The organism is Sphingomonas sp. PR090111-T3T-6A, from assembly GCF_000383095.1.
GTDB lineage: Bacteria > Pseudomonadota > Alphaproteobacteria > Sphingomonadales > Sphingomonadaceae > Solisphingomonas.
Window position 1 is genome coordinate 111,104 of sequence record NZ_AORL01000004.1, and the last position, 55,715, is coordinate 166,818.

Sequence of the window (55,715 nt, forward strand, 5' to 3'; positions counted from 1 at the left end):
CTCTCCGTTCGGCGGGCCTTTCAAGGCCGCCGCCCCGCTGGAAGACGGGACGGCGACATAGGGTTCAGGCCGCGTCTTCGGCGTCCAGACCATAAGCGGTGTGCAGCACGCGCACCGCGAGTTCGGTATAGTCCTCGTGGATCAGCACCGAGACCTTGATCTCCGACGTGGTGATGGCGAGGATATTGATGCCGCGCTCGGCCAGTGCCCGGAACATCGTCGCGGCGACGCCGGCATGGCTGCGCATCCCCACGCCGACCACCGAGATCTTGCAGACCTGCGTGTCGGGGATCAGCTTCTCATAGCCGATCGTCTCCCGCGCCTTCTCCAGCACGTCGAGCGAGCGGGCCAGCTCGGCGCCGGGCACGGTGAAGGTGACGTCGGTCGATCCGGTGCCGTGCGCGACGTTCTGCACGATCATGTCGACGTTGATGCTCGCTTCCGCCAGCGGGTTGAAGATGGTCGCCACCGCGCCGGGGCGATCCGGCACCGCGACGAGCGTGATCTTCGCCTCGTTGCGGTCATAGGCGATGCCGGTGATGTGCTGCTGTTCCACGTTATTCTCTCCGATCTCGTCCTCGCCCACCACGAAGGTGCCGGGGGTGGGCTCCGCATCCGGGTCGCCGAAGGAGGAGAGCACCTGGACGCGCACCTTCTCCTTCATGGCGAGGCCCACCGAGCGGGTCTGGAGCACCTTGGCGCCGACCGACGCCAGCTCCAGCATTTCCTCGTAGGTGATCTTCTCGATCTTGCGCGCCTTGGGTACGATGCGCGGGTCGGTGGTGTAGACGCCGTCGACATCGGTGTAGATGTCGCAGCGATCCGCCTTCATCGCGGCCGCCACCGCCACCGCCGACGTATCCGATCCGCCGCGGCCGAGCGTGGTGACGCGGCCGTCCTCGGTCTGCCCCTGGAAGCCGGGGATGACCGCGACCTGGCCGTTGGCGAGGCTGGCGTTGAGCGCCTCGGTATCAATCGTGCCGATGCGGGCCGAGGCGTGCGCATCCGAGGTGCGGATCGGCAACTGCCAGCCGAGCCAGCTCCGCGCCGGAACCCCGATCGCCTGCAACGCGATCGCGAGAAGGCCGGACGTCACCTGCTCGCCCGAGGCGACGACGACGTCATATTCCTTGGGATCGTAGAGCGGCGAGGCCTCGCGGCAGAAATTGACGAGGCGATCAGTCTCCCCCGACATCGCCGAGACGACGACGGCGACCTGATGGCCCTTCGCCCACTCGCGTTTGACCTGCCGCGCCACGTTCCGAATACGCTCGATGCCCGCCATCGACGTGCCACCAAACTTCATCACGATACGTTCTGCGGGACGGGACATGCGGGTGCTCGAATGTTGCGGCAGAAATCGCCTGTGGGAAAGAAAACGCCGCCCTGATAGGGGGAGCCCATGACCGATGCAACCCAACAGAACAGCACAATCGACCCCGCCGAAGCCGCGCATTTCGGCAAGCTCGCCGCCGAGTGGTGGGACCCGAAGGGGTCGTCCGCGATGCTGCACCGGCTGAACCCCGTACGGCTGGGATTCGTGCGCGAGATGATCGACCGGCACTTCGGCAGCTTCCACAATGAACGGCGGCCGCTGGCGGGCAAGCGTGCGCTCGATGTCGGCTGCGGCGCGGGGCTTCTGACCGAGCCGCTGGCGCGCATGGGCGCGAGCGCGACCGGCCTCGACGCGGCGGCGGAGAACATCGCGGCGGCGCGGCTCCATGCCGAAGGGCAGGGGCTGGAGATCGACTATCGCCACGGCAGCGTCGAGCTGCTGGAGGCGGAGGATCGCTTCGATCTCGTCTGCTCGATGGAGGTGATCGAGCATGTCACCGATCCCGGGGCCTTCGTGGCGGGCCTTGCGGGGGCGCTGGCACCGGGCGGGTTGATGCTGCTCTCGACGCCCAACCGCACGGCGCTGTCGAAGCTGGCGCTTATCACCGTGGGCGAGGGGTTGGGGCAGATCCCCAAGGGCACGCACGACTGGCAGAAATTCCTGAAGCCCGACGAACTCGGCGGGTTGCTCGAGGAGGCCGGGCTTCAGGTGATCGAGACGCGCGGGCTGTCGTTCGATCCGATGAAGGGCTTCACCCTCTCGGACGACGTCCGCATGGACTATCTGCTGGCGGCGGTGGCCGCCTGAGCAGAGGTCAGGCGGCGCGGTAACGCGCTGCCACGTCGCGCCTGGAGAGGTTGGGCGCCATGGCAAGGCGCGCCTCGTTGAGCGCGACATACTGGCCCTCGTCGGGCAGCGGCGGGATGGTCACTGTCTCGCGGCGGTCGAAGCCGACGAGGGCGGCGTCGACCAGATCGTCGACATGCATCACCGCATCGGGCGGGAGCAGCGCGTCGACGTCCTTGCCCGAGCGCTCCCAGATTTCGGTGCGGGTCGCGCCGGGAAGGACGGCCTGCACATAGAGGCCCTTGTCCTTGTGCTGCGCCGCCATTGACTGGGTGACGTTGAGCAGGAAGGCCTTGGTGCCGCTATAGACGCCGTCGAACATCTCCGGGGCGAAGGCCAGCACCGAGGCGATGTTGACGATCGCGCCATGCCCCCGCGCCACGAACGCCTTGCCGGCGGCCGAGGCCAGCAGCGTCGGCGCGGTGATGTTGAGCGCGATGATGCGGTTGAGTTCGGCAGGCCCGTTCTCGAGGATGCCGCCGTTCAGCGACATGCCCGCATTGTTGATGAGCAGCGTGATCGACGGATCGGAGGCGAGCTTCTGCTCGATCGCGGTCACGTCGGCGGCGTCGGTGAGATCGGCGCCGATCACGTCGATGGTCACGCCCGTTTCCGCGCGAAGGCGCCCGGCGAGCGTCTCCATGCGCGTGGTGTCTCGCGCCACGAGGATGAGGTTGTAGCCGCGCTTGGCGAGGCGGTCCGCATAGACCGCGCCGATGCCGCTGGAGGCGCCCGTGATGAGGGCAGTGCCGAGGGGGGTGCTGCTCATGTCCAATTCCTTTCGACTCGGGTTCAACGAGTAACTTGCGTTTTGATAGTAACGTGACTATCACAATGCAATGGACGTTGAGAAATATTCCGGGGGCACCTGCCCCGTGGCCCGCGCGCTGCTCCGGGTAGGCGATGCCTGGAGCATGATGATCCTCCGCGACGCCGGCTATGGCGCCACGCGGTTCGATCAGTTCCGGCAGAGCCTGGGGATCGCGCCCAACATCCTCACCCGCCGCCTGTCGGCGCTCACCGAGGCGGGATTGCTGGAGAAAAGGCGCTACAGCGAGCGGCCGCCGCGCGACGAATATGTGCTGACCGACAAGGGGCGGGATTTCCTGCCCGTGCTGGCGGCGATCGGCGCGTGGGGAACGCGGCACTATGGGCCGGACGGCGTCAGCCATGCCGTCGATGCCGAGACGGGCGCGCGGATCGAGCCGGTCGTGGTGGACCGTGCGACGGGGCGGCCGCTCAGCGAGATTCGCACCCGTCTGGTGATGCCCGACGGGCGTTGAAGCCCGCCGGGGGAGAGGTCAGGCGGCTTCCGCTTCCGGATCGACCGTCGGCGCGAGCAGGCGCCCGGCGGCCCCGCGCACGATCAGCAGCACCACGCCGCCGCCGGCGACGAGGGCCGCGTGCAGCCCCCAGAAGGCGAAGCCGGACATGGTGCCGAGCAACGCCGCGAGCTTCGCCACGATCAGTCCGGCGATGAACAGGTTGATGTAGTAGATCGCCATCAGCGTCGCCGCGAGCGCCTTGGGCGCGACGCGCGAATAGAGCGCGAGGCCGACCGGGAAGATGTTGGCGAAGCCGATGTCGTTCAGGATGTGGAACGCAAGGCCCCAGGCGAGGCTCACCTTCTGCCCCGTCGCCGCCTCATGCAGCGAGGCGAGCGCCAGCGTCAGCGGCCCGAGCGCCGCCACGAAGGCGCCGATGGTGAGCTTGGTGATCTCGTCGGGCTCGGGGAAACGCGTCCCCCACCAGCGCCAGAAGATCACCGATCCCGCCATTGTGACGGTCGACACGATGGCATCGAGCGAGATCAGGAAGGTCGACGGCATCGACCAGCCGAAGAAGCTGAGCTGATAATGCTGGTCGCCCCACAGCTCGTAAGCCGCGAAGAGCTGCTGGTTGCCGATCGCGGTGAAGGAGAGCACCGGCACCAGCAGCGCCAGCACCAGCACGCGCTTGCCCTCGCCCGGCGCGAGCTTCGGCCGGGGCTCCACGACGCCGCCCTTGTGCTTGGGTGCGGGCTCGGCGGGCAGCCAGCGGCGGCCCGAGAGATAGACGAGGAGGCCGATCACCATCCCCACGCCCGCCGCGCCGAAGCCGAAATGCCAGGCGATCTTCTGGCCGAGGAAGCCGCACACGATCGGAGAGGCGATCACCGCGATCTGGATGCCGATCATGAAGATCTGGAAGGCGTCCGCGCGGCGCAGGTCTCCCGGCGCATAGAGATCGCCGACCTGCGCCGCGATATTGCCCTTGAAGAAGCCCACGCCGACCAGAAGGCAGGCGAGCGCGAGCAGGAAGGTCTGGTCGAAGGCCATGAAGAAATGGCCGAACGACATGGTCACGGCGCCGAAGATCACGGCGCGGGTGCGGCCGATCCAGCGGTCCGCGATCGCGCCGCCGACGAGCGGGGTGAGATAGACGAGGCCGCCATAAAGGCCGGCGATCGCGCCGCCCATGGTGAGCGGGGTCAGCGGGCCGAACAGCCCTTCGAGCATGTGGCGAAAGGGCGGGAAGCCCCAGATATGCTCGATATGGCCGGGCTGGAAGAGCTGCTTGGCGCCATAAAGCGCGAGCAGGGTCGCCATGCCATAATAGGAGAAACGCTCCCACGCCTCGGCGAAGGAGAGATAGCCGAGGCCGCGGGGATGGCCGAGAAAGGCCCGGTCGGACTGGTAGTCGAGCGCTGGCTCCGCGCCCGCGGCAGTGGTGGCGTTCATTCCAGGAAATCAACCTTGTCGTAATGCGCCGGCGGGCCGATCACCTCCATCCGCTCCGATAGCATCGGGCGGAAGCTCGGGCGGCTCTTCAGGCCAGAATACCATTGTTTGGTCTGCTCGTGACCACGCCAGTCGATCCCCCCCAGATAGTCGGCGACCGAGAGATGCGCGGCGGCGGCAAGGTCGGCGAGGCTCAGCACCGGGCCGCCCAGCCAGCGGCGATGGTCGAGCAGCCAGTCGATATAATCGAGATGGCTGTTGGCGTTCTTCATCGCCTCGCGCAGCGCCTTGGCGTCGGGCGAGGTGCGGTGGACGAGGCGCTTGAGCATCCGCTCCGACATCAGCGGGCCGACCACCTCGCCATAGAGACGCTCGTCGAACCAGGCGACGAGGCGGCGGATTTCCGCGCGCGCGGCCGCATCGCCGCCGAGCATCGGCGCCTTGTCGATCGTCTCTTCGAAATATTCGCAGATCGCGTTGGAATCGCAGAGCGTCACCTGGCCCTGCACCATCACCGGGGTCTGCCCGGCGGGGTTGAGATCGATGAACTCGTCGCGCTTCAGCCAGGGCGATTCGCGGACCAGCTCGTAGCCCACGCCCTTCTCGCCCAGCAGAAGACGGACCTTGCGCGAAAAGGGGCAGAGCGGGAATTGGAAGAGGTGCCACATGATGCCCCTGCCTAGACGGCAGGCGGGGCAGGGGGAAGAGGGCGCAAGCAATCCTCCCCCCGCAAGGGGGAGGGGGACCATGCGCAGCATGGTGGAGGGGGCGGAGGTGGGCGGCTTGCCGGCCTCTCGCGGTGATACCCCTCCACCGCCTTCGGCGGTCCCCCTCCCCTTTTTAGGGGAGGATTTTACTCCGCCGCCACCGCGGTCGTCTCGTCGGAGAGCGGGTGGGCGAGGCGCGTCACCATCTCCTTGGGGCAGACCTGCCAGATGCGCTCACGCCAGTGCGCCCAGTCGGCGAGCACGGTGTGCGCCCACTTGCTGTCGGTGCGGCGGGCATGTTCCTCGATCAGGCTCTTGGCGACGCCCTCCCAATGGGCGGACGCCATGCGCTGCCACAGGATGCTGTCCGGGTTGGCGTGACGTTCGAACGAGCCGTCCTCGTCGAGGATGAAGGCCATGCCGCCCGTCATGCCGGCGCCGAAATTCTCGCCGACCGCGCCGAGGATGACCGCCGTGCCGCCGGTCATATATTCGCAGCCGTTCGCGCCACAGCCCTCGACCACGACATTCGCACCCGAGTTGCGCACCGCGAAGCGCTCGCCGGCCTGACCCGCCGCATAGAGCGCGCCGGCGGTCGCACCGTAGAGCACGGTGTTGCCGATGATCGCGTTGCGGCGGCTCTCCAGCGGCGAGGAGACGGTCGGGCGCACCGCGATGATGCCTCCCGAGAGCCCCTTGCCGACATAGTCGTTCGCGTCGCCGAACACCTCCAGCGTCACGCCCTTGCACAGGAAGGCGCCGAGCGACTGGCCGGCCGAGCCGCGCAGGCGGACATGGACATGCCCGTCCGCCAGATGGCTCATGCCGAACTTGGCGGTGATCTCCGACGAGAAGCGCGTACCGACCGCACGGTGCGTGTTGCGCACCGAATAGGTCAGCTGCATCTTCTCGCCGCGCTCGAACACGGCCTTGGCGTCGCGCAGCATCTGCGCGTCGAGGCTGTCCGGCACCTCGTTGCGGTTGCCCGGGATCGAGAAGCGGCGCTGATCGTCCGGCGCGTCCACCTTGGCGAGGATCGGGTTGAGGTCGAGGTCGTCGAGATGCTCGGCGCCACGGCTGACCTGACGGAGCAGCTCGGTGCGGCCGATGATCTCGTCGAGCGAGCGCACGCCCAGACGGGCGAGGATCTCGCGCACCTCTTCCGCGATGAAGGTCATCAGATTGATGACCTTCTCGGGCGTGCCGATGAACTTCTGCCGGAGCTTCTCGTCCTGCGTGCAGACGCCGACCGGGCAGGTGTTCGAGTGGCACTGGCGGACCATGATGCAGCCCATCGCGACCAGCGACAGCGTGCCGATGCCGAACTCCTCGGCGCCGAGGATGGCGGCGATCACGATGTCACGGCCGGTCTTGAGGCCGCCGTCGGTGCGGAGCTTCACGCGATGCCTGAGGCCGTTGAGCGTCAGCACCTGGTTGGTCTCGGTGAGGCCCATCTCCCACGGCGTGCCGGCATACTTGACCGACGTCTGCGGAGACGCGCCCGTGCCGCCGACATGCCCGGCGACGAGGATGACGTCCGCATGCGCCTTGGCGACGCCCGCCGCGACCGTGCCGATGCCCGCCGAGCTGACCAGCTTCACGCACACCTTGGCGCGCGGGTTGATCTGCTTCAGGTCGTAGATGAGCTGCGCCAGATCCTCGATCGAGTAGATGTCGTGATGCGGCGGCGGCGAGATCAGCGTCACGCCCGGCGTCGAGTGGCGGAGCTTGGCGATGAACTCCGTCACCTTGAAGCCGGGGAGCTGGCCGCCCTCGCCGGGCTTGGCGCCCTGCGCGACCTTGATCTCCAGCTCCTCGGCGGCGCCGAGATATTCCGCCGTCACGCCGAAGCGGCCCGAGGCCACCTGCTTGATGACCGAGCTGGCGTTATCGCCGTTCGCATAGGGCTTGTAGCGACGCTTTTCCTCGCCACCCTCGCCGGAGACGGCCTTGGCGCCGATCCGGTTCATCGCGATCGCCAGCGTCTCGTGCGCCTCCGGAGAGAGCGCGCCGAGCGACATGCCCGGCGTCACGAAGCGCTTGCGGATCTCGGTGATCGCCTCGACCTCGTCGATGTTGATCGCCTCGCGCGCCCAGTTGAACTCCAGCAGATCGCGCAGATAGACCGGCGGCAGATCGCGCACCCCGCGCGAGAATTGCAGATAAGTGGAATAGCTGTCGGTCGACACCGACGTCTGCAACAGATGCATCAGCGTCGCGGAATAAGCGTGCGTCTCGCCGCCCGCGCGCTGGCGGTAGAAGCCGCCGATCGGCAGCGTCGCCACGGCCGCGTCCCACGCCTTCTCGTGGCGCATGATCGCCGAGAGCTGGAGCGAGGCATAGCCCTCGCCCGAGATCTTGGCGGGCATCCCCGGAAAGAGATCGTTGCAGAGCGAGCGCGACAGGCCCACCGCCTCAAAATTATAGCCGCCGCGATAGGAGGAGATCACCGCGATCCCCATCTTGGCCATGATCTTCAGAAGGCCGTCGTCGATCGCCTTGCGGTAGCGCTGGAAGCATTCCGCCAGCGGACGCTCGCCGAACAGGCCACGGGCGTGGCGATCGGTGATCGCGGCTTCGGAGAGATAGGCGTTCACGGTCGTGGCACCCACGCCGATCAGCACCGCGAAATAATGCGTGTCGAGGCACTCGGCCGAGCGCACGTTGATCGACGCATAGGAGCGCAGGCCCCGGCGCACGAGATGCGTGTGCACCGCCGCCGCCGCCAGCACCATGGCGATGCCGGCCTTGTCCGCGCTGACATGCTCGTCCGTCAGGAACAGCTCGGAGCGGCCCTCGCGCACGGCCTTCTCGGCCTGACGACGGATTTCGGCAATGGCGTTGCGGAGCGCGTCCGGCCCGCCTTCGGGATCGAAGGTGCAGTCGATCTCCGCCGCGCTGGCGCCGAAATGGGCCTTGAGCGTCTCCCAGTCGGTGGAGGTGAGCACCGGCGACGGCAGGACCAGCACGTTCGACTGGACCGGCCCGGTGTCGAGGATGTTCGCCAGATTGCCGAAGCGCGTCGACAGGCTCATCACGCGGGTTTCGCGCAGCGAGTCGATCGGCGGGTTCGTGACCTGCGAGAAATTCTGGCGGAAGAACTGGCTGATGAGGCGCGGCTTGTCGGAGATGACCGCCAGCGGCGTGTCGTCGCCCATCGAGCCGATCGCTTCCTTGGCGTCGTCCACCATGGGGGCGAGGATCAGCTCCATGTCCTCCATGGTCTGGCCGGCCGCGACCTGACGACGGGTGAGCTCGGCGCGCTCGAAGCGGACGCCATGCTCGCCTTCGGGGACGGGCAGGTCGGAAAGCTCGCGGAAGTCCTTCACATAGTCGCCGAAGGGATGCTCGGCGGCGAGGCGATCCTTGAGCTCGACATCGCCGAACAGCTTGCCCTCGTCGAGGTCGACCGCGATCATCTCGCCCGGCCCGATCCGGCCCTTGGCGACGATCGTGCTCTCCGGGACGACGACCATGCCCGTCTCCGAGCCGACGATCAGCAGATTGTCGGCGGTGAGCGTGGTGCGCAGCGGACGCAGCGCGCTGCGGTCCACACCGGCGACGACCCAGCGCCCGTCGGTCATGGCGAGCGCGGCGGGGCCGTCCCACGGCTCCATCACCGAGGCGTAATAGGCGTACATGTCGCGGTGCGCGTCGGGGAGGTCGGCGGCGCCCTGCCACGCTTCCGGCACGAGCATCAGCTTCGCGGTCGGCGCATCGCGGCCGGCGCGGCAGACGGCCTCGAACACGGCGTCGAGTGCTGCGGTGTCGGACGCGCCCGCCGGGATCAGCGGCTTGATGTCTTCGCTATGCTCCCCGAAGGCGATCGCGGCCATCTTGATCTCATGGCTCTTCATCCAGTTCTTGTTGCCGCGAACCGTGTTGATCTCGCCATTGTGCGCCAGCGTGCGGAAGGGCTGCGCCAGCCACCATTGCGGGAAGGTGTTGGTCGAATAACGCTGGTGGAAGATCGCGAAGCGGCTGACGAAGCGCTCGTCGAGCAGATCCGGGTAGAAGGCCGACAGCTCTTCCGCGAGGAACAGCCCCTTGTAGATGATCGACCGGCACGACAGCGAGCAGATGTAGAAGCCCTGGATCTGGGCCTCGATCACCTTGCGCTCGATGCGACGGCGGATGAGGTAGAGATTCTTCTCGAACTCGGCCGCGTCCACGCTGCCCGGCTGCGGGCCCTGGATCATGATCTGTTCGATCTCGGGGCGCGTCTGCATCGCCTTGTCGCCGATCACGGAGACGTCGACGGGCACCTGACGCCAGCCATAGATGGTGTAGCCGAAATCGATGATCTCGGATTCCACGATCGTGCGACACGTCTCCTGCGCGGAGAGATCTGTGCGCGGCAGGAAGATCATGCCGACGCCGAGGCGGCCGGGGCCGGGCTTGTGGCCGCCATTCTCGATCGCGTCGTCGAAGAAGCGGACGGGCAGCTCGACATGGATGCCGGCGCCGTCGCCGGTCTTGCCGTCGGCATCGACGGCGCCGCGGTGCCACACCGCCTTCAGCGCATCGATTGCGGCCGAGACGACGCGGCGGGACGGCAGGCCGTCGGTGGCGGCGACAAGGCCGACGCCGCAGGCATCGCCCTCATATTCGGGGCGGTACATGCCCTCGTTGGCGAGGCGTTCATGTTCGGGGGTGGGGAAGTGGGCCATCGCCTCGCTCCGCTGTTCGTTCATTTCGGTCATCACGCAGCCACCATCTGGGGCTGTGCCTTGGCGGCCTTCGCCTTGTCCTTGAGCCAGGCGTGCATCCGCTCGGAGACGTCGCGGCCATCGCGCACGCCCCACACCACGAGGCTCGCGCCGCGCACGATGTCGCCGGCGGCGAACACGCCCGGAAGCGAGGTCTGCATCGTCTTGTGGTCGATGCGCAGCGTCCCCCAGCGGGTGACGGACAGCTCCGGCGCGCCGAACATCTGGGGCAGATCCTCGGGGTCGAAGCCCAGCGCCTGAATCACGAGATCGGCCTCCAGATGGAAGTCGCTGCCCGGATCGGCTTCCGGCGCGCGGCGGCCGGAGGCGTCGGGCGCGCCGAGGCGCATCTTGGACGCATGGACGCCGGTGATCGTGTCCGCGCCGTCGAACGCCTTGGGGGCGGAGAGCCAGACGAACTCGACGCCCTCCTCCTCGGCATTGGCGACCTCGCGCTGCGAGCCGGGCATGTTGGCGCGGTCGCGGCGATAGAGGCACTTCACCGACTTGGCGCCCTGCCGCACGGCAGTGCGCACGCAGTCCATGGCGGTGTCGCCGCCGCCGACCACGACGACATGCTTGCCCTCGGCGTTGAGCGAGCCGTCGTCCCATGCGGGCACGGCATCGCCGAAGCTCTTGCGGTTGGACGCGATCAGATAGTCGAGCGCCTTCACCACGCCGGCCACGCCGACGCCCGGCGCCTTGATCGCGCGCGCCTTGTAGACGCCGGTAGCGACGAGCAGCGCGTCATGGCGCTCTCGGAGTTGGGCGAGCGTCGCGTCGCGGCCGACCTCGAAGCCGAGGTGGAAATGGATGCCCGAGGCCTGCAACCGCTCGATGCGACGGGTGACGACTTCCTTCTCCAGCTTGAAGCCGGGGATGCCGTAGACGAGCAGGCCGCCGGCGCGGTCGTGCCGGTCGTAGACATGCACGTCATAACCATGGCCGCGCAGATACTCCGCCGCGGTGAGGCCGGCCGGGCCCGCGCCGATGATGCCGACTGACTGGTCCGAACGATCGCGCGTCGGGTTGACGGGCTCGACCCAGCCCTCCTTCCAGGCGGTGTCGGTGATGAACTTCTCGATCGAGCCGATGGTGACGGCGCCATGGCCGGAGAACTCGATGACGCAATTGCCTTCGCACAGGCGATCCTGCGGACAGATGCGGCCGCAGATCTCGGGCATGGTGGAGGTGGAGGCCGACAGCTCATAGGCCTCGCGCAGGCGCCCTTCCGCGGTCAGGCGCAGCCAGTCCGGGATGTGGTTGTGGAGCGGGCAGTGCGTCGAGCAATAGGGCACGCCGCATTGCGAGCAGCGGCTGGCCTGCTCCTCGGCCTTCTCCGCGAGATAGGCGCGGGTGATCTCGGCGAAATCCTCGGCGCGAATCTCGGGTGCGCGCTTTTCGGGGTAAGCCTGCCCCACGCCCACGAATGTCTGCATCGAATTATTCGCCATCGCGCCCTCCAATTGAGGACGCGAAAGCATAGAAAATGGGGTGAGTCACGAAAGGAATCGGTGATAGGTAAATATCACTGACCAATTAATGGGCTCATTTTCCGTCTTTCACGATCAGATGGGTTCGGATGGAGTCTTATAGGTCCGATATGGACCTATCAATGCATCAGCCAGAACAGCGCCGCCGCACCGGCGACGATGCGATACCAGGCGAAGGGCGCGAAGCCGTGGCGCGAGACCACGGAGACGAACGCCTTCACCACCACCAACGCCACCACGAAGGCGGTCACGAAGCCGATCGCGATCTCCGGCCAGCCGACGGCGCCGGGCGTGGCGAGCGCCGCGCGATTCTTGGCCAGCTCCACCACGGTCGCGCCCAGCATGGTGGGGATGGCGAGGAAGAAGCTGAACTCCGCCGCCGTGCGCCGCTCGACGCCCAGCGACAGCGCGCCGAGGATCGTCGCGCCCGAGCGGCTGACGCCGGGGATCATGGCGAGGCACTGGATGATGCCGATGCCGAGTGTGGTCGGCACGGGCAGCGCCGAGACGCCGACCAGGCGATGCCGCTTCACCAGCTTCTCGATGACGAGGATGGCGATGCCGCCCGCGATCAGCGCGTAGCAGACGATGTCCGGCCGGGTGAGCAGCGCCTCGATCCGCTTGTGGAAGGCGAGGCCGATCACGGCGGCGGGCAGGAAGGCGATCAGGATGTTGCGCAGGAAGCGCCAGGATTCCGGCCGGCCTCGCCACAATCCGTTCAGTACGGCCATGAACGTCCGCCAGTAGAGCACCACGATCGCGAGGATCGCGCCGAGCTGGATGACGATGTTGAACACCTGCCACTGCGCATCGTCATAGCCGAGCAGCGCGCCCGCGAGGATCAGATGGCCGGTGGAGGAGACGGGGAGGAACTCGGTCAACCCCTCGACGATGCCGAGGAGGATGGGCTGAAGGATCATCATGGACGCGACACTCGGTTCGGAAGCCGGAAAACAAAAGGGCCGGCACATCGGCCGGCCCCGTAAAGAGATCAGGACGCCTTGCGGATCGCCCCGAAGCGCCCTGCGCGCCGGTATCGCACCAGCCAGCCGGGCGCCACGGCCTCCAGCGCGGTCGGCTTCACGCCGAGATCGACGAGACCGTCGGCGCCCGTCGCCACGACATTGTCGGACTGGAGCATCTGCCACTGGTCCTGCGTGATCGGCGCGCAGGGCAGGAAGCCGAAGCGGGCGATCAGGCCGCCCAGGCTGTCCGGCAGTTCGAGGAAGGTCGGCGTCGCGCCGATCATCGTGGCGGTGCGGCGGATGAGATCGCCCATCGCGATCACCTCTGGCCCGCCCAGCTCGAAGGTGCGGCCGGCATAACGCTCGGGATCGAGCACGGCGTTGGCGATCGCCCTGGCGACGTCGGCCACGAACACCGGCTGGAAGCGCGCGCCCGCGCGCAGGATCGGCACCACCGGGCCCGACTGCATCATGGCGCCGAAGCGGTTCACGAAATTGTCCTCGGCGCCGAAGATGATCGACGGGCGCACGATGGTCGCGGCCGGGAAGGCGCCGCGGACGACCAGTTCGCCTTCGGCCTTGGTGCGGCCGTAGACGGTGGACGAATTGGCGCTCGCGCCGATCGCGGACACATGCACCAGCGCCCGCACGCCCGCGGACGCCGCAGCCTCGGCCACGTTGCGCGCGCCGTCGACATGCACTGCCTGGAGCTTGCCCGAGAGGATGCCGACCAGGTTCACCACCACATCGCTGCCCTGAATGGCGCGGCGCACCGTGTCCGGCTTGGTGATGTCGGCGGCGATGAACTGGGTCTGGCCGAGGCCACCCAGCGGCTTCACGAAGAAGGCGCGCTTGGGGTCGCGCTCGACGATCCGCACCCGCACGCCGCGCTGAAGCAGCGCCTGCGCGACATAGCGCCCCAGGAACCCGCCCCCGCCGAACAGCGTCACCAGCTCTGCCATCGCCTGCATATCCCTTGTGTCGAAAACCGTGTGTGCGGTCGCCTTGCCCCCGCTTGTTGTGGAAAACAAGCGACAACGAAAAATTGCCGTTGACAGGTCCGCACACCCGCCGCTATCCGCCGCGGCCTACCCCGTGCCCAGATGGCGGAATTGGTAGACGCACCAGCTTCAGGTGCTGGCGATCGCAAGGTCGTGGAGGTTCGAGTCCTCTTCTGGGCACCATTTTCCCCGAGATGAGAAAATCCCCCTTAGGGGACATTTGCCGCATCAGGCCTCCGGGAAATTCTCGCCCAGAAATTTCAGCACGGCGCGCACGCGGGCGGGCATTCGCGTATTGGCGAAGCGGTCGATCACCGAGATTGTGAGCGGTTCGATCGCAGCGGCGGGCAGGACGGGCGTCAGCCGCCCCTCTTCCAGATCCCCGCGCACCCGGATTCGCGGCAGCAACCCGATCCCCAGCCCGCTCGACACCGCCCGGTAGACCGCCTCGCTGCTGTTCGCCCGGAAGCTCCCGCTGATCTTGAGGCGCTGTCCGTCGATGTCCCAGGCGGTGCGGTTCGGGCCGTAGCCATAGGTGATGCAGTCATGCTCCAGCAGATCGCGTGCCGATCGGGGGGCGGGCCGCCGCGCCAGATAGTCCGGCCGTGCCACGAGGATTCGCGAGAATGAGCCCAGCGCATGGGCTTCCGGCCCGAGATCGCCCACCCGCAACGCGAGGTCGAGCCCGGCGTCCGCCAGCCCGTCCTGCCAGTCCGACACCGCGAACTCGATGCGCAAGGCCGGATGCTCCGAGAGCAGCAGCCCGATCCGCTCCGCATAATGGAGGCCGAGCGCGGTGGTGACGCCCACGCGGACCACGCCGGCCACATCGCCCGTGCCGGCGAGGTCGCTTTCGGCATGGTCCATCTCCTCGATCACCGCGCGGGCATGATCGAGCAGCCGTTCGCCCTCGGGGGTAAGCGTCAGGCTGCGTGTCGTCCGGTGCAGCAGACGCACGCCGAAATGATCCTCGAGGAAATCGATGCGCCGTGCGATGGTGGTGTTGCTGGCATGGCTGCGCTGCGCCACCGCCGTGAAGTTCAGTGTTTCGGCTACTTTGGCGAAGGTGCGGAGCGCGAGCACCATGTCGGTCATTTGAACGATCCACGCACGACTATTGTCCCCATTTTCTTCATTATCCCACAAAGCCGCTCTGGTTAAGCAACGCGCAGACGCCCGCGCAGAAGGGCGGGAGCAGGAGATTGCGAGATGACCGACCGGATCGCCCATCAGGGGCTGGCCGCCCGCCGCATGGATGCCGCGTCCGCCGCGGCGCTCATCGCTCATGGCATGACCGTGGGGATGAGCGGCTTCACGGGCTCGGGCTATCCCAAGGCCGTGCCCACGGCGCTCGCCGGGCGGATCGAGGCCGAGCACGCTGCCGGTCGCCCGATGCGCGTGAAGGTGTGGACCGGCGCCTCCACCGGCCCGGAGCTGGACGGCGCGCTGGCCAAAGCGGACGGCATCGAGCTGCGCCTGCCCTATAATTCCGATCCCATCGCCCGCGAGCGGATCAACCGCGGCGAGATGGACTATCTCGACATGCATCTGAGCCAGGTCGCGCCGATGGCGTGGCAGGGCTTTCTGGGGCCGCTCGACGTCGCGGTGATCGAGGTGACCGCGATCCTGCCCGACGGCTCGCTGGTGCCCTCCTCGTCGGTCGGCAACAACAAGACCTGGCTGGACCGCGCCAAGGCGGTGATCCTGGAGGTGAACAGCTGGCAGAACCCGGCGCTGGAGGGGATGCACGACATCTATTATGGCACCGCGCTGCCGCCGCACCGCGTGCCGATCCCGCTGATCCGGCCCGACGATCGCATCGGCCAGCCGACACTGCGCTGCGATCCCGACAAGGTGATCGCCGTCGTCGAGACCGACGCGCCGGATCGCAATGCCCCCTTCACCCCGCCCGACGCCACCGCGAAGGCGATCGCGGGCCATCTGCTCGATTTCCTCGGCCATGAAGTCAAGATCGGGCGGCTACCGCCCTCACTGTTGCCGCTCCAGTCGGGTGTCGGCAACATCGCCAACGCGGTGCTGACCGGCCTCATCGACGGGCCGTTCCACGATCTCACCGCCTATACCGAGGTGATCCAGGACGGGATGCTGGACCTGCTCGACAGCGGCCGGCTGCGGATGGCGTCCGCCACCGCCTTCTCGCTCAGCCCCGATGCCGCGCATCGCATCAATGCCGACATGGCGCGCTATCGCGACCGGATGATCCTGCGCCCGCAGGAGATCAGCAATCATCCGGAGATCGTCCGCCGCCTCGGCTGCATCGCGATGAACGGGCTGATCGAGGCCGACATCTACGGCAACGTCAACTCCACCTGCATCATGGGCTCGCGCATCCAGAACGGCATCGGCGGATCGGGCGACTTCGCGCGCAACGCCTATGTGTCGGTGTTCATGACACCGTCGACCGCCAAGGGCGGGGCCATCTCGGCGATCGTGCCGCAGGCTTCGCATGTCGATCATATCATGCAGGACGTGCAGGTGATCGTCACCGAGCAAGGCCTCGCCGACCTGCGGGGGCTCAGCCCCAAGCAGCGCGCCGAACTGATCATCGAGCGCTGCGCCCATCCGGACTATCGCCCGATGCTGCGCGACTATCAGGCGCGGGCCGCGAAAGGCTCGTTCGGCCAGCACGCGCCGTCGCTGCCGGGTGAGGCGCTGTCCTGGCACCAGCGCTTCATGGACACCGGCACGATGAAGCTATGACCGGCCGGCCTGGATGAGGATGGCGTCCGACGGCAGGAGCTGATCGAGCAGCGGGATGATCGCCGCCCCGATCGCCGGCGCGTCGCCCGCCATCGTCGCCGGGCGGACGTTGGCGTGGGCGGGGATGGGCAGGCCCGCGAGCGCCTCGTTGAGGCTGGCCGACAGCCGCTCGATCAGCGGCATCGGCAGCCGCCCGCCGATGAGCATCAGGCCCGGATCGATCAGGCAGTTCACCGCCACCAGCGGCGAGACCAGCGATCGTGTCGCATCCGTGATCCACTGCGACACGATCGGCGCGGCGGGCCCTTCCTCGTCGGTCAGATCGCTGTCGGGCGCGAGGCCCGCCGTCTCCAGCCGCGCGCCGAGCGCCGAGAGGGACACCGTGTCCTGCACGATCGCGCCGGGGATGGCGGAGGTGGGATCGGGCATCAGGCCGATCTCGCCGCTGCGCCGGGTGGCGCCGCGATAATAGCTGCCCTCGATCACCGGCCCGCCGCCGAGGCCGGCGCTGATCAGCAGATAGAAGAAACTCGGATGGCCGAAGCCGGTAACGCACTGCGCCTCGCCCAGTGCCGCCGCCGCCGCGTCGTTGTCGACATGCACCGTCCACGGCAGCACGTCGCGCAGCAGCCTGGCGATGTCGAGCCGGCTCCACCGCTCATAACCCTTGGGCCGGTGGGGCAAGGCGATGGCACCCAGATCGTCGGGCAAGGCCACGCCGACGCCGAGGATGCGCTCGCGATCCACGCCGCCCGCCGCGATCAGCCCGCCGATCTCGCGCTCGACATAGGCGATCACGTCCTCCGGCATGGCGAAGGGGATTTCGGCGCTCACCCGGCTGCGCACTTCGCCGGCGAGGTCCAGCGTCACCAGGGTGATATGGTCGCGGTCGATGTTGAGGCCGATGGTGAAGGCGCCGTCCGGGTTCACCGCCAGCCGTAGCGCGGGTTGCCCGCGTCCGCCGTGCAGCCGCCCGACCTGCCGGACGAGGCCGAGTTCGGCGAGCCGCCCGGTGATGTTGGCGATGGTCGGCGCGGTGAGGCCTGTCTGGCGGGCCAGCTCCACCCGTGTCGTCTCGCCGCTCAGCCGGATCGCCTGGAGCACCGTGCGCTGGTTATAGTCGCCGGCCCGCGCGAGATTGGTGCCCGACAGCGAAACGGAGAGCCGCGTTCCCCGGCTGTCCCCCGCGTTCTGGCTGTTCCTGCCCCTGTTTCGCACCCTTCGCCTTTCGTCCCTGATCCAACCGGGAGTTCAGACTGACAACGCTTGCGTCGTCCGACAAGCAGACTTGGAGCATAGCCGGAGCAACCTCCCGAAAGAGGAAATCCGGCGGGAGTGTCCGAGCCTTGGCGATCCATGCCAATCCTCGGCGGAATTCGCCAGCGTCAAACGGATCGTATGGTGCCGAAGCTGCGGAATCCGGGCCGTCCGGCAGACTGGCACACCCCGTGCAACGGATGGGACGCGCGCCGATCCACGGCCCGCCCAGACGGTTTCTCGAAGGGATGACGCCATGAATGCTTCCGCTCGCCTCGTCACCTGTGCCGCGTTCGGGCTGCTGCTCGCCACCGCGGCGGCACCGCCCGCCCTTGCGCACTCCTCCTCCGGGCAGCATCGCGCCCAGCTCAGCGACGGCAGCACCATCACCTATGACGCGGAGACCAACCAATATTGCTGGACCCACAGCACGACCGGCTCGAACCTCTCGCGGCGCGAATGCCACTCGCGGCAGGAATGGGCGGAGCTGGGCCTGCAGATCAGCGGCAAGTGACGCTCCGTTCGTGAGCCTTGCCGGCAGGGACGTCCGTTGGGCGCGCAATTGCTTCAAGGGAGGGGCGGGCCGTTCAAGACGGCCCGTCCCGATCGCGCCTATGACGGCCCTTGCAGGCGGGGAAACCTGTCGGTGAAGGACGGATCATGCGGTATCAGGACGATGTCGATACGCACCTTTTGCGCAGCATCGAGGCCGAGCGCGTCGAGGTGGTGACGGTCGTCAGCCTCGCTTCCATCGCGGTGATGGTCGGGCTGATCCTGCTGACCGTGGCGATGATGATGAGCTGAGCCGCACGGGCTCAGACGATCGCCTCGATCTTGGTGCGCCCGAAAAAGGGCAGCAGATTGCTCATCATCATGCGGACGAGATCCGCCTGCCGGTTGGTGCCGGTCTTCTGGAAGATCTGGCGCAGATAGGCGCGGGCGGTCTGCTGCTTGATCCGCATCATCCGGGCCGCCTCGGCGAGCGTCTTGCCCATGGTGAGGCAGCAGGCGAGGCGGGTCTCCACCGGCGAGAGCCCGTTCAGCCGGCAGATCGGCGCCAGCGCGCCGGAAAGATCGCTCTCCGGCCGGATCGCGAACAGGATGGCGGAAGCCTCGCCATCGCCGTCCATGCCCGACGGGAGGACCGCCGCCATCAGCGGAGGCCGACCCGGCTGGCGCGGCAGCGCGAGCATCAGGGCATGATCGGCCCCGTCCGCCTCGCGCGTGGCGAGGACATGGTCGAGGCTCACCTGAAGGCGCACCGCATCCTTGAGCGAGGTGGCGGTGACGGAATCGCCGCTCGCACGCAGGCCGTCATGTTCGTCGACGATCTCGCGCAACGCGAGGTTGGCGAATTCCACATGCTTGGAAGCGGAGATGACGCCGATACCGGCATTCACATGATCCAGCGCGCTGCGGAGGGCATGGGTGAGCCGATGCTCGCGCGCCAGCGCATCGCGCATCGCGGCGAAACCGGCGATGCAGGGGAGCAACAGCTTCCCCAGCGCGAGCGTCCGCCGCATCACCGATCCCTTGGGCGGGGCCTGGAAGCCGAGGATGAGGCTGATCGCGCAATCCGGCTGCTGGGCGATGTGGAAGAGGCGGGCGATGTCCTGATCGCCGGGATCGAACCAGCTCTCCTCGAAGGACGGCGGGCGAGTCGACGGGGCGGACAGCCGGTCGGCGATGCCGTCGAGCAGCGTCGCCGCGCGCGCGACCGGCAGGCCATCGAGCGCGAGCAGCCGGCGCATGTCATGGCCGGGCCCCTGTGCGAGGATCAGCGCGAAGCTGGCGCCGCTGCCGGACCGGAGAGCCTGTATCGCCCAGTCGAAATCGCCGTCCATCTCCGTCTCGCCGGACGGCGCTTCGGACGGCCGGAACGGCCTGGCCGAAGGCATCAGCATCCGTCGCGCCGGGGCGCTCATGTTCGGCACCTGCATGGGGCCCCACCTCTCCTGCGTGCACGGTCTGGCCGTGCACTTGAACGCCTGCGCTGACGCGGACGCGACGGCGCCGGAATTTTCCACACCCGCCTCACCGCATTGGCACGGAACGCGACGATTCGGTGAGCCAGAGCGTGTAAGAAGCCGGATCATCGGATCGATATCGGGATGCCCGAGCGGGGTAGGGCGCTATCCGATCGGGCTACGAAGCGGGGCAGAGCGATATGCGTTCGGTTTGCCCATGGTCGCGTGCCCCCTTGCTCTTCCGGCATGCGGCGGGCTGTGGCGAGGGGTGACGGCGCTCCGATAAATCCAATGGTTCCGGTATGTTGTGAGCGACTTCCCCTTCAAATGAGGGGAGGCCGCCATGATCGTCCGGTCAGTGGCTATTCCGCCGTCTGAGGGCTCATCCTGCCCGGTTGGTCGGGGCGATAAGGCTTCTGGCGGCGGGATCTCCCTCGGGGCTTTCCACCGTCGCGCTTGGGCCGTCCTCGGCACATGTCCTGCAATCGGGGGCAGGTCGGAAAGAAAGCGAACAGGAGGATCGTTTCCATGAAGACCCATCTTCTGCTGACCGCATCATTCGCCGCCATCATGATTTCGGGCGCGGCGCTCGCGGACTCGGGCTCGGGCGGCGGCGGCGGGACGCCGACGACGGCGACGACCACCACCAACTGGGCCGGCCTCGGCAGCGCCGCGGCGACCGGTGACGCCAGCACGACCAACACGTCGACCACCACGGTCAACAAGACGAGCACGCTCGGCATCACCGACAGCGGCAACACCGCCGACAGCAACAACAGCACGTCGACCAGCACGGACAGCTCGGACAATTCGAAGAATTTCGCCTGGACCTCGAACAAGGCCTGGACGTCGAACAAGACCGACACCCGGACGAACACCATCACGGACAGCGGCAACTCGACCAAGACCAACACCTCGACCAACACGGCCGGCACCGTGGCGGCGAACAATGGCGGGTCGGCGACCGACAACTCGCAGCATGACAGCAACAACCGCAGCAAGACCTGGACCGCGACGACGACCACCTCGGTCGCCGACAGCGGCAACGACAATTCCGATCATTCCCGCACGATCACCGACAGCAACAACGACAGCTCGGTGAACACCTCGGTCGTCTCCTCGTCCGACCTGGCGAGCAACGTGACGGGCGCGTGGGTCTCCTATGCGGCCAATCGCGGCACGGATAACGGCCCGAACAACAGCCTGACCGTCGACAACGGCGCGTTCCAGAACTTCGCCGGCCTGCAAGCGCTCAACATGAACACCGGCGTGGGCGCCTCGCAGAACAGCTCGGTCAACGTCAGCGTCTCGGCCGGGACGATCAATCTGCAATGACCTGAGGGGAAGGTGCGGGGCATGGCTTCGCACCTTCCGTCTTTCGGGCGCTTCCTTTTGCAGGGGACGGAACGATGAACAGGGCGTTCCTCATCGCCGGGGCCTTGGCCCTCGGATCGATCGCCGCGCCGGGCATGGCGCAGACGGCCGCCGCCGCGCCTTTCTCGCCCTTCGGGCAGGCCGGCGCCGTGGGTGACGGGCAGTTGAGCACGATCGCCGGCATGGCCAACGTCGATCAATATGTCATGGCGCAAAATACCAACACAGTTTCCGACAACCACGTCGATGGAAATTCTGTTACTGGTACGATAAACTTCGACCCGACGTCCTTTCAGAATATGAACGGACTGTCTGTGCTGAGTGCCAATACGGGCAACAATGTTGCGATCAACTCGTCGTTGAACGTGAACATCGCAATCCGGCCCTGAACAGGGGGAGTGTCATGAGATCGGGGGCGATCATGGCATGGATGGGGGTGCTGCTCCCGCTCGGCGCCTGCTCCGGCGCCTTGCTCCCGGAGGGCGACAACCGGGTCAATTATGGCGGGACGATGGAGTTCCGCCTTCCCGTCAACAGCATGATCGGTCGCCGTTTCGACACGGTGGTGCGTCAGCAATATGATTTCAGCTGCGGCTCGGCCGCGCTCGCGACGCTGCTGCGCTACCATTATGACGACCCCCAGACCGAGCAGACCGTCTTCCTCGGGATGTGGCGTGAAGGCGATCAGGCGCAGATCCGCAAGGTCGGCTTCTCGCTGCTCGACATGAAGCGCTATCTCGCCGCGCGGGGCCTGTCGGCGGACGGTTATCGGGTGACGCTGGAGCAGATCATGAAAGCCCGCACGCCGGGCATCGCGCTCATCAATTTCAACGGATACCGGCATTTCGTGGTCGTGGTGGGCTTCGAGGGGCGGACGCTGATCCTCGGCGACCCCTCGCTCGGCCTCAGGCGCGAAGATCGCTCGGTGTTCCAGAAACAGTGGAACAACGTCTATTTTGTCCTGAATGGGCGCACTTCGGTCGCCAACGCGCATTTCAACCAGGCGGCGGACCTTGCGCGTGCGCCGAGCTTCCGTTTCTATCCCGGAGCCGAACCGCTCAGCCTGTCCGGGCTGGCGTTGACGAGGCCCGGCCTGAACTCCTTCTAGGGAGGGCGACGCCATGCTGCTGCCACTTCTGGCCTTCGCGCTTTCGGTCGTGCAGCCCATCGTCGTGAAGGCGCCTGCGCCGGCCCCTGCGGTGTTCGACAGCCCACGCGTGCCCGATTCCGAACTGTCCGAGATGCGCGGCGGCTTCAACCTGCCCGACGGACTCGACATCGCGATCGGTATCGACGTGCAGACACGCATCGACGGCGCGCTGGCGCTCCACACCGTCTACAACAGCGAGGGGCCTGACGCGGGCATCCATGCCTATTCGGGTGACAACGGCCCGGCAAGCAGCAGCGGCGGCACCAGCGTGCCGGGAACCGCGGCAGGCGCCAGCGTCAGCGTCTCGCGGTCGGCGAGCGGAGCCACCGTCGTCTCGACGCCGAGCACCCCGGCCGTGACCATCGCGTCGAACGCATCTCCTGCCTCGACGGGCGGCAACGCCCTCCCGCTCACCGCCAATGGCGCGCCGGTGCAGACCGCATCGGGCAGCTACAGCCTCAGCAGCACCGATCGCGGCGACGTCGTCACCTATGCCGGTCCCTCGATCGAGGTGCAGCACCTGATCGGGCAGGCGACCGGCGTGGTGATCGCCAACACCGCCAACAACCGCACCATCGATACCGCCAGCACCATCAACATCGACATGCAGAACGTGCCAGTCGCCGCGATCAGCAGCGCCTTCCTCGCGGCTCGGGCGGCATTCGATTCGGCACGCGCGCATTAGGGGTTTGCAAGACGCCGATGGGGATCGGCCAACATTGGGGGATGTCATGATCGCAGCAATGCTCGCCCTGTTGCTGGCCGGCACACCTTCGCCCGCACCTGCCGATGCGGCCGCAGCCTCGGCCGCCACCACCTCCGCCGCCAGCAGCGCGCCCGACGACATTGCCGCATTGCGCCAGGAGATCGCGGCGGAACGCGCTGCGCTGGAAGAGCAGCAGCGATCGCTCGATGCCGAGCGCCGCCGGCTGGAATCGCTGGAGGCGCGCTTCTACGCCAAGGTAGGCGGCGCGCCGGCGGTGGCGAGCGCGGGCCAGCCCGGCGAAGTGCCGCTCCCCGTCTCGCCCCCGCCGGCACCGCCGGAGCGGGCTCCGGGCAGCAGCGCGGGCGGCGTCCAGACCGTCGGCGAGGCCCCCACCGATCAGCGCCAGGTGCAGGTCGCGGTGCTGGACGCGCAGGGCGGCATCATCACCAAGAAGGGCCGGCTGACGCTGGAGAGCGATCTCGAATATGCCCGCGCCGACAACAACAGCGTGATCTTCCGGGGCGTCGAGGTGCCGGCCTCCGTGCTGGTCGGCGTGTTCGACATCAACCAGAGCCGGGACGACTTTCTGACGGCCGCAGGCGTGGCGCGCTTCGGCGTCACCAACCGGCTGGAGATCAACGGCCGCATCCCCTTCGTCTACCGCTCCAGCAAATCGGTGCTGGCGCCGGTGGCGGACCCCAACAACCCCAATGCCGGGCAGATCGACAAGCCGGTGAACAATGGCCATCTCGGCGATGTCGATTTCGGCATCCGCTATCAGTTCACCGACGGGCATAACGGCTCGCCCTATCTGATCGCCGGCGTGCAGGCGATCGCCCCGACCGGAACCAACCCCTTCACCGTCCCTCGCGATTCGCTCGGCAACGCTTTGAAGGCGGCGACCGGCGCCGGTTTTTGGGGCTTGCAGCCCAACCTCACCGCGATCTTGCCCACCGATCCGGCCGTGCTGTTCGGCACGATCGGCTACACCTACAACTTCCCTAACTCGCCCAACACGGTGATCGGACCGGCGCTGATCGAGCGGGTCTGGCCGGGCGGCGAGCCGAGCGCGAGCGCGGGCATCGCCATCTCGCTCAATCCGCGCACCTCGATCAGCCTCGGCTATGCGCACACCTGGGTGCTGGGGACGAAAAGTCGTCTCAGAACCTTCAACACCCAGACCGGGGCATATAACGATCCCACCACCCAGAAGACGCGCGATCTGCAACTGGGACGCTTCCTGTTCGGCGTCAGCTATCGCGTGAACCAGCGCACCACGATCAACTGGAGCATCGAGGCCGGCGTGACCGACGACGCGACCGACCTGCGCACGACGCTGCGTATTCCGCTCACCTTCGACCTGTTCTGATCCGTCCGTCCACCCACCGCGCGAGGCCTTGTCCCGCGCGGTGGAATCGCGCCGGAACGGGGCGCGGCGAAGCCTGCGCTCGGGCATCCCAAGAAAGCCTACATTGACTCCGGCGCCACATTCCTCTTGAGGGATCGCATGGGCCGACCAGCCCTTTTGTTAGCGCGACGCGACCAGTCGCCCATCGGTTTCCGGCTCCGGCCGCGATCGGTGGGGGAAGGGAGAGCGACCAGTCGACGCGCTTGCCATTGATATTGCGACAGGTTCGCAATATGTGCGCGCGACTAGTGGAGACTTCGTTCATGTACCTTCTCATCGACCAGCCGGTTCACCGGCTCAGCCAGGGCAGTCGATTCCTGCTCTGGGCGATGCGGAGCTGGGCCACGGCGGCGAGCGCGGGCACCAGCCCGTCGGCGGCGCTGGCGCCGGCCTTCGAGGGCATGGGCGTGACCACCGCGCTGCCGGCGTTCGACGCCGTGATGGCGATGCTCGACAAAGACGGGCTGGAGAAGCTCGGCCTCGCTCCGATCGGCAGCACGCGGATCGGCGAGGACGAGGCGATCCTGCTGACGCTGTGGAGCGCCACCCTCGATCCCGCGGGCCATGATCGTCGCGACGATACGCTCGCTCTGCTGGTCGCCGAAGAGGCCGTTTCCCCGATCGCGATGGCGCTGGACGAAGCGACCCCCATCCTCGCCGACATCGGGCTCGCCCCGACCGGCATCGCAACCCACGACAATCAGGAGGCCGGCCGTTGAGCGAGCTTCACACCCTTACGCCCACCACTGCGCTCAGCGTCGAGACGGTTACGCGCGTCCATCACTGGAACGAGCATCTCTTCAGCTTCTCGATCACCCGCCCGTCGAGCTTCCGCTTCCGCTCGGGCGAGTTCGTCATGCTCGGCCTGCCGGACGGGCAGCGCCCGCTGCTGCGCGCTTACTCGATCGCGAGCCCGGCCTATGCCGAGGAGCTGGATTTCCTCTCGATCAAGGTGCCGGACGGCCCGCTGACCTCGCGCCTCCAGACGATCAAGGAGGGCGATCCCGTCTTCCTCGGCCGCAAGCCGACCGGCACGCTGGTGGCCGACGCGCTGCTGCCCGGCCGTCGCCTGTTCCTGCTCTCGACCGGCACGGGCCTCGCGCCCTTCCTGTCGATCATCCGCGATCCGGACATCTATGATCGCTTCTCGCAGATCATCCTGGTCCATTCGGTGCGCCGCGTGAGCGATCTCGCCTTCCGGGGCGAGCTTGAGGCGCAGCTTGCCGACGATCCGCTCGTCTCGGATCAGGCGCTGCTCCAGTTCCACTACATCCCGACCGTGACGCGCGAGCCGTTCCACACCTCGAAGCGCATCGGCGGCCTGATCGAGGACGGCACGCTGTTCGGCCCGACCGTGCTCGGCGAGCGCGCCTTCGACCCCGAGCATGACCGCGTGATGATGTGCGGCAGCATGGCGATGATCAAGGATCTGGCCCACACCTTCGACGGTCTCGGCTTCTCCGAGGGTTCGAACGCGGCGCCGGGTCATTATGTGATCGAGCGCGCTTTCGTCGGCTAAAGTTGTCTGAGACGACTTTTTAAAGGGCGGTCCCTGCCAAGGGGCCGCCCTTTTTCTATGCGCCCAGCGTGATGCGCTGGGTGGCGAGCCGCTCGGCCTCGGCGACGTCGTGGGTGACATAGAGGATCGGCAAGGAGAGTTCGTCGCGGACCCGCTCGATCAGCGTCATGATCTCGGCGCGGCGGGGTGGGTCGAGCGAGGAGAGCGGCTCGTCCATCAGCAGCGAGCGCGGACCGGAGAGCAGGGCCCGCCCGATCGCCACCCGCTGAGCCTCGCCGCCGGACAGCGAGCGTGGCCAGCGGTCAAGCAGGTGGCCGATGCCGAGGAACGAGACGACTTCCTCCAGCCCGATCCAGCGATCCCCCGGTGCGGCGAGCCTGTGGCCGTAGAGGAGGTTGGCGCGCACCCGGCGATGCGGGAAGAGGCGGGCGTCCTGGAAGACATAACCGATGCGACGCTTGTCCGGAGGCAGGTCAATCCCGGCGGCCTTGTCGAACAGGGATATGCCGTCGACGCGGACATGCCCGCGATCGGGTTTCAGCAACCCCGCCACCATCGCCAGCAGCGAGGTCTTGCCGGCGCCGGACGGGCCGGTCAGCGCGGTCAGGCCCGGCCCTACCGAGAAGGCGGCCACGATCTCGGTGTCGCCGAGCCGCTTGGCGACGTTGATGTCAAAGGACATGGCCGCCCCGTCCGAAGGCATGGCGTCGGTTGAGCCATTCCGACGCCACCAGTGCCCCCAGCGACAGTGCCACCGAGATGATCGCGAGCCGCGCCACGGTGGCATCGTTGCCCGGCATCTGGAGCGCGGCATAGATGGCGAGCGGCAGGGTCCGCGTCTCACCGGGGATGTTGGAGACAAAGGTGATCGTCGCCCCGAACTCGCCGATCGAGCGCGCGAAGCCCAGCACCAGCGCCGCCAGCACCCCCGGCATCGAGAGCGGCAGGGTGACGGTGCGGAAGGCGTGCCACGGGCTCGCCCCGAGCGTGCGGGCGGCGCCCTCCAGCCGCCGGTCCACCGCCTCGATCGACAGGCGGATGGCGCGGACCATCAGCGGCAGCGCCATGATCGCGGCGGCGAAGGCCGCACCCGTCCAGCGGAAGATCAGCGTGATGCCGAACCAGTCGTGCAGCGGCCCGCCGATCGGCCCCCGCAAGCCGAAGCCGATCAGCAGCAACCAGCCCGTCACCACCGGCGGCAGCACGAGCGGCAGGTGGACCAGCCCGTCCAGCACCGCCTTGCCCGGAAAGCGCCCGCGCGCCAGCAGATAGGCGAGCGCGAACGACACGGGCAGCGCCAGCCCCACCGCCACCCCGCTGACCTTCAGCGAGAGGCGGACGATCTCCCAGTCGTCGGCGCTGAGCGTCACGCCTCAGGGCCGGTGGGTCAGGAAGCCGTAGTGCTGGAAGATCGCCCGGCCCGCGCCCGAGAGCAGGAAGCGGCGAAAGCCCTCGGCCTCCGGATTGGTCGATCCGGTCAGCCGCGCGATCGGATAGGTGACGGGCGGATGCGTGTCCTCGGGGAAGATGCCGGCGATCCGCACCGCCTTGGACGCCTTGGCGTCAGTCTCGTAGACGATGCCATAGGGTGTCTCGCCCCGCTCGACGAAGGCCAGCGCCGCGCGCACGCTGTCACCGCGCGCCACCTTGGGCTCCACCTGCGGCCAGACGCCGAGCGCGGTGAGCGCCGCCTTGCCATATTTGCCGGCGGGCACCGAATCCGGGTCCGCCATGGCGAGGCGTCCGTCGCCGAGCGCCTGCGCCAGCGAGAAGCCCTTGCGGATCGCGATCGATCCCTTGGCGGCCACAGGCGCGATCAGCACCAGCCGATTGGCGAGGAACGAGACCCGCGTGCCCGGCGCGACATGGCCGTTCTTCTGCACATCGTCCATCCACGGCTCATCGGCCGAGATGAAGATATCGGCGGGCGCGCCCGCATCGATCTGGCGGGCGAGGGCGGAGGAGGCGGCGAACGAGATGGTCGGCCTGGCATGGCCCTTGGCGGCCCAGGCGTCCGCGGCGGCGGTGAGCGATTCCTGAAGACTGGCGGCGGCGAGCACCAGCGGCGCCTTCGCATCCCGCGCGACGGCCGGCGTCAGCGCGGTCAGCGCCATGGCCAGCCCCGCCAGCACGCGCGTCCAGATTCCCCGCATCCTTCGGTCCCCCCGATCGGTTTCAGCCGTCACGATATAGGACCATGGCAGGTTTCGTCACCGCTTTTGCGGCATCCACGAAGAAGTGTGGCGGCGTATCAGGTCTGCGTTGACCGCGCCCTCATCCTTGTGGCAAGCGGCAGGCGGCCGGGCGGGTGTAGCTCAATGGTAGAGCAGAAGCCTTCCAAGCTTACGACGAGGGTTCGATTCCCTTCACCCGCTCCAGCCCATCAAGCGCCCTTTAGCGGCGCAGCTCCTCGGTCAGCGACATTTCGGAGATCGGCTCGAACTGGCCGAGCTTGCAGCTGACCTCGCGCGTGGGTCCGCCGGCGCCGATCGCGCCGAGCAGGCTGCCGTCATGATGGATGACCTGCACATTGTCGCCCTCGCACAGCTCGACGTCGCCCACGGCGCTGAGCTTCAGCTTGTCGACATTGTTGATGCGCAGCAGATCCTCGCACGGCTCGGGCAGGTGGTTACGGAAGGCGCCGCCGCCGCTGACGTGGAAGATCAGGCGCGAATCGGACTCCGCCGTCTCGTCGCGGATCGAGTGGATCGGGATACACTGGCGCGTGGCTGCGATATGCTCGCGCCGCGCGCCGGCCGGGCTGGTGGACGACAGCGCCAGGACCAATGCCAGCGGCACGAGGGCCAGAGGGGCGAAGTGGTGGGCTCGCATCATGTCATCCTTCCGCAATGGCGCCGCCTGTCCCTCGCGAAGGAGTGTTACAGTTTGGCGTCACCCGCAAGCGCATAGCGGTGGCGGCCATGATAGCTCGCCATCACCGGGATCAGCATGAACACAGCGAGCGCGGCATTGCCGAGCACATAGGCGCTGCCCGATCCGGTCAGCCCGAACAGGTGTGACAGCACGGCGAGCGCGGCGAGATAGAAGATCGTCGCCGCCGCCTGCGCCACCAGCGCGGCGCGCTGCCGCCCGACCATGTAGAGCAAAGATTGCAGCGGCGCGCTCGCCATCGACACCATCAGCGCGAACATCATCAGGCTGAGCAGGCCATAGGCCGGCAGATATTTGTGCCCGAACAGCCCGATCAGCGGCTTGCCGCCGAGGAAGATCAGCCCGACCACGACGATGCCGAGCCCACCCGCCAGCGCGCCGGTGCGCAGCGCCAGCTTCCACGGATGTTTGCTGGAGGGATCGAGCCGCATGATCTCGGGATAGAAGCCCTTGGTCAGCAGGTCGGCGGGCTTGCTCGCGGAATCGAGCAGGGTGGCGGCGATGCCGTAGAGGCCGGCCGCCGCAGGCCCCAGCACGCCGCCGACGATCAGGTTGCTGACCGGCCCCCAGGCGGAGCTGAGCGAGGTGGCGATGTTGGTGGACCACACGAAGCTCCACGCATCCGGCAGCCGCCGCGCCGCGCCGAACAGGCCGGGGCGGAGCGCATCGAGCATGTCGTGCCGCTTCAACTCGCGCACCGCGAGGCCCCACAGGGTCAGGTCGCCGACGATGTCCGCGATGTACCAGGCGACGACGAAGCCCGGAAAGCCGAGATGGAAGATGTAGGAGATGCCTGCCCCCGTCGCGCGCAGGAGCGGGGTCGCCAGCCCCTGCTTGGCGATCAGGTCGAACCGGTCGAGCAGGCGCATCACGCCGGTGGGCGTGGCGGCCGCCATGGTCGGCACCAGCGTGCAGTAGAAGAGGGTGAGGCCGAAATGGTCGGCGTCGATATGGAGCGTCGGCGCGAGCCAGAACAGCGCCGCCATCGCCGCCGCCATGCCGACGAGCCCGCTCAGTATGTCGAGGCCGAAGGCGAGGCGGATGGCATCGCGCGCGGGCTTGCGGTCGCCCTTCTGCAGCGCAGGTGCACCGTAGCGAATGATGACCTGCCAGCTCTGGAACTTGGCGATGCCGTTCGCGCCCACCGCATAGGCGTGGACGATCATCAGCATGCCGAACACGGCCGGGTCGAGCGCATGGCTGGCGCAGGCGAGCGAGACGAGGCCGAACAGCGCGCCGACCAGCTTGGTCGAGCCCAAATAGCCGGCGTTGCGCAGCACTGCGCGGAACACGCCGTCCTTGAACCAATGCCTCATGGGTGGCGGATCACACCGCGACCGGGGCGGCGATATGCGGGTGAGGATCGTAATCGACCACCTCGAAATCCTCGATGCGATAATCGAAGATCGAGTCCGGCTTGCGCAGGATGCGGAGCCTGGGCGTGCCCCGTGGCTCGCGGGAGAGTTGCTCGGCCACGAGATGCTCGTGGTTCAGATAGACATGCGCGTCGCCGCCGCTCCACACCAGCTCGCCGGGCTCCAGCTCGCATTGCTGCGCCAGCATCCGGATGAGCAGGGCCGCCGAGAAGGCGTTGAACGCGAAGCCGAGCCCGAGATCGCACGACCGCTGCCACAGCATTCCCGAAAGTCGGTCAGCCGAGACATGATATTGATAGGTCATGTGGCAGGGCGGCAGCGCCATCTCGTCCAGCTCGGCGACGTTCCAGCCGGTGAAGATATGCCGCCGCGACGCCGGGTTGTGGCGCAGGCCGTGGACCAGCATCGCGATCTGGTTGATGCCGGTCGCGGCGCGGCGGAACAGCTCGGGATGCACGGCGTCCGGCTCGAAGCGCGGCCAGTCCACCCACTGTTTGCCATAGACCGGGCCGAGATCGCCCCACTCCGCCGCGAAAGCGTCGTCGTCGAGAATGCGCTGCTCGAAGGTGTCGCGGTCGATCGCTTCGCCCGAGTGCGCGCGGTAGCGGGCGAGCGGCCAGTCGGTCCAGATATGCACCTTCTGCTCGACCAGCGGGCGGATGTTGGTCGATCCGCTCAGGAACCACAGCATCTCGCGCGCCGCCACCTTCCAGGCGATGCGCTTGGTGGTGAGCAGCGGGATCGCGTCGTCGGCCAGCGAGAAGCGCATCGTCGCCCCGAACAGCGAGCGCGTGCCGACGCCGGTGCGGTCGCGGCGCTCGTCGCCATGCTCCCACACCTGCCGCAGCAGATCGAGATATTGATGCTCGGGATGGCGGGGAGAGGGCATTCAGGCGCTCCGGAACAGGAAGATGCGCACCATAGCGGCTTTGGCGGGACCGGCCAGTGGCCGGCGTGTCAGAGCGCGCGGCCGGCGGCGTCGCAGGGGCGGATCGCGCTTGGATCGGGGCGAGGCCCGCGCGCCACGAACAGGGAGAGATAGCCGCCGACCGAGGGCATCGCCACCTGCTTCACGCGCTCGAAGCCCACCGCCTTCAGCTCGCACAGCAGCAGGCCGGCCGGCGTGCCGTGGGCCGAGGTCGGCCGGTCGGCATCCACCACCACGAGCTGCCCGTCGGGCTTGAGCGCCGGCCGCACGTTCCACAGGAACTCATAGGGCTGCTCGATCTCGTGATACATGTGGACCATCAGCACGCGATCGAAACTGCCCGTCGGCAGGCGCGGATTGGCCGGATCGCCGAGCCGGACGCTCACATTGTCCAGCCGCTCGCGGGCGACGCGCTCGGCGAGCTTGTCGTGCACCTCGGGCACGATGTCCTCGGCCAGCACGCGGCCCTTGTCGCCGACGCGGGCGGCGAGGCGGATGGTGTAATAGCCCTCGCCCGCGCCGATGTCCGCGACCGTCATGCCCGGCCGGACGCCGGCCTTGTTCATCACCGCGCGGGCCTCGTTCACCTTGTCGCGCGATTTCTCGGTGGAGATGCTGTCCTGCTCCAGCGCCGCCACGGGGCGGGCGGGGAGGGGGAAGCCATCCTTGTTGCGCGCCAGCCGGCTTTGCTCATCCGAGCCCCGCGCGCAGCCTGCGAGCGGGGCCAGGAGGATCAGGATGCCGGCAAGGACGCGCGAAGGCGTCAATCGACGTCCTCCACCTCCACCGTCTCGCCGGTCACACGCTGCGAGAGGGCGGCCGCCATGAAGGGATCGAGCGCGCCGTCAAGCACGTCCGATGGCGCCGTGGAGGTGACGCCGGTGCGCAGGTCCTTCACGAGCTGATAGGGCTGGAGGACGTAGGAGCGGATCTGGTGGCCCCAGCCGATGTCGGTCTTGGTGGCGTTGGTGGCGTTGGCCACCGCCTCGCGCTCGGCCAGCTCGCGCTCATAGAGACGGGCGCGGAGCTGGTTATAGGCCTCGGCCTTGTTCTTGTGCTGCGAGCGCTGGTTCTGGCACTGCACGACGATGCCGGTGGGCATGTGCGTGATGCGGACCGCCGAATCGGTGGTGTTGATATGCTGGCCGCCCGCGCCCGAGGCGCGATAGGTGTCGATGCGCAGATCGCTCTCGTTGATGACGACGTCGATATTGTCGTCGACTTCCGGATAGACCCACACGCTCGCGAAGCTGGTGTGGCGGCGCGCCGAGCTGTCATAGGGCGAGATGCGGACGAGGCGGTGGACGCCGCTCTCGGTCTTCGCCCAGCCATAGGCGTTCTCGCCCTTCAGCATCATCGTGGCGGACTTGATGCCCGCCTGTTCGCCCGAGTGATAGTCGACCAGCTCGACCTTCATGCCGTGCCGCTCGGCCCAGCGCTGGTACATGCGCTGGAGCATCGAGGCCCAATCCTGGCTCTCGGTGCCGCCGGCGCCGGCGTTGACCTCGATATAGGTGTTGTTGGCGTCGGCCTCGCCGGCGAGGAGTGCCTTCACCTTGTCGGTCTCGGCGCGTTCGGCCAGCGCGGCGAGCGAGGCGTTGGCCTCCGCCTCCATGTCGGCGTCGCCCTCGGCCTCGGCCATCTCGATCAGCTCGACCGTGTCGTCGCGGTCCTGTTCGATCGTCTTCACCGCCGCGATCGATTCATCGAGGCGGCGGCGCTCCTGCATGATCGCCTGCGCCTGCTTGGGATCGTTCCACAGCGCCGGATCCTCGACGCGCGCGTTCAGCTCGTCGAGGCGGCGCAGCGCGCGGTCCCACTCGATGAAGCGGCGGACGAGCGCCATCGCGGCATTGATCTTCTCGACATGAGCTTGCGCTTCGGCGCGCATCGTCTGTTTTCCTTCGTCTCAACAACCCGCCCGGGACATCCTGCTGTGTCGAGCGATGTCGAGACACGGTGCGGCGGGCAAATGGCCCCAACGGGGGCACGCTATGAACGTAGGATTTAGTAAATCCCACCCTCTCTCTGCAAGAAGTCGCTGTCGCGGGGCGTCGGTTGGGCCTTGGGCGCTTCCTTGACCGCCGTCTCGCGCTTGATGGTGCGGCGCGGCTCGGTCTCGGGCTTGAACGCCTCCCAGATGATCGGCGAGAGCGGATCGGGCGACGGCCAGCCGCCATAGACGCGGCGGCCCGAATGGCGGTCGATCCGGACCATGCGGATGCCCGGCGCGAGGCGGAACGGCACCACCGGGTCCTTCGCCATCGTCGCCAGCGCGAACTGCTTGAAGATCGGGGCTGCGATCGTGCCGCCCTGCGCATAGCCGCCGAGCGGGCGCGGCTGGTCGTAGCCGAGATAGACGCCGCCCACGAGATCGGCCGATCCGCCGACGAACCAGACGTTGGTCGGGCCGGAGGTGGTGCCGGTCTTGCCGAACATCGGCCGGCCGAGATCGCGCAGGAGGGTAGCGGTGCCGCGCTGGACGACGCCTTCCATCATGTGGACGATCTGCGTCGCGGTCAGCGGATCGATCACCTGCCGGCCGCGCACAGGCGGGCGGGGCATGGCCTTGCCGTCCCAGTCGGGGGCGTTGCAGCCGTCGCAGGGACGGGTGTCGGCGCGGTAGATCACCTTGCCGTGGCGATCCTGCACATAGTCGATCAGCGTCGGCGGCATCTGGCGGCCGAGATTGTCGAGCGCCGAATAGGCGTTGACCATCTTGAGCACCGTCGTATCGCCCGCACCGAGCGCGAAGGCGAGCTGGTTCGGATAGTCGCCGACACCGAGCTTGCGCGCCTGATTGGTCACCTTGTCCATGCCGATCTGGCTGGCGATGCGGACGGTCATCAGGTTGCGCGATTGTTCGAGGCCCCAGCGCATCGTCTGCGGGCCGGCATAGCCGCCCGAGAAGTTGCGGAAGCATTTGGTGCCGAGCCGCGCCGTCTGGAACACGCAGAACGGCCCGTCGACGACGATCGAGGCCGGCGTCATGCCGTTGTCGAGCGCGGCCGAATAGACGATCGGCTTGAAGGTGGAGCCGGGCTGGCGCCTGGCCTGCGTCGCGCGGTTGAAGCTCGCGCCCTTGAAGTCCCACCCGCCCTGCATGGCGAGGATCTGCCCGGTGTGCGGGTTCTCGATCACCATGCCGCCCGAGATCGCCGGGATCGAGCGGAGCGACCAGGTGCCGCCCTCATTCTTCACCACGATCACGTCGCCGGCACGCAGGAAGTCGAAGGCGCGCCCGCCGACGCCGCGCTTGGGCATGATCGCAGCGCCCGCCGGGAGCGTTCCGGTCGAGCCGTCCTCGAAGCCGAGCTGCGCGCGGCCATCGCTCTTGGAGAGGACGACGGCGGCCTTCCAGTCGGCATAGCCGGTGCCGACATTGAGCGAGAGCAGGCGGCCCTGCCAGCCTTCGCCCACCTCGATATGGCGGATCGGGCCGCTCCAGCCCTTGCCGGTATCGTAGCGGACGAGGCCGTCGCGCAGCGCCTTCTCGGCCGCCGCCTGCTTCTCGGGATCGAAGGAGGTGCGCACCCACAGGCCGCCCGCATAGACGGAATAGGCGCCGTCCTGCTCATTCTCGCCGAACTTGTCGATCAGCTCGCGGCGGACCTCCTCGACATAATAGCCCTGCGGCAGATCCTGTTTCGCGGAGGCGCGGCGGATCGTGCCGAGCGGGGCGGCGTCGGCGGCCTCGCGCTGCTGGGCGGTGATGTAGCCGTTCTTCTGGAGCTCGCGCAGCACATAGGCGCGGCGCGCCAGCGCGCGGTCGGCGTCATGCTCGGGCGTATAGTTGCTCGGCGCCTTGGGCAGGATGGCGAGATAGGCCATCTCCGGGAGCGTGAGGTCCTTCACGTCCTTGCCGAAATAGGCCTGCGCCGCCGCCTCGACGCCATAGGCGTTCCGGCCGAGGAAGATCTGGTTGAGATACAGCTCCATGATCTGCTGCTTCGAGAGCGTGTTCTCGATGCGGACCGCGAGGATCGCCTCGCGCACCTTGCGCTTCACGGAATATTCGTTGCCGGTCAGCAGATTCTTGGCGACCTGCTGGGTGATGGTCGAGCCGCCGCGGGCGCGCTCGCCCGAGCCATATTTGCGGGCGTAATCGAACACCGCGCTGGCGAGGCCGCCGACGTCGATGCCGTGGTGCGAGAAGAAGGTCTTGTCCTCGGCCGAGACGAAGGAATCGACGAGCAGCGGCGGAAATTCGGCATAGGAGAGCTGGATTCGCCGCTCGCGCGCGAAGGTGTAGATCGGCTGTCCGTCGATCCCGCGCAGGTTGGTCGGCAGCGGCGGCTCATAGCTCAAGAGCTTGTCGGTGGACGGCAGATCGCGCGCGAAGATCAGCCAGATCGCCAGCCACGCCACGAGGATCAGGGCGACGAACGCCCCGCCGATCTTTGCCCATCGCGACGCCAGCAAGCGGCGCCACCGCTCGCCGTCGCTGCGCTTGATTCTGATGGGGCCGCTGCTTTCCGCCTGATCGTCCATGTTGGTCTGCGGTCTAGCAGCTTGTGTGCGCTTTGGAAGCCGGCGCGGGCGAAGGGCGGCGCGGTCGCCGCCCCTCAGGCACGCTCAGTCCTTCATCGCCAGGTCGGTGCGGCCCAGTCGACGGGCGAAATGTGCCTCGACTGCATGGGTGACGCCGACGGCGAGGCGGTGCTGATAATCCTTCGAGAAGAGGAGGTGGAGGTCCTCCGGGCTCGACATATAGCCGGTTTCGAGCAGCACGGCCGGCACGTCCGGCGCCTTCAGCACGGCGAGGCCGGCGAAGCGGTGATAGGTCGTCTTGAAGTCCACCCGCTGATCGGTCAGCTCGCGCTGGAGCAGATCGGCGAAGCGCGACGAGGTGTTCATCGTCTCGCGCTGGGTGAGGTCGATCAGGATCGACGACACGTCGTTCGACTGCTTGTCGAGATTCACGCCGTTCAGGATGTCCGCCTTGTTCTCCTTGGCGGCGAGGCGGGCGGCCACCCGGTCCGACGCGACCTCCGAGAGGGTGTAGACCGTGGCGCCGCTGGCGTTCGAGCCGGGCGCGCTGTCGCAATGGATCGAGATGAACAGGTCCGCGTGCAGCCGCCGCGCGATCTCGCGACGCTCGGAGAGCACGAGGAAGCGGTCGTCCGAGCGCGTCATCGCCACGCGCACGCGGCCGCTCGCGAGCAGCGCGCTGCGCACCGCCTTGGCGATGGCGAGCGAGGCGTCCTTCTCGCGATATTTCCCATCGGTCGAGAGCGAGCCCGGATCATGGCCGCCATGGCCGGCGTCGATCACCACAAGCGGCTTGTCGGCGCGGCCCGCGACGGAGGGCATGGGAAGCTGATAGGGCTGCGGCTCGTCGAGCGGCACGGTGAGCCCGGCGCGCACCAGCGTGGCGCCGCCGGTCGGGGCGGAGCCGCCGCCATAGACGGTGCGCCCGGCGCGGGTGGCCGCCGCAAAGGCGCGCGGTGTCGCATCGGCGAGGCGCAGCACGAGCGATTTGCGATCGTCGGAAAAGCTGGCGGACTGAACCACCGTTGGCCCGGACAGATCGAACACGACCCGGCCGACCCCCGGCTTCACCTGGCCCACGCGGGTCTGGATGATCGGCCCGCCCGAGGCGCTGGCCGCACCGGGCACGAGGCCCGCCACATCCACCGCCAGACGGCGCGGCGTGTCGAGCAGGAAACCGGAAGCGCCATCCACCGCCGTATCGAAGGCGAGCGTGATCGCGTTCCCGTCCACCGACACGGAACCGAGCGCCGCGGCGGCGGCGGGATTCAGCGGCGCAAAGACAGCGCCAAGAAGAAGCAGCAACACGCTGCCCGCCTTGCGGCGAGCGTGCGACCGCATCGAGTCCATTCGCATGAGCCCGTTGGTCCCCAACAGCGCTCCCCCGGCTCCCTGACTAGGGTGAGCACCTGTCGGCAGGGTGAATGTCTGCGGTTAGTTTGTCATTAACCAACGGGGAAGTAATACGGGAGTGGAACGATGGGCTGTGTTTCAGTCGGGGGAAATCGTTTCCGCCACCAGTGATTTCAACGGAACGGCGGGGTCGGCAAGGCGCCGGGGATCAGCCGCGACTCGGCCGATAACCAGGGAGCGGCCCTGTACATAGTCCTTGACGCTATTCACGCAGTCGAGCGCGATCACCCGGTTCTGCTTGAGGTAAACGATGGTGAAGGCGCGCGAGGCCGGGTTGCCGCGCAGGATTTCCAGATCGTGCCCGATCGACAGGCCCACCGTCTGGAGGCGCAGGTCATACTGGTTGGACCAGAACCACGGCACCGCGTCATAGGCTTCGGGTTCGCCGGCGATGGTGCGGGCGACGACGGTGGCCATGTCATTGGCGTTCTGCACCGATTCCAGGCGGATCGGCATCCCTTCCGCGAACGGGTTGGCGTGGAGCGCGCAGTCCCCCACCGCGAAGATGTCGGGCAGAGAGGTGCGGCCATGCTCGTCCACCGCGACCCCGTTTCCGCCTTCGGCGCCCGCCGCACGCAGCGGTTCCACCGCGGGCACGATGCCGATGCCGACGACCACCATCTCGGCCGGGATGACCTCGCCGCCGGCCAGCCGCACGCCGGTGACGCGCCCGTCCTCGCCTTCGATATGCTCCACTGTTGCGCCGAGCCGGACGTCGACGCCGTGCGCGCGATGCTCTGCCTCGTAGAAGCGCGACAGTGCCTCGCCGGCGACGCGGGCCAGCACGCGGTCGAGCGCCTCCAGCACCGTCACCGTCTTGCCGAGCTTGGCCAGCACGGCCGCCGCCTCCAGCCCGATATAGCCTCCTCCGATCACGGCGACGCGGCTGGTGGTGGCCAGCTCCTCCATCATCCGGTCGACATCCGCGCGGGTGCGCACCGAGTGGACGCCGCCCAGATCATGGCCTTCGCAGGCGATGCGCCGGGCATGGCCGCCGGCGGCCCAGATCATTTGCCCATAGCCGATCGTCTCACCGTCCGCCGTGGTGACGCTATGCCCTTCGGGGTCGACCGAGACGACGCGGCGGCTGGTCAGCATCGTCACCTCGCGCTCCGCCCAGAAGGCTTCGGGGCGGATCAGGATGCGCTCGAACGGCTTTTCCCGCGCGAGATAATCCTTGCTGAGCGGCGGGCGCTCATAGGGGATTTCAGGCTCCTCGCCGACGATCGCGATCGAGCCTGCGAACTTGCGCTGCCGGAGCGCGATCGCCGCCTGCGCGCCGCCATGGCCCGCGCCCACGATCAGCACATCATATCGCGTCGCCATGCCCATGCTCTCCGTCGGCCTTCTTGCAGATCGCATTATGCGTGGCGGAGGGGCGGGAACAGCCTCTTTCAATGGAGCACGGCGGCTGTGGATGTCCGATACCGCATTCACGGCACGGCCGCCGCGGCGGGAGTGGCGAAGAATATCTGGAACCGTAACAGCTTGTTGGCTTTTGCCATCGATGGTGCCGCCGATCAGGAACGGGACACGGGCATGAGCGATATCGCGGTGGAGGCACACGGCCTCGTCAAGCTGTTCGAGGGCGCGCGGGCCGTCGACGGGGTGAGCCTGTCGGTGCCGACGGGCAGCATTCATGGCGTGCTCGGCCCCAACGGCGCGGGCAAGACGACGACGCTGCGCATGCTGCTGGGCATCATCGATCCGGACGAGGGCTGGCGCGCGTTGTTCGGCGAACGCGATCCGCTCCGCGCGGCCTCGCTGATCGGCTATCTGCCCGAGGAGCGCGGCCTCTACCCCAGCATGACGCCGCGGGACGCGATCGGCTTTCTCGGCGCGCTGCGCGGCTTGTCGCAGGCCGAAGGGTGCCGCCGCGCGATGGAGCTGCTGGAAGGCGCGGGGCTCGGCGAGGTCGCGATGCGGCCGATCCGCACCCTCTCCAAGGGGCAGGCGCAGACGGTGCAACTGCTCGGCACCATCGTCCACAAGCCGCGTCTTCTGGTGCTCGACGAACCCTTTTCCGGCCTCGACGCGATCAACCAGCAGCGGCTGGAGGGGCTGATCCGCGCGGAGGTGGCGGAAGGCGCGACGGTGCTCTTCTCCACCCATGTCATCGCCCATGCCGAGCGGCTGTGCGAGCGGATCACCGTCATCGCCAGGGGCGGAGTCCGCTTCGACGGCAGCGTGGCGGAGGCGCGGGACCGGCTGCCGTCACGCGTCCAGCTCCGCACCCGCCGCGTGGACGGGGCATGGCGCGCGAGCCTTCCCGCCGACACCATCCAGCGCGATCATGAGTGGAGCTTCGTGCTGCCGCCTGGCGGCATCGAGCCGGTTCTGGAGGCGCTGATCGCGGGCGGGGCGGGAATCGAGGCGCTCCAGATCGAGCGGCCGAGCCTGCACGAGGCTTTCGTCGATCTCGTCGGCGAGCCCGTCGCTGACCCCGAGGGCGAGGAGCTGGCGGCATGAGGCGGCTGATATCCGCGGCCTGGGTGATCGCGCGCCGCGATTATGGTGCGACCGTCTTCTCGCGCATCTTCCTTCTGTTCCTGCTGGGGCCGCTCTTCCCGATCCTGTTCGCGTTGATGTTCAGCGCAGTGGGGAGCAATTCGGATGGTCCGCCGTCGCGTCCGGTCGTGGCGGTCGCCACCGATCCGACGTCGACCGGCGCGCTGCTGGCCGCGCGTGCGAAGCTCGCGAACCGGCTCGGTGACGATGCCCTGCCCGATCTCGTGGCGGCATCGGGTGGAGACGCCCGTCGCCTCCTGCAAGGGCGAACACCCTATGCCGCGGCGCTCACCGGCTCGCTCGCGAGCCCGCACATCACCCTGTCGGGCGGCGCGCCGGCATCGACCGTCGATGATCTGTCGCTGGTGCTCGATACCGCGCGGGCCACGGCGGCGCTGGGCCGGTCGGCGCCGCCGCCGGTGGCTTTGCCCGAACGGCGCGTGGCCTCCTCGCCTGCCGAAAACGCGCATGACCGGGTCGCGCTGGCGCGTGCCGGGCAGACGGCGCTGTTCTTTCTCATCGTGCTGCTCGCCGGCATGTCGCTCTCCACCTTCATCGAGGAGAAGTCGAACAAGGTGATCGAGGTGCTGGCGGCGGCCGTGCCGGTGGATGCCATCTTCCTCGGCAAGCTGGCCGGGATGCTCGCGATCTCGCTCACCGGCGTCGCGGTCTGGGGAATGATGGGGGTGGGCGTGGTGCTGACGCTCTTCCCCACGCTGTTCGCCCATGCCGTCGTGCCGGCCGTCGGCTGGCCGGCCTTCGTGGCGCTGGCTCTGATCTATTTCGTGGCGAGCTATCTGCTGCTCAGCGCGGTCTTCCTGGGGCTGGGCTCGCAAGCGGGCTCGCCGCGCGAGATTCAGGTGCTGGCGATGCCGGCGACGATGATCCAGCTCCTGCTGTTCGCCTTCGCTTCGGCCGGGGTCGCGCATCCCGAAGGCTGGGTGGCGAAGGCGGCGGCGATCTTTCCGTGGAGTTCGCCGCTGGCGATGCTGGCGCGCGCGGCGGAGCGGCCGGCGCTCTGGCCCCATCTGCTGGCGCTGGGCTGGCAGATCATGTGGCTGGTGCTGGCGCTGCGTGCCGCCGCCGGACTGTTCCGCCGCGCGGTGCTGAAATCCGGCGGCGGGCGGCGCTGGTGGAGCCGCGCCGCCCGCGCCTGACGATCAGGCGATCCGGTCGGCCGGGCCGCCCAGCTCAAGCGCCTGCGAGATCCGCTCCGCCGCCGCGATCAGCGCCGCCGTGGTGCCCGCGCGATCGACCTGCGCGCCCGCGCCGTCGACGAAGGGCACGGTCAGCGCCGCCTGCGCCGCACCATGCAGCAGCACCGGCGCCGACAGGTCGGTGATGGCGGTGAGCATCGGGCTCGCCATGGCGACATGGCCAGCCGCCTCGACCTCGGCGAGTCGCGCGGGGAGGCTATCCGAGTCGATTCCCGCCGCTGCGATATCGCGCAGCATGGCGGCGCGGGCGGCCTCGGGCTGGAAGGCGAGCAGCACATGCCCCGATGCCGACAGCGTCAGCGGGCGGCGATAGCCCATGCGCACCGCGAAACCGAGAAGACCCGGCGCCTCGACATTCGCGACCACCACCATCTCCGCGCCGGAGACGATCGCGAGATGGCAGCTCTGCCCCGTCGCCGCGGCGAAATCGTGCATTTCCGGTAGCGCGCACGCCAGCAGCTCGCGGACCGGCGGCTGCTGCATCCCGAGCGCGAAGAGCCGGTTGGTGAGCCGATAACCCTCGCCGCTGCGCGCAATGTAGCCATGCTCCTCGAGCACTTGCAGCATGCGGAAGATCTCGCTGACCGAGCGCCCCAGCGCGGCCGAGATGTCGGACATCGGCATGGCTATCGTCGTTCCGGCCAGAAATTCAAGGATTTCAAGGCCTTTTTGCAATGCTGGCGCGCGATACTTCCCCTTTACCGTGGCCACTCTGCCTCCCTTTTCTGCGTCCCGCACGACCGGCGAATTTCCGCGCAATTCTTGTAGGCGGCGGCCGCGCATCTCGCAATGAAATCACATCTGAAACACGATTTTATATTTCATATCGCGAAAACTGCTGCTACCGGGAGGCCAAGGCCCCGGCAGCATTGACTGCGAGGAGAGGCCGTTGGGGAGGACATGCGACGGGCTCGGCCCGCACATCCCGCCTCCTAACTTTCACTGCGAGGGCTTCCTCGCGCATTCGATTGTTAGCGCTAACGGCCCGCGCTCCGAGCGTGGTGGCCCCGTAAGGAGGGGTTTGAATCATGAAGTTCCGTCCCATGCAGCATGAGTCCGCCCGCGCCGCGCGCGCCTTGCTGGCCGGCTCGTCCTTCGCCGTGCTGGCGGTTGCTGCACCGGGCGTTGCCTTCGCGCAGGACGCCGCCGCTCCGACGCAGGTCGCCGCCAACACCGCCGCCGCTCCCGCTCCGGCTGCCGCCGATCAGGGTCAGCCGTCTGCCGATGCAGGCGCGGGCGAAAACGCCATCGTCGTCACGGGCGTGCGCGCCAGCCTTCGTTCGGCCGAATCGATCAAGCGCAACTCGCCGCAGATCGTCGACTCGATCGTCGCCGAGGACATCGGCAAGCTGCCGGATCGCAATATTGCCGAAGCGCTTCAGCGCATCTCGGGCATTCAGATCCAGCGCACCTATGGCGAGGGCAGCGCGGTCCAGATCCGTGGCCTCACCCAGGTGCGCACCGAGCTTAACGGGCGCGACATCTTCACGGCCGGCGCGCCGGGCGACGATGCCAAGAGCCCTCCGGGGACCCTGAGCCTCCAGGATGTGCCTTCGGAACTGCTGGCCGGCATTGACGTCTACAAGAATCCGTCATCCGATCTGATCGAGGACCAGCTCAGCGGCACGATCAACCTGCGGACCCGCAAGCCGTTCGATTTCGACGGCTTCAAGATCGCGGCCGCGGTCAGCAACACCTATTATGACCTGGTCAAGGAAAGCAGGCCGTCAGGCTCGTTGCTGGTGAGCGATCGCTGGGATACGGGCATCGGCGAGATCGGCGTCCTCGTCAGCGCGTCCTATCAGAAGACCGCCTTCCGCCAGGACACGATCTCGACCGAGCCGTTCAACACGCTCGACACCAGCCTGAAGGCGGACGGCACGCCGACCAATCAGGCCGACTATGACGCGGCGAAGACGCTCGGTCGCCTCGATCAGACGACGACACTGGCGCACGGCACCGGCATCGGCGAGGTCTACGGCAATCGTCGCCGCTTCGGTCTGGATACGTCGGTTCAGTGGCGGCCCAGCAGCACGCTGGAGTTCACCGGCGAGGTGTTCCGCAGCGATTACAAGTTCCGGTTCGACGACTATAGCTATTTCGCCGAGCCGGCCGGCGCCCAGATGTCGCCGACTCCGGGTGCAGCCTTCACCTTCGCGCCGAACGGCGACGTCCAGAGTGGCACCTACCAGAATATCGCGCTCGCGGCGAACACCAGCCTCGAGACCCGGCATTCGGTCACGACCGATTACTCGCTCAACGCCAAGTGGAAGCCCACGGATCGCCTGACGATCACGGCCGATGGCCAGTATGTCGATTCGACGACCCACGACACGCGCTCGATCATCGGCCTGAACGGTTCGGGTGACGGCACGCTGGTGCAGGATATCACGGGCTCGGTTCCGTCTTTCTCGATCACCACGCCGGAGGGTGCGAACAATCGGTCGAGCTATAATGCCGCCTTCTACCTCGACGACCTGAACCACTCCCGCGCCAAGGACAAATCCGGCCGGATCGACGCCGAATATCGGGTCGGCGGCATCCTGCAATCGATCAAGGCGGGCTTCCGCTATTCCGATCGCTCCAGCTCCATGAGCGATACCGGTTATCGCTATACCCAGCTCTCCACCGTGCCGACCGATCTGGAGGACGTCAGCCTCGACGACTTCTTCCGTGGCGATGCGGGGGTGCCGGGCGATGCCCTGTTCTTCTCGCGTGGCACGACGCTCGACTATGACAAGACGCTTGCCGCGCTGAAGATCGCGTCGCCTGCGACCTATCTGCCGAGCGGAACCAGCGCCCAGTCCCAGAAGACCTATGCGGGCTATATCTCGGCCTATTTCAAGGCGGATCAGCTGCCGATCCCGATCGACGGCAATATCGGCGTCCGCTTCGTCCGGACGCAGGAGTCCACCATGGGCTACTATCAGCAGACGGATCTGGTCACGCAGCCGAACGGGCAGCAGAGCACCGGCAACACGACGTCGAACCTGGTCGATTTCTCGAAGAGCTACAGCAACTGGCTGCCGAGCCTGAATTTGCGTGCCCACCTGACCGACAATCTGCAGCTCCGTTTCGCGGCGTCGAAGAACATCTCGCGTCCGACGCTCACGCAGCTCAACCCGGCACTGTCGATCACCGAGCCGGGCACCGCGCAGATCAACCAGGAGCATGATACGACCGGAGGCAATCCGTTCCTGAAGCCGATGAAGTCCAACAACCTGGACGTTTCGGCGGAATGGTACTTCTCGCACACCGGATCGCTGACTGCGGCGGCTTTCTACAAGGACATCAAGAACTACATCCAGACCGGTATCTCGAATCGCGATGTCACCTTCACCGACGGCGTGACGGCGACGTACAATGTGACGTCGTACGACAACGTCGCCGATGCCAAGGTGAAGGGCGTCGAGGTCGCCTATCAGCAGTTCTTCGACTTCCTGCCGGGCGTGCTGAAGGGCCTCGGGATGCAGGCCAACTTCACCTATGTCGACTCGAAGGCGCCGAGCCCGGCGACCGAAGGTCCGGTTCACAACGTGTCGCTGGAAGGCCTTTCCAAGTATAACTACAATCTGGTCGGCATCTACGAGCGCGGCAAGATTTCGGCGCGTGTCGCCTATAACTGGCGCAGCAAGTTCCTGCTGACCACCTCGGGCAACGGCTCGGGCAATCTGCCGGTGTTCGAGAAGGCCTTCGGCCAGTTCGATGCGTCGATCACCTATGACGTGACCCCGCATTTCTCGCTGACGTTGCAGGGCGTGAACCTCACCAACACCAGAACCTCCACCTATTACGGCATCGAGACCCGCCCGCGTGACTCGATCATCAATGATCGTCAGCTCAGCGGCGTCGCCCGGATCACTTTCTGAGGACGGTGTGATCGGCCTAATCTTCTCCCTCGACTGCGGCCGGAGCCTTCGGGTTCCGGCCGATTTTTTCTGTCGTGCGGTTGAAGGCCGCGGCGGGCACAGTGCCGGCCGGAGCGGGGAGGGGATCGATGACTGAATATGGAGCGCGCGCCGGTGCGGGGCGAGCAGCGATGGTCCTGACCGTCGGGCTGTTCTTCCTGTGGGGCGTCGCCAACAATCTCAACGACGTGCTGATCGCGCATTTCCGCGCGCTGTTCACGCTGGGCGACCTGCAATCGGGTCTGGTCCAGTCGGCCTTCTATCTGGGCTATTTCTGCTTTGCGATCCCGGCTTCGCTGGTGATGCGGCGCTTCGGCTACAAGAATGCGGTGGTCTTGGGCCTGCTGTTGTTCGGGGCGGGGGCGTTGCTCTTCTGGCCCGCGTCGGCGACGCTGAGCTACGGCTTCTTCCTCTTCGCGCTGTTCGTGATCGCGAGCGGCCTCGCCTTCCTCGAGACGGCGGCCAACCCGATGGTCGCGGCGCTCGGCCCGGCCGAGAGCGCCGAGCGGCGGCTCAACCTCGCGCAGGCCTTCAATCCGCTCGGATCGATCACCGGCGTGGCGCTGGGCGCGCATCTGATCCTGTCGGACACGGCGCGCGATCAGGCGGCGGGCGCGGCGGCGGTGCGGCTTCCTTATCTCATCATCGCGGCCGTGGTGCTCGGCTGGGCGGCGCTGATCGTGGCGACGCGCTTCCCGGCGGTCGCGACGCGCGGGCAGGTGGTGGAGGAGCGCGCGCCCGGCGCCTTCCGCGAACTCTTCCGGAGGCCGCGCTATCTGGCGGGCGTGGGCGCGCAATTCTTCTATGTCGGCGCGCAGGTCGGCGTGTGGAGCTTCCTGATCCGTTATACGGCGGTGGCGCTGCCCTCGCTCGGCACGAAGGAGGCGGCCTGGTTGCTCACTGCCTCGCTCGGACTGTTCATGGCGGGGCGTTTCGCGGGCTCGGCGCTGATGGCGCGAGTGTCCGGTGCGCGGCTGATGCTCATGTTCGGGCTGATCGATGCGGCGCTGTGTCTCGTCGCGGTGACGGCCGGCGGATGGATCGGGGTCGCCGCGCTGGTCGCGTCGAGCGCCTTCATGTCGATCATGTACCCGACCATCTTCGTCCTCTCGCTGCGCGGCCTCGGCCCGCTCACCAAGCCGGGCGCATCGCTGATCGTGATGGCGATCATCGGCGGCGCGGTGCTGACCGCGCTGATGGGCCTGCTGTCGGACCTGACCGGCACGATCCGCGCCGCGATGCTGGTGCCCGCTTTCTGCTTTGCGGTAGTGGCGATGTTCGCCCGCCTGCATCTTTCCGACCGAACGGAGGCTACGGCATGACGCTCCAACTTCCCCCACTGGGCATGGGAACGGCTGCGATCGGCAATCTCTACCGGGCAATGCCCGATGCCGAGGCGCACGCCGCCGTCCGGGCCGCGCTCGATGCGGGCATCCGCTATTTCGATACCGCGCCGCATTACGGCTTCGGCCTCGCCGAGGAGCGGCTGGGCGCGGTGATCGAGGGGCGCGATGATGTCATCGTCTCCACCAAGGTTGGTCGCCTGCTGGTGCCGACCGAGGCGACCGGCGAGCGTCATGGCTTCGTCGACGCGCGTCCGTTCGAGCCCGTGTTCGACTATTCGCACGACGCCGTCCTGCGCAGCCATGAGGAGAGCTTGCGTCGCCTCCGCCGCGACCGGGTGGACATCCTTCTTGCCCACGACATCGGCCACCTCACCCATGGCGACCGCCATCAGGCGGTGCTCGCCCAGTTCCTCGACGGCGGGTATCACGCTATGCGTCGGTTGCGCGACGAGGGTGCGGTCGATGCGATCGGTATCGGCGTCAATGAGGTGGCGATCTGTCTCGATCTGGTGGAGCGTGTCGAGCTGGATATGATCCTGCTCGCCGGTCGTCATACGCTGCTGGATCGCAGCGCCGAGGCGCTCCTCCCGCTTTGCGAGGTGAAGGGCGTCCGCGTGATTGTCGGCGGGCCGTATAACAGCGGCATCCTCGCCCGTCCGCTCGCCGAGGCGACGAACCTCCATTACGATTATGCCGCCCCGCCGTCCGCGATGGTGGCAAAGGTCCGCGCGATCGAGGCCGAGGCGGGGCGCTTCGGCGTGTCGCTGCCGGTCGCGGCGCTTCATTTCCCGCTCCGCCACCCGGCGGTCGCCAGCGTGATCCCCGGCATGGCGAACGCCGCCGAGGTGGCCGACAACGTCGCCCGCCTCGCCACGCCCGTGCCCGAGGCGACGTGGGCGGCGATCGACGGCCTCTCTGTGGACCCTGCCCTATGACCCAGCTCATCCTGCTTCATGAGGACGACAATGTCCTCGTCGTCGTCTCGCCGATCGAGGCGGGCGACATCCTCACCATCGGCGGCGGCACCGTGCCCGCGCGCGAGGGGATCACCGTCGGCCATAAAGTGGCGCGCCACGCGCTCAAGGCCGGCGACAAGGTCATCAAATATGGCGCGCCGATCGGATCGATGACGGCGTCGGCCGAGCCCGGAGAGTGGGTCCACATGCACAATATGAAGAGCGATTATATCGCCAGCCACACCCGCGCCGTCGTGGGAGGCAAGGCATGATCGAAGGCTTCCTCCGCCCGGACGGCCGCAAGGGCATCCGCAACGTCACCATCGTGGCCTATCTCGTCGAGTGCGCGCACCATGTCGCGCGTCGCATCGTCGACAAGGCGGACGATCCCGACGTGCATCTGGTCGGCTTCCCCGGCTGCTATCCCAATGCCTATGCCGCCAAGGTGATGGAGGCGATCGCCACCCATCCGAATGTTGGCGGCGTGGTGCTGGTGTCGCTGGGCTGCGAGAGCTTCAACCGCGAGCGCCTGCGCGCGGTGGTCGAGGCGAGCGGGCGGCCGGTCGAGCTGCTGGTGATTCAGGAGGTCGGCGGCACGGCGGCGACCACCAAGGCGGGCCTCGAAGCGGTCGAACGCGTCCGCGCCGAGGCGGCTAAGACGCCCCGCGTGCCGATGGCCGTCGAGGAATTGGTCGTCGCTACGATCTGCGGCGGTTCGGACGGGACGAGCGGCATCACCGCCAATCCTGCCGTGGGCCGCGCCTTCGACCGCTTCGTGGCGGACGGCGCGACCTGTATCTTCGAGGAGACGGGCGAACTGGTCGGCTGCGAGACGATCATGGCGGATCGTGCGATCACGCCGGAACTCGGCCGCGAGATCGAGGCCTGCGTCGAGAAGGCCGAGCGCTACTATACCATCATGGGCTTCGGCAGCTTCGCGCCGGGCAATGCCGAGGGTGGCCTCACGACGCAGGAAGAGAAGTCGATGGGGGCTTACTCCAAGTCGGGCTCGTCCCCGATCAGCGGCATCATCAAGCCGGGCGATCTGGCGCCGACTGGTGGCCTCTATCTGCTCGACGTGGTGCCCGACGGCGAGCCGCGCTTCGGCTTCCCCAACATCTCGGACAATGCCGAGATCGTCGAGCTGATCGCCTGCGGGGCGCATGTCACGCTCTTCACCACGGGCCGCGGCTCGGTGGTGGGATCGGCGATCTCGCCGGTCATCAAGATCTGCGCCAACCCCGAGACGGGCCGCCGCCTTGCCGCCGACATGGACGTCAATGCCGGCCGCATCCTCGAAGGCGAGGCGACGCTCGCGCAGGTGGGCGATGAAATCTACGACCGCGTGATCGCGGTCGCCTCAGGAGAACGCAGCGTGTCCGAAGAACTGGGCCACCGGGAATTCATCCTCACCTACAAGGCGTTCGAGCCGGTCGGCCCGGCCTGCCTCCCCACCCGCGCGCGGCCGGTGCTGGCATGAGCGGCCGTCTCGCCGGCAAGACCGCGCTGGTGACGGCGGCGGCGCAGGGCATCGGCCGCTCGACCGCCGAGTTGTTCGCGAAGGAAGGTGCGCGCGTGATCGCGACCGACATCCGCGAGGATCTGCTCGAAGGGCTCGTCGGATGCGAGACGCGCCGCCTCGACGTGACAGACGCGGCCGCGATCAAGGCGCTCGCCGCCGAGATCGGCACCATCGACATTCTCGCCAATTGCGCGGGTTTCGTCCATGCGGGATCGATCCTCGAATGCGAGGAGGATGCGTGGGATTTCTCGGTCAGCCTCAACATGACCGCCATGTACCGCATGATCCGCGCCTTCCTGCCGGGTATGGTGGAGAAGAGCGCGGGCTCGATCGTCAACATCGCCTCGATCGCGAGTTCGGTGAAGGGCATCCCCAACCGCTTCGCCTATGGCGCGACCAAGGCGGGCGTGATCGGGCTGACCAAGGCGGTTGCCGCAGACTTCGTGGCGAAGGGCGTGCGCTGCAACTGCGTCTGCCCCGGCACGGTGGACTCGCCCTCGCTCCAGCAGCGCTTGCGCGACACCGGCGACTATGAGGCCGCGCGCACCCAGTTCGTGGCGCGCCAGCCGATGGGCCGCCTCGGCGAGCCGGGCGAGATCGCGAACCTGATGCTTTATCTCGCCAGCGACGAATCCGCCTTCACCACCGGCGCTGTCCACGTCATCGACGGCGGCTGGATCAACTGAGGAATTTGCCATGAAGCTCGTTCGCTATGGCGCGCCCGGCGCCGAACGCCCCGGCCTGATCGACGTTGACGGCCGCATCCGCGATCTCTCCGCGCATGTGACCGACATTGCGGGCGAGGTGCTGACGCCGGAAGGCCTCGCCAAGCTCGCCACGATCGATCCCGCCAGCCTGCCGCCGGTCGAGGGCGATCCGCGCTTCGGCCCCTGTGTCGGCGGCGTCGGCAAGTTTCTCTGCATCGGCCTCAATTATTCGGACCATGCCGCCGAATCCGGCATGACCGTGCCGCCCGAGCCGGTGCTCTTCACCAAGGCGACCAGTGCCATCGTCGGCCCCAACGACGACGTCGCCATCCCGCGCGGCTCGGTGAAGACCGACTGGGAGGTTGAGCTCGGCATCGTCATCGGCAAGCCCGCCAAATATGTCAGCGAGGAAGAGGCCGAGGCCCATATCGCCGGCTATTGCCTCATCAACGACGTGTCGGAGCGCGAATATCAGCTCGAACGCCATGGCACCTGGGACAAGGGCAAGGGCTGCGACACCTTCGGCCCCATCGGCCCCTGGCTCGCCACGCGCGACGAGATCGCCGATCCCGACAATCTCAAGATGTGGCTGGAGGTGAACGGCCATCGCTATCAGGACGGCAACACCGCCACGATGGTCTACAAGCCGGCCTTCATCGTCCACTATCTGAGCCAGTTCATGACGCTGCACCCCGGCGACGTGATCTCCACCGGCACGCCTCCGGGCGTCGGCATGGGGCAGAAGCCGCCGGTCTATCTCAAGGCCGGCGACGTGATCGAACTCGGCATCGATGGGCTCGGAACGCAGCGGCAGAATGTCGTGGCCGATGCCTGACCGGCACGTGCTGCTGCTCGACCTCGTCGACGACGCGGACGCCATCGCCCGCTACGAGGCGTGGCACGCGGCGGGCGCACTGCCGCTCGCGATCGGGCGGAGCATCCGCGCGGCGGGGATCGAGGCGATGGATATCTATCGCGCCGGCACCCGCCTCGTGATGGTGATGGAGACGGGGCCGGACTTCGATCCCGTCGCCAAGGCCGAAGCCGATGCGGCCGATCCCGACGTGCAGGCGTGGGAGACGCTGATGGCCAGCGTCCAGCGGCCGATCCCGGCGGCGGGCGAGGGCGAGAAATGGGTCGCGGCGACGCGCATCTTCTCGCTATCCGAGCAGCCCTGACAAGAGCGCGGCCGGGGCGATCCCCGGCCGTCGCCTCAATAGCCGAGCGTCAGGCCCAGCGCGTAATATTTGGGCCCCGCATTGCCCTTGAGCGCCAGCTTCGGGAGCAGCGGCAGCGCCACCGTGCCATAGGGGCGGGTATGGTCGCCGCTGATGCGCACGCCCGCGCCGATCTTGGCGACCGCCGGGATCTGGTACGCCGCCTCGATCCGGCCATAGGCGCGAGTATAATCATTGGCGACCAGCACGCCGACGCCCGGCGTCAGGCTGAAGCCCGCCGTGCCGAAGCTGTAGCCCGCGCCCAGCTCGCCGCCCCAATGGCCGTCGGCGCGTGCGCCATAGGCCTCGCCGCCGATCCCGGCCGACGCGGCGGTGGCGCCGCCCAGCGCCAGCAGCGCGGCCAGCGCGATGGTTGATCCCTTCATCGATATTCCCCTTATGCATCAAGCTCCTGCTGCCTCGCGAGCTAGGTATCGGGCGATTGCACCAGGATGAACGGCGGGATGGACCGAGTCCCCGCTGCGGCGGACCGCTTGCGGAATGGCGTGACTGGGTGCTTTTGCTGCAATGCGACAAAAGAGGCTTGGACATTGCGCGCCGCGGCCCCAATGTGGGGCGGTATGGAAACCAACAAGATTCTGTTCGAGGCGATCGCCCTGCATAAATGCGTGGTGGCGACCTACAACCGCATGGTCGTGACCCTTGCCCCGCATATTCTCTACACGCGGCATGACGAGCTGTTCACCGACGCCGTCACCCTTGAGCGCGACGGCCAGCCGCCACGCGAGCTGAAGCTCGGCACCTTCAAGCTGGCCGGACTCAAGGATCTGGCCCTGTCGCCGGATCGCCAGTTCACGCGTAGCGAGCTGTTCGAGGCGCAGGACCCGAAATATGAAGGCGTCACCCTGTTCGCGGTCGAGGCGGGCCAGTAACAATCGCTAATATTCATTGAACTTGGGCAATCCGCGCATATCGCGGTTTCCGCCCACGTTGACGCCTCCCTACGGCCAGGGAGGTTGTCATGGGATTTCGTTCGAAGGCGTTGGGTGGCTCGCTGCTGCTGGTGTCGCTGGTGGCGCTGAGCGGGTGTGAATCGTCGGGCGGCACGCATGTCGCCGGCATCGGCGCCAGTGCGCCGCCGGCCAGCGGTGGTGGTTCGGGCGGCGGCGATCTGGGAGCGCTCCCGATCGGCTCGATCACCGGCAGCGGTGGCGTGGGCGGCACCGGGTTGCTCGCCAATGTCGGCACTGCCGGGCAGACTTCGCCGCTCGCCCCCGTGCTCGTGACGGCGGGCAACGCCGCGCTCGGCCTGGACGGCCCGCTGTCCGGCGTGGTGAGCACGGTCAACGGAGCGGCACCGGCGCTGGCGCCAGTGACCAACTCGCTCACCCAGACTGTCAGCAATCTTGGTAATGCGCTGAACGGTGCCGCGACCGGCAAGGTGCCGCTGGTCGACGGCGTGACCCAGTCGGTGTCGCCGGTGGTGACGCTGGCGCTGGGCAACGGCAACCTGCTGGGCGGCAACGGCCCGTCGCTGATCAGCCTCGGTGCCGGCCAGGGTGCCGCAAACAATGGCACGCTGCTGAACCTCAACCTTGCCAGCACCACGCAGGTGCCGGGTGCGGGCGCCCTGCTTGGTGGCGCGAGTGCGGGCGGCGTGGTGTCGGGGCTCACCAGCCTGCCGGGCGTCAGCACGGTGCAATCGGTGGTGACGGCGGCGTTGCCGGGCGTGACGACCGGCGTGCTGGGCGCCCTGCCGTCGGCATCGGCGGGCGGACTCGTCGGCGGGCTGCCGGTGGTCGGGAGCGTGCTCGGAAGCCTGCCCGTGACGGGTTCGACGACAGGTGGCCTGCCCGTCGTGGGTTCCGTTCTCGGCGGCGCGGGGGCGGCCGGCGGGACGACGACGGCGCTGCTGACGCCGGTCACGAACCTTGTCGGCGGTGCCACTTCGGCGCTGGGCGGCGGAACGGCGGGAGCCCCGCTCGGCGCCGTCACCGGAACGGTCACCGGCCTTCTGGGGGGCCTGAAACACTAATCCATCCTGGCGTGGGCGGGCTGCGGCCCGCCCCTTCTCTTTTCGCGATGGTGCCATGCTGAAATTCTTCTGCGCCGCGCTGCTGGCGGGGGGAGCAGGGTCTGCTTACGCGCAGATCGTGCCCGGCAGCCCGGCCGGTCTTCTGATCGACCAGGGGCGGATCGACCGCCTCCCGTCGCAGACGCCGCCTCCCATGGTTCAGCCTTCGAATGCGGTGCCGGACCACGTCACCTCGGTCGACAAGGGCGTGGGCGACCATGCCGTGGCGATCCGCGGCGTACGCTTCGACGGCAGCGAGGTGCCTGAGCGGGTGGGCGAAGCGGCACGGTCCTTCCTCGGCCGCCCGGCGACCGCCGAGACGCTGGGCCAGCTCGCCAATGCGATGTCGACCGCCTACGGCAAGTCGGCCGTCGCGCTCTACACGCTGGCCATCCCGGCACAGACCTTCGCGGGGGGCATCGTCCACGTCCGCGTGGCGGAGGGTTTCGTCGAACAGGCGATCGTCACCGGCGACATCACCCACAGCTCGGTGAAGCTGGTGCAGCAATATGCGGCGACGCTGGCCGCCGAGCGGCCTCTGCGTCGCGCCTCGCTGCAACGCTGCCTGTCGCTGATCCGCGACATTCCGGGGCTGACGGTCGACGTGAAGCTGCTGCGCGGCAGCCGGCCGGGCGCGGTGAAGCTGGTGCTGATCCTCAAGCAGAAGGCGCATGCCGTCTCGCTGAGCTTCGACAACCGCACGCAGGAAGGGCTGGCGCAGGGCGAGTTCAACGCCACGGGCAAGCTCTACGGCGCGCTGAGGCCGGGCGACGAGACCGACCTCAACCTCGCGACCGCCGCCAACTTCCGCAATTACGGCTATGCGGGGCTCACCCACTCCACCCCCATCGGGCACAACGGCACGCGCGCCAGCGTCTCGATCGCCCATCTCAACACCCGCGCGCGCCACACCCATCTGAAGGGCAATGCGGACATCCTGTCCTTCTCGATCAGCCATCCGCTGATCCGGTCCTACACGCGCAACCTGCTGCTGAGCCTGTCGATCGACGGCGTGAACAGCGACAATGCGGTGCTGGGCTCGCTTCTTTCGCGCGAGCGGACGCGGGCGGTGCGCGGCGCGGCGAGCTTCACCGATGTCGGCGCGAAGCACAGCCTTGCCGCATCGCTGACGGTCAGCCGGGGACTGGATATCGCCAATGCGGATACCGACCTCACCTTTGCGGACCCGCGCTTCATCAAGGTGAATGGACGCGTCTCGATGGATCGCGCGCTCGGCAAGCGCTTCGTGGCGCGGCTGGCGGGGGCGGGGCAGTGGGCGGATGACGCCTTGCCGGCCGTCGAGCGCTTCATTGTGGGCGGCGCGGATTTCGGCCGTGCCTATCCGGTGGCGCTGCTGGCGGGTGATCGGGGCGCTGCCGGCAGCGCGGAGCTGGCCTGGCGGCCGCCGCTTCCCAAGGCGTTCGCGCAGAGCGAACTCTACATTTTCGGCGACAAGGCCACGGTTCGCTATCTGGAGCGCGGGCCGTCCCCGGCTTCCGACTATGACATCGCGTCGGCGGGTGTCGGCGTGCGCGTGGCGTGGCTCCAGAAGGCGCAACTCGACCTTGAGGGCGCGCGGCGTCTTGAGCGGCCCTATGCGGGTTATGAGAAGGGGTGGCAGCTCAATGTTGCGTGGCGGCTGTCGCTGGGACGCTAGGATCGGCCATCCGGCCGACGCGCCCGGCGAAGACATATCCCGCATTGCGCGCGGACCTGAGCGGCAGCTCCATCTGCGCGCAGTCCCACACCTTGCGCCTGAGCTTGGAGATCAGCACGTCAAGCACGCGCTCCCGTTCCGCGCAGCCGTTGATGCCGGCGAGCAGCTCGGCCCGGCTACGGATGGCACCGGCGTTGCCGATCAGCAGCCCCAGCACGGTATATTCGCTGCGCGTCAGCCGCACCTCGCGCAGGTTGGGCGCGACCAGCACCCAGCGATCGGCCTCCAGCCGCCAGCGCCATGGCGCCTCGCCGGTGCGTGCCATGCCGAGCCTGGAAGGCGTGGCCCGGGTGGAGTTGCGCAGCACGGCGGTCAGTTCCCGCTCGTCGACCTGCGCGTCCAGCACATGATCCGCGCCCAGCGTGAGCGCCAGGATGCGCTGTTCGGCGGGCACGTCGGCCGCGATCACGATCAACTGGCTCGCCACGCGCTTGCGGATCTCGGCCAGCATCAGCATCGCTGCCGGATCGATCGCTTCGACCGCCACGATCACTACGTCGCCGACCAGCCGCACGCCGACGGCGGCCTCGGGCCGCTCGATCGCATGGTGGCGCAGGAAGAGGCGAGCCCGCGCCGCAGCCGGCGCGATGACCGCCGGCGAAGCGAGGCCAGCGATATGAACGAGGTCCGCCGACCGTTCCTCGCGGGGGACGATCGCGTTCATGACGGAAGCCTCCGCCTTGTCGTGCGGGCCGCCCCACGCGCCCCGGCTATCCCGTAATGGTTGCCCATCCCCACGTCCCGTCCCTTGCGTGACCGCGCCACGCCGAGTGTCCCGGTCGATGGCACGGCACGAATAACCTTAGCTAAATGCGGTAAATGACCCATTAAACCGCAAATCACCTCGGAATGACGGGGATAATCTTATAGTATATGTCCACAAATTCGACTTTAGTCGAAGGATGACAAGGTAAATTGATCGGCGGAATTAAGCGGCCGTTCTCCGATGGGGTTTGCCGGTGCGGAGCGGTCGCGCCGGACGGTCTCCCTCGCTATCTCTGGGCGCGAGAACGGTCTCGACGAAGGCGCGCGCGATGTCTGACGATGTATATTTCTACGATCCTGCTGAAGGACACGGCCTTGCCCATGATCCGTTCAAGGCGATCGTCGCCCCGAGGTTGATCGGCTGGATTTCCAGCCTGGACGGAAGGGGGCGGCCCAATCTTGCGCCCTATAGCTTCTTCGGCGCCTTCGCGAGCAACCCGGCGATGATCGGCTTTTGCAGCGAAGGCTATAAGGACAGCATCCGCAATATCGAGGAGACGGGCGAATTCGTCTGGAACCTGCCGAGCCATGCATTGGCCGAGCGGATGAACCGCAGCTCGGCGAGCGTCGCGCCCGATGTCGACGAATTTGCACTCGCCGGGCTGACGGCCGCAACCGGCCGCAACGTGCGCGTGCCGCATGTGGCGGAGGCGCCTGCGGCGCTGGAATGCAAGCTGACGCAGGTCGTGCGACTGACCGATCGCGATGGAGGCGTCATGGGCAACTGGCTGGCGTTGGGGCAAGTGGTCGGCGTGCATATCCGCCGCGAATTTCTCCGCGACGGCCGTTTCGACACCCATGCGGCCCAGCCGGTGATGCGTGCCGGCTATCGCGGCGA

General features: G+C 67.6%; 51 protein-coding genes and 2 tRNA genes (1 of these 53 cut by a window edge). 28 read left to right on the plus strand and 25 right to left on the minus strand.

Going from position 1 to position 55,715, the window contains the following annotated elements; translation table 11 throughout:
* Positions 1-64: 64 nt before the first annotated feature.
* The gene (locus tag ST3T6A_RS0101020) at positions 65-1,306 is read right to left on the minus strand and encodes an aspartate kinase (protein WP_235785703.1); all 1,242 of its coding nucleotides are present in this window, start codon (positions 1,304-1,306) and stop codon (positions 65-67) included.
* A gap of 96 nt (positions 1,307-1,402) precedes the next feature.
* Here ST3T6A_RS0101020 and ubiG point away from each other — a divergent pair, with 96 nt between their 5' ends.
* A complete protein-coding gene (gene ubiG, locus ST3T6A_RS0101025; RefSeq protein WP_019831024.1) occupies positions 1,403-2,143 on the plus strand; it encodes a bifunctional 2-polyprenyl-6-hydroxyphenol methylase/3-demethylubiquinol 3-O-methyltransferase UbiG in 741 nt (246 codons plus the stop codon).
* Between the two features lie 7 nt (positions 2,144-2,150).
* On the opposite strand, the gene ST3T6A_RS0101030 is transcribed toward ubiG, so the two are convergent.
* Positions 2,151-2,951 (minus strand): SDR family NAD(P)-dependent oxidoreductase, encoded by an 801-nt coding sequence (locus ST3T6A_RS0101030; protein ID WP_019831025.1) that lies wholly within the window; start codon positions 2,949-2,951, stop codon positions 2,151-2,153.
* 70 nt (positions 2,952-3,021) lie between these two features.
* Between ST3T6A_RS0101030 and ST3T6A_RS0101035 the strand changes: the two genes are divergently transcribed.
* Complete coding sequence (locus tag ST3T6A_RS0101035) at positions 3,022-3,465, plus strand: winged helix-turn-helix transcriptional regulator (RefSeq protein ID WP_019831026.1); 444 nt, start codon at positions 3,022-3,024, stop codon at positions 3,463-3,465.
* An 18-nt stretch (positions 3,466-3,483) separates the two neighbouring features.
* Here ST3T6A_RS0101035 and ST3T6A_RS0101040 read toward each other — a convergent pair whose 3' ends face one another.
* The 6 genes from ST3T6A_RS0101040 to ST3T6A_RS0101065 form a co-directional block, all read right to left on the minus strand.
* Entirely contained in the window at positions 3,484-4,902 is a 1,419-nt protein-coding gene (locus ST3T6A_RS0101040) for a peptide MFS transporter (RefSeq protein WP_019831027.1), read from the minus strand.
* Entirely contained in the window at positions 4,899-5,570 is a 672-nt protein-coding gene (locus tag ST3T6A_RS0101045; RefSeq protein ID WP_019831028.1) for a glutathione S-transferase family protein, read from the minus strand. Before ST3T6A_RS0101045 ends, ST3T6A_RS0101040 begins: the two co-directional genes overlap by 4 nt.
* Before the next feature lie 185 nt (positions 5,571-5,755).
* A complete protein-coding gene (gene gltB, locus ST3T6A_RS0101050) occupies positions 5,756-10,312 on the minus strand; it encodes a glutamate synthase large subunit (RefSeq protein ID WP_019831029.1) in 4,557 nt (1,518 codons plus the stop codon).
* A complete protein-coding gene (locus ST3T6A_RS0101055) occupies positions 10,312-11,772 on the minus strand; it encodes an NAD(P)-dependent oxidoreductase (protein ID WP_019831030.1) in 1,461 nt (486 codons plus the stop codon). Before ST3T6A_RS0101055 ends, gltB begins: the two co-directional genes overlap by 1 nt.
* A 158-nt stretch (positions 11,773-11,930) precedes the next feature.
* Complete coding sequence (locus ST3T6A_RS0101060; protein WP_019831031.1) at positions 11,931-12,734, minus strand: undecaprenyl-diphosphate phosphatase; 804 nt, start codon at positions 12,732-12,734, stop codon at positions 11,931-11,933.
* Between the two features lie 68 nt (positions 12,735-12,802).
* Positions 12,803-13,738 (minus strand): complex I NDUFA9 subunit family protein, encoded by a 936-nt coding sequence (locus tag ST3T6A_RS0101065; RefSeq protein ID WP_026359320.1) that lies wholly within the window; start codon positions 13,736-13,738, stop codon positions 12,803-12,805.
* Between the two features lie 135 nt (positions 13,739-13,873).
* Between ST3T6A_RS0101065 and ST3T6A_RS0101070 the strand changes: the two genes are divergently transcribed.
* Positions 13,874-13,960, plus strand: a tRNA-Leu gene (locus ST3T6A_RS0101070).
* 45 nt (positions 13,961-14,005) lie between these two features.
* Here ST3T6A_RS0101070 and ST3T6A_RS0101075 read toward each other — a convergent pair.
* The gene (locus ST3T6A_RS0101075; RefSeq protein ID WP_019831033.1) at positions 14,006-14,872 is read right to left on the minus strand and encodes a LysR family transcriptional regulator; all 867 of its coding nucleotides are present in this window, start codon (positions 14,870-14,872) and stop codon (positions 14,006-14,008) included.
* A 114-nt stretch (positions 14,873-14,986) separates the two neighbouring features.
* Here ST3T6A_RS0101075 and ST3T6A_RS0101080 point away from each other — a divergent pair, with 114 nt between their 5' ends.
* Entirely contained in the window at positions 14,987-16,498 is a 1,512-nt protein-coding gene (locus ST3T6A_RS0101080) for an acetyl-CoA hydrolase/transferase family protein (RefSeq protein WP_019831034.1), read from the plus strand.
* Here ST3T6A_RS0101080 and ST3T6A_RS0101085 read toward each other — a convergent pair.
* Positions 16,493-17,716: an ROK family transcriptional regulator gene (locus ST3T6A_RS0101085; RefSeq protein WP_019831035.1), complete on the minus strand. Its 1,224-nt coding sequence runs from the start codon at positions 17,714-17,716 to the stop codon at positions 16,493-16,495. The genes ST3T6A_RS0101080 and ST3T6A_RS0101085 overlap by 6 nt on opposite strands.
* A gap of 295 nt (positions 17,717-18,011) precedes the next feature.
* Here ST3T6A_RS0101085 and ST3T6A_RS0101090 point away from each other — a divergent pair, with 295 nt between their 5' ends.
* Together ST3T6A_RS0101090 and ST3T6A_RS21310 are read left to right on the plus strand one after the other, a co-directional pair.
* Complete coding sequence (locus ST3T6A_RS0101090) at positions 18,012-18,269, plus strand: hypothetical protein (RefSeq protein WP_019831036.1); 258 nt, start codon at positions 18,012-18,014, stop codon at positions 18,267-18,269.
* Between the two features lie 146 nt (positions 18,270-18,415).
* Positions 18,416-18,559 carry a hypothetical protein gene (locus ST3T6A_RS21310; RefSeq protein WP_019831037.1) on the plus strand — a complete coding sequence of 48 codons (144 nt, stop codon included), beginning with the start codon at positions 18,416-18,418 and terminating at the stop codon, positions 18,557-18,559.
* Between the two features lie 11 nt (positions 18,560-18,570).
* On the opposite strand, the gene ST3T6A_RS0101100 is transcribed toward ST3T6A_RS21310, so the two are convergent.
* Positions 18,571-19,695, minus strand: coding sequence for a helix-turn-helix transcriptional regulator (locus tag ST3T6A_RS0101100; RefSeq protein WP_019831038.1), 1,125 nt, complete (start codon positions 19,693-19,695; stop codon positions 18,571-18,573).
* 555 nt (positions 19,696-20,250) lie between these two features.
* Between ST3T6A_RS0101100 and ST3T6A_RS19010 the strand changes: the two genes are divergently transcribed.
* The 7 genes from ST3T6A_RS19010 (at position 20,251) to ST3T6A_RS0101135 (ending at position 25,879) form a co-directional block, all read left to right on the plus strand.
* A complete protein-coding gene (locus ST3T6A_RS19010) occupies positions 20,251-21,057 on the plus strand; it encodes a hypothetical protein (RefSeq protein WP_019831039.1) in 807 nt (268 codons plus the stop codon).
* Between the two features lie 74 nt (positions 21,058-21,131).
* The gene (locus tag ST3T6A_RS19015; protein ID WP_019831040.1) at positions 21,132-21,485 is read left to right on the plus strand and encodes a hypothetical protein; all 354 of its coding nucleotides are present in this window, start codon (positions 21,132-21,134) and stop codon (positions 21,483-21,485) included.
* A gap of 32 nt (positions 21,486-21,517) precedes the next feature.
* Positions 21,518-22,204: a C39 family peptidase gene (locus tag ST3T6A_RS19020; protein WP_235785694.1), complete on the plus strand. Its 687-nt coding sequence runs from the start codon at positions 21,518-21,520 to the stop codon at positions 22,202-22,204.
* A 13-nt stretch (positions 22,205-22,217) separates the two neighbouring features.
* Positions 22,218-22,931, plus strand: coding sequence for a hypothetical protein (locus ST3T6A_RS0101120; protein ID WP_019831042.1), 714 nt, complete (start codon positions 22,218-22,220; stop codon positions 22,929-22,931).
* A 46-nt stretch (positions 22,932-22,977) separates the two neighbouring features.
* The gene (locus ST3T6A_RS0101125) at positions 22,978-24,321 is read left to right on the plus strand and encodes a transporter (RefSeq protein WP_157602264.1); all 1,344 of its coding nucleotides are present in this window, start codon (positions 22,978-22,980) and stop codon (positions 24,319-24,321) included.
* Positions 24,322-24,623: 302 nt separating this feature from the next.
* Positions 24,624-25,079 carry a hypothetical protein gene (locus ST3T6A_RS0101130; RefSeq protein ID WP_019831044.1) on the plus strand — a complete coding sequence of 152 codons (456 nt, stop codon included), beginning with the start codon at positions 24,624-24,626 and terminating at the stop codon, positions 25,077-25,079.
* Entirely contained in the window at positions 25,076-25,879 is an 804-nt protein-coding gene (locus ST3T6A_RS0101135) for a ferredoxin--NADP reductase (RefSeq protein WP_019831045.1), read from the plus strand. The genes ST3T6A_RS0101130 and ST3T6A_RS0101135 overlap by 4 nt, the downstream gene beginning before the upstream one ends.
* 55 nt (positions 25,880-25,934) lie before the next feature.
* On the opposite strand, the gene ST3T6A_RS0101140 is transcribed toward ST3T6A_RS0101135, so the two are convergent.
* From ST3T6A_RS0101140 to modA, 3 genes are read right to left on the minus strand one after another with little or no spacing between them, the layout of a single operon-like run.
* Positions 25,935-26,561 (minus strand): molybdenum ABC transporter ATP-binding protein, encoded by a 627-nt coding sequence (locus tag ST3T6A_RS0101140; RefSeq protein WP_026359321.1) that lies wholly within the window; start codon positions 26,559-26,561, stop codon positions 25,935-25,937.
* Positions 26,551-27,249, minus strand: coding sequence for a molybdate ABC transporter permease subunit (modB, locus tag ST3T6A_RS0101145; protein ID WP_019831047.1), 699 nt, complete (start codon positions 27,247-27,249; stop codon positions 26,551-26,553). Before modB ends, ST3T6A_RS0101140 begins: the two co-directional genes overlap by 11 nt.
* A 3-nt stretch (positions 27,250-27,252) precedes the next feature.
* Positions 27,253-28,032 carry a molybdate ABC transporter substrate-binding protein gene (modA, locus tag ST3T6A_RS0101150; RefSeq protein ID WP_026359322.1) on the minus strand — a complete coding sequence of 260 codons (780 nt, stop codon included), beginning with the start codon at positions 28,030-28,032 and terminating at the stop codon, positions 27,253-27,255.
* A 151-nt stretch (positions 28,033-28,183) separates the two neighbouring features.
* Here modA and ST3T6A_RS0101155 point away from each other — a divergent pair.
* Positions 28,184-28,257, plus strand: a tRNA-Gly gene (locus ST3T6A_RS0101155).
* Positions 28,258-28,273: 16 nt separating this feature from the next.
* Here the strand turns inward: ST3T6A_RS0101155 and ST3T6A_RS0101160 are convergent.
* The 8 genes from ST3T6A_RS0101160 to ST3T6A_RS0101195 form a co-directional block, all read right to left on the minus strand.
* A complete protein-coding gene (locus ST3T6A_RS0101160) occupies positions 28,274-28,714 on the minus strand; it encodes a hypothetical protein (protein WP_037537338.1) in 441 nt (146 codons plus the stop codon).
* A gap of 44 nt (positions 28,715-28,758) precedes the next feature.
* Positions 28,759-30,087 (minus strand): lipopolysaccharide biosynthesis protein, encoded by a 1,329-nt coding sequence (locus tag ST3T6A_RS0101165; protein ID WP_019831050.1) that lies wholly within the window; start codon positions 30,085-30,087, stop codon positions 28,759-28,761.
* 10 nt (positions 30,088-30,097) lie between these two features.
* Positions 30,098-31,036, minus strand: coding sequence for a thymidylate synthase (thyA, locus tag ST3T6A_RS0101170; RefSeq protein WP_019831051.1), 939 nt, complete (start codon positions 31,034-31,036; stop codon positions 30,098-30,100).
* 68 nt (positions 31,037-31,104) lie between these two features.
* Positions 31,105-31,842: a class I SAM-dependent methyltransferase gene (locus ST3T6A_RS0101175; RefSeq protein WP_019831052.1), complete on the minus strand. Its 738-nt coding sequence runs from the start codon at positions 31,840-31,842 to the stop codon at positions 31,105-31,107.
* Positions 31,839-32,966, minus strand: coding sequence for a peptide chain release factor 2 (prfB, locus tag ST3T6A_RS0101180; RefSeq protein ID WP_019831053.1), 1,128 nt, complete (start codon positions 32,964-32,966; stop codon positions 31,839-31,841). Before prfB ends, ST3T6A_RS0101175 begins: the two co-directional genes overlap by 4 nt.
* Before the next feature lie 116 nt (positions 32,967-33,082).
* A complete protein-coding gene (locus tag ST3T6A_RS0101185; protein WP_019831054.1) occupies positions 33,083-35,566 on the minus strand; it encodes a penicillin-binding protein 1A in 2,484 nt (827 codons plus the stop codon).
* 84 nt (positions 35,567-35,650) lie between these two features.
* Positions 35,651-36,874, minus strand: coding sequence for an N-acetylmuramoyl-L-alanine amidase (locus ST3T6A_RS0101190; protein ID WP_235785695.1), 1,224 nt, complete (start codon positions 36,872-36,874; stop codon positions 35,651-35,653).
* 183 nt (positions 36,875-37,057) lie between these two features.
* Positions 37,058-38,311, minus strand: coding sequence for an FAD-dependent oxidoreductase (locus tag ST3T6A_RS0101195; protein WP_019831056.1), 1,254 nt, complete (start codon positions 38,309-38,311; stop codon positions 37,058-37,060).
* 207 nt (positions 38,312-38,518) lie between these two features.
* Between ST3T6A_RS0101195 and ST3T6A_RS0101200 the strand changes: the two genes are divergently transcribed.
* Entirely contained in the window at positions 38,519-39,448 is a 930-nt protein-coding gene (locus ST3T6A_RS0101200; RefSeq protein ID WP_037537373.1) for an ABC transporter ATP-binding protein, read from the plus strand.
* On the plus strand, positions 39,445-40,644 hold the full coding sequence (locus ST3T6A_RS0101205) for an ABC transporter permease (protein WP_019831058.1): 1,200 nt from the start codon (positions 39,445-39,447) through the stop codon (positions 40,642-40,644). The genes ST3T6A_RS0101200 and ST3T6A_RS0101205 overlap by 4 nt, the downstream gene beginning before the upstream one ends.
* Before the next feature lie 3 nt (positions 40,645-40,647).
* On the opposite strand, the gene ST3T6A_RS0101210 is transcribed toward ST3T6A_RS0101205, so the two are convergent.
* Positions 40,648-41,442, minus strand: coding sequence for an IclR family transcriptional regulator (locus ST3T6A_RS0101210; RefSeq protein WP_328285142.1), 795 nt, complete (start codon positions 41,440-41,442; stop codon positions 40,648-40,650).
* 290 nt (positions 41,443-41,732) lie between these two features.
* On the opposite strand from ST3T6A_RS0101210, the gene ST3T6A_RS0101215 reads away from it, so the two are divergent.
* The 8 genes from ST3T6A_RS0101215 to ST3T6A_RS0101250 all read left to right on the plus strand — a co-directional run bounded on the left by ST3T6A_RS0101215 (position 41,733) and on the right by ST3T6A_RS0101250 (position 50,321).
* On the plus strand, positions 41,733-44,573 hold the full coding sequence (locus ST3T6A_RS0101215) for a TonB-dependent receptor (RefSeq protein ID WP_019831060.1): 2,841 nt from the start codon (positions 41,733-41,735) through the stop codon (positions 44,571-44,573).
* A gap of 128 nt (positions 44,574-44,701) precedes the next feature.
* A complete protein-coding gene (gene fucP, locus ST3T6A_RS19025; protein WP_157602267.1) occupies positions 44,702-45,934 on the plus strand; it encodes an L-fucose:H+ symporter permease in 1,233 nt (410 codons plus the stop codon).
* On the plus strand, positions 45,931-46,893 hold the full coding sequence (locus ST3T6A_RS0101225) for an aldo/keto reductase (RefSeq protein ID WP_026359325.1): 963 nt from the start codon (positions 45,931-45,933) through the stop codon (positions 46,891-46,893). The genes fucP and ST3T6A_RS0101225 overlap by 4 nt, the downstream gene beginning before the upstream one ends.
* Complete coding sequence (locus ST3T6A_RS0101230) at positions 46,890-47,186, plus strand: UxaA family hydrolase (RefSeq protein ID WP_019831063.1); 297 nt, start codon at positions 46,890-46,892, stop codon at positions 47,184-47,186. Before ST3T6A_RS0101225 ends, ST3T6A_RS0101230 begins: the two co-directional genes overlap by 4 nt.
* Positions 47,183-48,394: a UxaA family hydrolase gene (locus tag ST3T6A_RS0101235; RefSeq protein ID WP_019831064.1), complete on the plus strand. Its 1,212-nt coding sequence runs from the start codon at positions 47,183-47,185 to the stop codon at positions 48,392-48,394. Before ST3T6A_RS0101230 ends, ST3T6A_RS0101235 begins: the two co-directional genes overlap by 4 nt.
* Complete coding sequence (locus ST3T6A_RS0101240) at positions 48,391-49,122, plus strand: SDR family oxidoreductase (RefSeq protein ID WP_019831065.1); 732 nt, start codon at positions 48,391-48,393, stop codon at positions 49,120-49,122. The genes ST3T6A_RS0101235 and ST3T6A_RS0101240 overlap by 4 nt, the downstream gene beginning before the upstream one ends.
* Before the next feature lie 10 nt (positions 49,123-49,132).
* A complete protein-coding gene (locus ST3T6A_RS0101245; RefSeq protein WP_019831066.1) occupies positions 49,133-49,978 on the plus strand; it encodes a fumarylacetoacetate hydrolase family protein in 846 nt (281 codons plus the stop codon).
* Positions 49,971-50,321: an L-rhamnose mutarotase gene (locus ST3T6A_RS0101250; protein WP_037537376.1), complete on the plus strand. Its 351-nt coding sequence runs from the start codon at positions 49,971-49,973 to the stop codon at positions 50,319-50,321. Before ST3T6A_RS0101245 ends, ST3T6A_RS0101250 begins: the two co-directional genes overlap by 8 nt.
* A 35-nt stretch (positions 50,322-50,356) precedes the next feature.
* On the opposite strand, the gene ST3T6A_RS0101255 is transcribed toward ST3T6A_RS0101250, so the two are convergent.
* Positions 50,357-50,746, minus strand: a complete 390-nt coding sequence (locus ST3T6A_RS0101255) for a hypothetical protein (protein ID WP_019831068.1) — start codon at positions 50,744-50,746, stop codon at positions 50,357-50,359.
* A 195-nt stretch (positions 50,747-50,941) separates the two neighbouring features.
* Here ST3T6A_RS0101255 and ST3T6A_RS0101260 point away from each other — a divergent pair, with 195 nt between their 5' ends.
* The 3 genes from ST3T6A_RS0101260 to ST3T6A_RS19030 all read left to right on the plus strand — a co-directional run bounded on the left by ST3T6A_RS0101260 (position 50,942) and on the right by ST3T6A_RS19030 (position 54,052).
* Positions 50,942-51,253 carry a hypothetical protein gene (locus ST3T6A_RS0101260; RefSeq protein WP_026359326.1) on the plus strand — a complete coding sequence of 104 codons (312 nt, stop codon included), beginning with the start codon at positions 50,942-50,944 and terminating at the stop codon, positions 51,251-51,253.
* A gap of 89 nt (positions 51,254-51,342) precedes the next feature.
* Complete coding sequence (locus tag ST3T6A_RS0101265; RefSeq protein WP_019831070.1) at positions 51,343-52,356, plus strand: hypothetical protein; 1,014 nt, start codon at positions 51,343-51,345, stop codon at positions 52,354-52,356.
* Between the two features lie 55 nt (positions 52,357-52,411).
* On the plus strand, positions 52,412-54,052 hold the full coding sequence (locus tag ST3T6A_RS19030) for a ShlB/FhaC/HecB family hemolysin secretion/activation protein (RefSeq protein ID WP_019831071.1): 1,641 nt from the start codon (positions 52,412-52,414) through the stop codon (positions 54,050-54,052).
* On the opposite strand, the gene ST3T6A_RS0101275 is transcribed toward ST3T6A_RS19030, so the two are convergent.
* A complete protein-coding gene (locus tag ST3T6A_RS0101275) occupies positions 54,018-54,776 on the minus strand; it encodes a winged helix-turn-helix domain-containing protein (RefSeq protein ID WP_019831072.1) in 759 nt (252 codons plus the stop codon). The genes ST3T6A_RS19030 and ST3T6A_RS0101275 overlap by 35 nt on opposite strands.
* Before the next feature lie 370 nt (positions 54,777-55,146).
* Between ST3T6A_RS0101275 and ST3T6A_RS0101280 the strand changes: the two genes are divergently transcribed.
* Positions 55,147-55,715, plus strand: partial view of a flavin reductase family protein gene (locus ST3T6A_RS0101280; RefSeq protein ID WP_019831073.1) — the 5' portion only. 46 nt of this gene lie beyond the right edge of the window; 569 of the gene's 615 nt are visible here — the first part of the coding sequence; its start codon is at positions 55,147-55,149; its stop codon lies off the right edge, out of view.

Excerpts from the sequence above, each read along its gene's own strand:
- ST3T6A_RS0101235 (WP_019831064.1), top strand. The coding sequence starts at position 47,183 with ATGATCGAAGGCTTCCTCCGCCCGGACGGCCGCAAGGGCATCCGCAAC.
- ST3T6A_RS0101260 (WP_026359326.1), top strand. The coding sequence starts at position 50,942 with ATGGAAACCAACAAGATTCTGTTCGAGGCGATCGCCCTGCATAAATGC.
- ST3T6A_RS0101215 (WP_019831060.1), top strand. The coding sequence starts at position 41,733 with ATGAAGTTCCGTCCCATGCAGCATGAGTCCGCCCGCGCCGCGCGCGCC.
- ST3T6A_RS19015 (WP_019831040.1), top strand. The coding sequence starts at position 21,132 with ATGAACAGGGCGTTCCTCATCGCCGGGGCCTTGGCCCTCGGATCGATC.
- ST3T6A_RS0101225 (WP_026359325.1), top strand. The coding sequence starts at position 45,931 with ATGACGCTCCAACTTCCCCCACTGGGCATGGGAACGGCTGCGATCGGC.
- ST3T6A_RS0101200 (WP_037537373.1), top strand. The coding sequence starts at position 38,519 with ATGAGCGATATCGCGGTGGAGGCACACGGCCTCGTCAAGCTGTTCGAG.
- ST3T6A_RS0101060 (WP_019831031.1), bottom strand. The coding sequence starts at position 12,734 with ATGATGATCCTTCAGCCCATCCTCCTCGGCATCGTCGAGGGGTTGACC.
- ST3T6A_RS0101040 (WP_019831027.1), bottom strand. The coding sequence starts at position 4,902 with ATGAACGCCACCACTGCCGCGGGCGCGGAGCCAGCGCTCGACTACCAG.
- gltB (WP_019831029.1), bottom strand. The coding sequence starts at position 10,312 with ATGACCGAAATGAACGAACAGCGGAGCGAGGCGATGGCCCACTTCCCC.
- ST3T6A_RS19020 (WP_235785694.1), top strand. The coding sequence starts at position 21,518 with ATGGCATGGATGGGGGTGCTGCTCCCGCTCGGCGCCTGCTCCGGCGCC.
- ST3T6A_RS0101035 (WP_019831026.1), top strand. The coding sequence starts at position 3,022 with ATGGACGTTGAGAAATATTCCGGGGGCACCTGCCCCGTGGCCCGCGCG.
- ST3T6A_RS0101165 (WP_019831050.1), bottom strand. The coding sequence starts at position 30,087 with ATGAGGCATTGGTTCAAGGACGGCGTGTTCCGCGCAGTGCTGCGCAAC.
- ST3T6A_RS0101205 (WP_019831058.1), top strand. The coding sequence starts at position 39,445 with ATGAGGCGGCTGATATCCGCGGCCTGGGTGATCGCGCGCCGCGATTAT.
- ubiG (WP_019831024.1), top strand. The coding sequence starts at position 1,403 with ATGACCGATGCAACCCAACAGAACAGCACAATCGACCCCGCCGAAGCC.
- ST3T6A_RS0101125 (WP_157602264.1), top strand. The coding sequence starts at position 22,978 with ATGATCGCAGCAATGCTCGCCCTGTTGCTGGCCGGCACACCTTCGCCC.
- prfB (WP_019831053.1), bottom strand. The coding sequence starts at position 32,966 with ATGCGCGCCGAAGCGCAAGCTCATGTCGAGAAGATCAATGCCGCGATG.
- ST3T6A_RS0101250 (WP_037537376.1), top strand. The coding sequence starts at position 49,971 with ATGCCTGACCGGCACGTGCTGCTGCTCGACCTCGTCGACGACGCGGAC.
- ST3T6A_RS0101045 (WP_019831028.1), bottom strand. The coding sequence starts at position 5,570 with ATGTGGCACCTCTTCCAATTCCCGCTCTGCCCCTTTTCGCGCAAGGTC.
- ST3T6A_RS0101030 (WP_019831025.1), bottom strand. The coding sequence starts at position 2,951 with ATGAGCAGCACCCCCCTCGGCACTGCCCTCATCACGGGCGCCTCCAGC.
- ST3T6A_RS0101055 (WP_019831030.1), bottom strand. The coding sequence starts at position 11,772 with ATGGCGAATAATTCGATGCAGACATTCGTGGGCGTGGGGCAGGCTTAC.
- thyA (WP_019831051.1), bottom strand. The coding sequence starts at position 31,036 with ATGCCCTCTCCCCGCCATCCCGAGCATCAATATCTCGATCTGCTGCGG.
- ST3T6A_RS0101230 (WP_019831063.1), top strand. The coding sequence starts at position 46,890 with ATGACCCAGCTCATCCTGCTTCATGAGGACGACAATGTCCTCGTCGTC.
- fucP (WP_157602267.1), top strand. The coding sequence starts at position 44,702 with ATGACTGAATATGGAGCGCGCGCCGGTGCGGGGCGAGCAGCGATGGTC.
- ST3T6A_RS0101020 (WP_235785703.1), bottom strand. The coding sequence starts at position 1,306 with ATGAAGTTTGGTGGCACGTCGATGGCGGGCATCGAGCGTATTCGGAAC.
- ST3T6A_RS19010 (WP_019831039.1), top strand. The coding sequence starts at position 20,251 with ATGAAGACCCATCTTCTGCTGACCGCATCATTCGCCGCCATCATGATT.
- ST3T6A_RS0101185 (WP_019831054.1), bottom strand. The coding sequence starts at position 35,566 with ATGGACGATCAGGCGGAAAGCAGCGGCCCCATCAGAATCAAGCGCAGC.
- ST3T6A_RS0101195 (WP_019831056.1), bottom strand. The coding sequence starts at position 38,311 with ATGGGCATGGCGACGCGATATGATGTGCTGATCGTGGGCGCGGGCCAT.
- ST3T6A_RS0101100 (WP_019831038.1), bottom strand. The coding sequence starts at position 19,695 with ATGCAGGTGCCGAACATGAGCGCCCCGGCGCGACGGATGCTGATGCCT.
- ST3T6A_RS0101245 (WP_019831066.1), top strand. The coding sequence starts at position 49,133 with ATGAAGCTCGTTCGCTATGGCGCGCCCGGCGCCGAACGCCCCGGCCTG.
- ST3T6A_RS0101090 (WP_019831036.1), top strand. The coding sequence starts at position 18,012 with ATGAATGCTTCCGCTCGCCTCGTCACCTGTGCCGCGTTCGGGCTGCTG.
- ST3T6A_RS21310 (WP_019831037.1), top strand. The coding sequence starts at position 18,416 with ATGCGGTATCAGGACGATGTCGATACGCACCTTTTGCGCAGCATCGAG.
- ST3T6A_RS0101160 (WP_037537338.1), bottom strand. The coding sequence starts at position 28,714 with ATGATGCGAGCCCACCACTTCGCCCCTCTGGCCCTCGTGCCGCTGGCA.
- modA (WP_026359322.1), bottom strand. The coding sequence starts at position 28,032 with ATGCGGGGAATCTGGACGCGCGTGCTGGCGGGGCTGGCCATGGCGCTG.
- ST3T6A_RS0101130 (WP_019831044.1), top strand. The coding sequence starts at position 24,624 with ATGTACCTTCTCATCGACCAGCCGGTTCACCGGCTCAGCCAGGGCAGT.
- ST3T6A_RS0101240 (WP_019831065.1), top strand. The coding sequence starts at position 48,391 with ATGAGCGGCCGTCTCGCCGGCAAGACCGCGCTGGTGACGGCGGCGGCG.
- ST3T6A_RS0101080 (WP_019831034.1), top strand. The coding sequence starts at position 14,987 with ATGACCGACCGGATCGCCCATCAGGGGCTGGCCGCCCGCCGCATGGAT.
- ST3T6A_RS0101265 (WP_019831070.1), top strand. The coding sequence starts at position 51,343 with ATGGGATTTCGTTCGAAGGCGTTGGGTGGCTCGCTGCTGCTGGTGTCG.
- ST3T6A_RS0101120 (WP_019831042.1), top strand. The coding sequence starts at position 22,218 with ATGCTGCTGCCACTTCTGGCCTTCGCGCTTTCGGTCGTGCAGCCCATC.
- ST3T6A_RS0101065 (WP_026359320.1), bottom strand. The coding sequence starts at position 13,738 with ATGGCAGAGCTGGTGACGCTGTTCGGCGGGGGCGGGTTCCTGGGGCGC.
- ST3T6A_RS0101075 (WP_019831033.1), bottom strand. The coding sequence starts at position 14,872 with ATGACCGACATGGTGCTCGCGCTCCGCACCTTCGCCAAAGTAGCCGAA.
- ST3T6A_RS0101255 (WP_019831068.1), bottom strand. The coding sequence starts at position 50,746 with ATGAAGGGATCAACCATCGCGCTGGCCGCGCTGCTGGCGCTGGGCGGC.
- ST3T6A_RS0101275 (WP_019831072.1), bottom strand. The coding sequence starts at position 54,776 with ATGAACGCGATCGTCCCCCGCGAGGAACGGTCGGCGGACCTCGTTCAT.
- ST3T6A_RS0101140 (WP_026359321.1), bottom strand. The coding sequence starts at position 26,561 with ATGTCCTTTGACATCAACGTCGCCAAGCGGCTCGGCGACACCGAGATC.
- ST3T6A_RS19030 (WP_019831071.1), top strand. The coding sequence starts at position 52,412 with ATGCTGAAATTCTTCTGCGCCGCGCTGCTGGCGGGGGGAGCAGGGTCT.